Raw genomic sequence first — 57,671 nt, 5'->3', positions numbered from 1 at the left:
CCGAATACCAGGCGCAGGCGTGGATCGACCTCGCCCGACGACTCAACGGGGAGCACCCCGAGGCCACCGATCCGGCGAACGTCGAGTCGATCGTGCTGCACACCTCGCACCACACCCATTACGTCATCGGCTCGGGCGCGAACGACCCGCAGAAGTACGACCCGACGGCATCTCGCGAAACGCTCGACCACTCGATTCCGTACATCTTCGCCGTCGCGCTGCAGGACGGCGGATGGCACCACGTCGACTCGTACGCCCCCGGCCGTGCCGGCCGAGCCGACACCGTCGAGCTGTGGCACAAGATCACCACGGCCGAGGACGAAGAGTGGACGCGCCGCTACCACTCCGACGACCCTGACGAGAAGGCCTTCGGAGGCCGCGTGGTCATCACCCTGACCGACGGCTCGGTCGTCGAAGACGAGATCGCGGTTGCCGACGCCCACCCGCTCGGTGCCCGGCCCTTCGAGCGCGCGAACTACATCGCGAAGTTCCGCCTCCTCGCCGAGCCCGTGCTCGCGCCCGAAGAGATCGAGCGATTCCTCGCCCTCGCTGAGCGTCTGCCCGACCTGACGGCCGAAGAGGTCTCGCAGCTCACGATCGTCGCCCAGCACGGGGTTCTGGCTCACGCCCCGGCCCCGAAGGGGCTGTTCTGATGCGCGGACCGTTCACAACTGCGGGGATCGCACACGACATGCCGATGACGGATGCTGCGGCCTGGCGTGTCGCGTCGCGCATCCGCAGTTGCGCGCAGGGGAGGGGCCGCTGATGCTGTACTCGACCGTTTCGGCCGCCGAAAAGCGGCGGTTGTTCCGCGAGCGGCTCGCCTCGGGGGAGCTGCTGCGGTTTCCGGGCGCCTTCAACCCGCTGAGTGCCCGGCTGATCGAACAGCAGGGCTTCGAGGGCGTCTACATCTCCGGCGCCGTCCTCGCGGCCGATCTCGGACTGCCCGACATCGGGCTCACGACCCTCACCGAAGTTGCCGGACGCGGACAGCAGATCGCCCGCATGACCGATCTGCCCGCGATCATCGACGCCGACACCGGGTTCGGCGAGCCGATGAACGTCGCCCGTACGATCCAGACGCTAGAAGACGCGGGCCTCGCAGGGACCCACATCGAAGATCAGATCAATCCGAAGCGGTGCGGCCACCTCGACGGTAAGGCGGTCGTGGACGAGAACACCGCGATCAAGCGGATTCGGGCGGCCGTGGATGCGCGCCGCGACCCGAACTTCTTGATCATGGCGCGGACCGATATCGCCGCCGTCGACGGGCTCGAGGCAGCAGTCAACCGCGCGAAAGCGCTGGTGGATGCTGGAGCCGACGCGATCTTCCCCGAGGCGATGCGATCGCTCGAGGAGTTCGCCGCGATGCGGGCTGCGTTGGACGTGCCGATTCTGGCGAACATGACCGAGTTCGGAAAGTCCGACCTCTTCAGCGTCGACCAGCTGCGCGATGTCGGGGTCAACATGGTCATCTGGCCGGTGTCGCTCCTGCGCATCGCGATGGGGGCCGCATCCCGCGCTCTCGATACTCTGAAGGCAGAGGGGCATCTCACGAGCAAGCTCGGCGAGATGCAGCACCGCGCAGACCTCTACGACCTCCTCGACTACGAGGCGTACAACCACTTCGACACGAGCATCTTCAACTTCCAAGTAACGAAGGACTGAGTATGACTGACATCAAGAAGGGGCTTGCCGGAGTCGTCGCTGACTACACGGCGGTCTCGAAAGTCAACCCCGAGACCAACTCCCTGCTGTACCGCGGCTACCCGGTGCAAGAGCTCGCCTCGACGCAGCCCTTCGAGGCAGTCGCATTCTTGCTGTGGAATGGCGAACTGCCCACCGACGTCGAGCTTGCGCAGTTGCGGGCGCTGGAGCGCGACTACCGCGTCCTGCCGGCCGACGTGCGCGCCGCGATAGACCTCGTCCCGTTGGACGCTCACCCTATGGACGAGGTGCGTACGGCCGTGAGCCTCATCGGCGCGCGCGACCTCGCGGGCTCGGGCTCGGTGTTGGATGCGAGCGGAAACCCGGCTGAGAACCTGGCTCGCAGCATCCGTCTCTTCGCCGTCCTTCCGGCCATCGTCGCCTATGGCCAGCGCCGTCGTCGCGGTGAGCAGCCGATCGAGCCACGCAATGACCTCGACTACTCGGCGAACTTCCTCTGGATGACCTTCGGTGAAGAGTCCGACGATGTCGTGGTCGACGCCTTCAACCGCTCGATGGTGCTCTACGCCGAGCACTCGTTCAACGCGTCGACCTTCACGGCTCGCGTGATCGCCTCGACACTGAGCGATCTGTACTCCGCGGTGGTCGGCGCGATCGGCGCGCTGAAGGGTCCGCTGCACGGTGGAGCGAACGAAGCCGTGCTGCACATCTTCGACGAGATCCGCGATGCCCGGAACGTCAGTCCGTGGCTCGACAAGGCGCTCGCCGAGAAGCGCAAGATCATGGGCTTCGGCCACCGTGTGTACAAGCGCGGCGACTCTCGGGTGCCCACGATGAAGGCCGCCCTCGACACCCTGGTCGAGCACTACGACCGGCCGGACGTTGCCTCGTTGTACTCCGAACTCGAGAGCGAGTTCGTCGCGCGCAAGGGCATCTACCCGAACCTGGACTACCCCTCGGGTCCTGCGTACAACCTCATGGGCTTCGACACCCTGACCTTCACTCCGCTGTTCGTGGCGGCCCGGGTCACAGGGTGGACGGCGCACATCATGGAGCAGCTCGCCTCGAACGCGCTCATTCGCCCGTTGTCGGAGTACAACGGTCCGGACGAGCGCCACATCGAGGGGTATGTTCCGGATGCTGAGACCCTCGCCGCGGCGGATCGTCAAGAGGAGTCTGCCGAAGGCTGAGTGCTGTAAGCGCTTGCGGCCACGGCTCATATCGAGCCGTGGCCGCTCTGCTTGTGCCCTAAATGAGGACTTTCTCACGATGTAAGCGCTTGCATTAACTGCGAGGCGGCTGTTACGTTCACTGAACGCGCCGGGCACGTAGCTGTGCCCTCCCGACCCCCCAGGGAGCCTCTGTGTCGAAGTCGACATCTGTTCGCCGTTTGATCGCCAGCATCGCCACCGCAGCACTTGCGCTGACCGGCAGTGTCGCCCTCGTGGCGGCCCCCGCTGCTGCCGCTGAGCACACCTATGCGGTGGTCGGGTCGCTCCAGAGCGAGATGGGGTGCCCGGGGGACTGGCAACCGGAGTGTGCGACGTCAGAGCTCACGGCCACTGACGAGGCTGGCGTGTACGCGGCCGAGTTCGAGCTGCCGCTCGGCGAGTTCGAGTACAAGGTCGCCCTCGACGACGCATGGGACGTGTCGTACGGACTGAACGGCGGCGGCGACAACATCCCGCTCGTGCTCGAAGGACCCACCACCGTCCGCTTCGTCTTCGACGACAACACGAAGCGTGTGGGGCTCGAGCTGCTCTCGACGCGCGCCGGCTACACCGCCGATGATGACGCGCTGATCGCACCGCCCGTGCGCCAACCGGGCAGCGACGAGCAGTTCTACTTCGTGATGACCGACCGCTTCGCGAACGGCGACACGAGCAATGACCAGGGCGGACTCGCAGGCGACCGCCTGACGACAGGATTCGACCCGACCGACAAGGGCTTCTTCAACGGCGGTGACATCGCCGGGCTCCACGACAACCTCGATTACATCGAGGGCCTCGGCACCACGGCGATCTGGCTGACCCCGAGCTTCAAGAACCGCCCCGTCCAGGGCGAGGGCGTGAACGCAAGTGCCGGGTACCACGGCTACTGGATCACCGACTTCACGCAGATCGACCCGCACCTCGGCAGCAACGAAGAACTCGAGGCGCTGATCGCCGACGCTCACGACCGCGGCATCAAGATCTACTTCGACATCATCACGAACCACACCGCTGATGTGATCTCTTATGCCGAGGGCGAGTACGGCTACAAGACTTTCGCGTCGAGCCCGTACACCGACGCAGAGGGCAACGTGGTCGATATCGCCGCCAAGGCGGGGGATGCTGACTTCCCGACGTTCGACGCGGCGACGAGCTTTCCGTACACCCCGGTGGTGTCTGCCGCCGATACCGACCTGAAGGTTCCGGCCTGGCTCAACGACCCGACGGTGTACCACAACCGCGGAGACACGACCTATTCGGGAGAGTCCACCACCTACGGTGACTTCTCTGGGCTCGATGACCTGATGACCGAAGACCCGACCGTAGTCAACGGTTTCGTCGAGGTGTACCAGGACTGGATCGACCTGGGCATCGACGGCTTCCGCATCGACACGGCCAAGCACGTGAACTTCGAGTTCTGGGAGCAGTGGTCGACCGAAGTGCTCGACTACGCCCGCGACGTGGCGGGCAAGCCCGAGTTCTTCATGTTCGGTGAGGTCTACGACGCCGACCCGGTGAAGCTCTCACCGTACGTGCGCGACACCGACATGAACTCGGTGCTGGACTTCACCTTCCAGTCCAATGCCACGTCGTTCGCCAAGGGCGGCTCGGCTGAGCTGCTGGAGTCGCTCTTCGACGGTGACGACTACTACACGACCCCCGACTCGTCGTCGACGGCCCTGCCGACGTTCCTCGGCAACCACGACATGGGTCGCATCGGCTACTTCCTGCAGAGCGCGGGCGACATCGTGCAGCGCAATGAGCTCGCGCATGAACTGCTGTTCCTCACCCGCGGTCAGCCGGTTGTCTACTACGGCGACGAGCAGGGCTTCGCTGGAGCTGATCCGGGCAATGACAAGAGCGCGCGCCAGTCTCTCTTCGCCAGCCAGGTCGCCGAGTACCAGAACCAGCCTCTCGTGACCGGCGAGACCGCGGGCTCGGTCGATCGCTTCTCCACGACCGCTCCGATGTACACCCACATCGAGCACCTGTCGCAGCTGCGCTCCGAGCATGCGGCACTGTCGACCGGTGCGCAGATCGAGCGCTACGCGGCCGACGGTGCGGGGGTCTACGCCTTCTCGCGCGTCGATCGCCATGACAAGGTCGAGTACCTCGTCGCCGTGAACAGCGCGAACACCGCGCAGACGGTGGATGTGACCACCCTCACCGCAGATGCATCCTTCACTGCTCTCTACGGTGGCGGCGAGGCAGTCGCCTCGGGCGCCGACGCCACGGCATCGATCACGGTGCCGGCTCTCGGCACCGTCGTGTACCAGGCCGATCGCACTGTCAGCGCGCCGGCCGAAGCATCCGCCCTCACCGTCTCGGTTCCGTCACCCGGCGCCGCCCTCAGCGGGCGCGTTGCCGTCTCGGCTGATGTCGACGACTCGGCCTGGATCGAGACCAGCTTCGCGTGGCGTATCGCGGGCTCCGAGGAATGGACCGCGCTGGGCACGTCCGAAGACACCGATCCCCGAGTCTTCCACGACATCCGTGACCTCGCTCCGGGAACGCTCGTCGAGTATCGCGCTGTGACGACGGATGCTGCGGGCCAGCGTTCTGCGGCATCGACCTACGCGTCCGTGGGCAACGCGGTGAGCGTCACCGTCCCCGAAGAGCCCGAACTGCCGATAGAGCCCGAGCCGCAAGAGACCACCGTCTACGGTGCCGTCAGCGTTCCCGGAAGCTTCAACGAGCTCGCCGGATGCCCGGGCAACTGGCAGCCCGAGTGCGACGCCGTGCAGATGACCAACGTCGACGGGATCTGGACACTGACCCTGCCCGACCTCGCGGCCGGAGACTACGAGTACAAGGTCGCCACCGAGAAGAAGTGGGACGTCAACTTCGGTGCCGGAGGCGCGCTCAACGGCGGCAACATCGCCCTGACCCACGCCGGTGGCGAGATCACATTCTTCTTCGACCCGCGCACGAACAACATCCGCACCAGCGCCGATGGCCCGGCGATCACACTGGCCGGGTCGTTCCAGACCGCGCTCGGCTGCGCTGAGAACTGGGCACCGTCGTGCCTGGCGTCGATGATGTTCGACCGCAACGGCGACGGAATCTTCCAGTTCACCACTGATGACCTGCCCACCGGCTCGTACGAGGTCAAGGTCGCACACGACCTGAGCTGGGACGAGAACTACGGTGCCGATGGCGTGCCCAACGGCGGCAACATCTCGTTCAGCGCGAGTGAGGGCGAAGTCGTCGCCTTCCTCTACGACCTCGAGTCGCACGTGCTGACTGTCCAGTCCGCCAACCCCCCGCTCGCGGGCACCGGAGAATTGCGCGCGCACTGGATCGACGCCGACACGATCGCGTGGCCGGCTGACCTCGGGTCTCGCGCTGCAGACGCGACGTGGCAGCTGTACGCCTCAGCGGACGGCTCGGTCGCCGCAGTCGACGGAGAGGTGACCGGCGCAGAGCCGATTGCACTCGCGGTCATCGACGGCGGACTCACCGACGCTCAGAAGGCGGTCTTCCCGCAGCTTGCGACCTACACCGCCCTGCGCGTGGAGGGTCAGGATGCTGCGGCCCTCGTCAAGGGTCAACTCGCTGTCGCCCAGCAGAACGGCGACGGAACCCTCACCGCGTTCACGGGCGTCCAGATCCCGGGCGTGCTCGACGACCTCTACGCGGACGCGCTCGAGGGCACCGACCTCGGTGTGACCTTCAAGGCCAACAAGCCGACGTTCCGTCTCTGGGCTCCGACCGGCGAGCAGGTGACGCTGCTTACGTGGGATGCCGGTTCGATCGGTGAACCGACCCGTCACGAGACGGTATGGGACGCAGCATCCGGAACCTGGTCTGTCGCAGGCGACAAGAAGCTCAATGGAGACGAGTTCCTCTGGGAGGTCGTCGTCTACGCGCCGACCACCGGAGTGGTCGAGACGAACACCGTCACCGATCCGTACTCGGTCGCCCTCACGGTGAACTCCGAGCGCTCGGTCGCGATCGACCTCGCCGACAAGGCCTTCCGGCCCAAGGCGTGGGAGAAGACGAAGTCGCCGATCATCGGCAACGCCGTCGACCGTGCGATCTACGAGTTGCACATCCGCGACTTCTCGATAACCGACGACTCGGTGCCCGAGAACGAGCGCGGAACGTACCTGGCGTTCACGCACGAAGACAGCGCGGGAATGACCCAGTTGGCGGAGGTGGCCGATGCGGGCATCAACACCGTGCACCTGCTGCCGTCGTTCGACATTGCGACGATCGAAGAGGACCGCGCGACACAGGCTGTGCCGAACTGCGACCTGGCGTCATTCGCGCCCGACTCGAGTGAACAGCAGGCCTGCATCAACGAGATCCGCGATGCCGACGGCTTCAACTGGGGCTACGACCCGTTCCACTTCTTCGCGCCGGAAGGCTCGTACGCGGTCGACCCGAACGGTGGGGCGCGCGTGGCGGAGTTCCGCTCGATGGTCGGTGCCCTGCACCAGACCGGACTGCAGGTCGTGCTCGACGAGGTGTTCAACCACACCGCGGAGTCGGGCCAGGGCGACCGTTCGGTGCTCGACAAGGTCGTGCCCGGCTACTACCACCGCCTGAACGCGGCCGGTGGAGTCGAGACGTCGACCTGCTGCCAGAACGTGGCCACCGAGCACGCCGCCGCTGAGAAGCTCATGGTCGACTCGGTCGTCACGTGGGCGCGCGACTACAAGGTCGACGGCTTCCGCTTCGACCTCATGGGTCACCACTCGAAGGCCAACATGCTCGCCGTACGCGCAGCGCTGGACGAGCTGAGCCTGAAGAAGGACGGCATCGACGGCAAGGCCGTGTACCTCTACGGCGAGGGCTGGAACTTCGGCGAGGTCGCGAACAACGCCCTCTTCGAGCAGGCCACGCAGGGGCAGCTCGGCGGAACCGGGATCGGAACCTTCAACGATCGCCTCCGCGATGGTGTGCACGGCGGTAGCCCGGTCGATGGCTCATCGACGTTCGACCAGGGCTTCGGCACCGGGCTCGGTACCGACCCGAACGGGTCACCGATCGACCCGGCTGACCGCACGCTCGGGCAGCAGACCGACCTGGTGAAGATCGGGCTCGCGGGCAACCTGCGCACGTTCGAGTTCGAGGCATCCGACGGCAACGTCCTCCGCGGAGACCAGTTGAGCTACAACGGGTCGCCGGCCGGCTACGCCGACCAGCCCGACGAGGTCATCAACTACGTCGACGCGCACGACAACGAGACGCTCTACGACCTCGGAGTCTTCAAGCTGCCGACCGACACGTCGATGGCCGACCGTGTGCGCATGAACACCCTGTCGCTCGCGACCGTGACCCTGTCGCAGTCGCTCTCGTTCTGGCACGCGGGTACAGAACTGTTGCGGTCGAAGTCGCTCGATCGCAACAGCTACAACTCCGGCGATTGGTTCAACCGGATCGACTGGACCGGGCAGACCTCGACCTTCGGGTCAGGCCTTCCGATGGCGGCTGACAACAGCGAGAAGTGGCCGATCATGGCACCGCTGCTGGCGAACCCGGCGCTGAAGCCCGGGGCAGCCGACATCGCGGCGGCCGAGGCATCCGCTCTCGATCTGCTGCGCGTGCGCTCAGAGGTCGACCTGCTGCGCCTCGGGTCAGCCGAACTCATCGAGCAGAAGGTCACGTTCCCGAACGGCGGGGCTGATGCCACTCCCGGCGTGATCGTCATGTCGATCGACGACCTTGTCGGCCCGGACGCTGACGCGGCACTCGACGGCGCACTGGTGGTCTTCAACGCCTCGCCCGGCGTTGTGACCGAGACCGTCGACGCGCTCGCCGGACGCACCTTCACGCTGGCCCCGGCGCTCGCCAACGGTTCGGACCCGGTCGTGAAGACGACGACGTGGGATGCGGCATCTGGAACCATCACCGTGCCGGCACGCTCGGTCGTCGTGCTGGTCGATGACGCACCCGCCACGCCGAAGCCCCCGCGCGGTGGTCACGGCGTGCGCTGACTGAGAGACGAAGAAACGACCCCCTCCGAACCCGAATCGGAGGGGGTCGTTCTGTGCGGCGGATCGCCGCAAGCGGGCGCCGAGAGGGGCATCCCGCGGGGGCGCGCGATCGTCGGCGCGCGCCGATCCTGGGTTACGGCGCCGTGATCGAGAACAGCGTCGTCGTGCCCGAGACCTCGTTCGCGACCGCGAGCAGCGGTTCGCCGGTGGGAGAGGTCGCGGCCGGGATGAACGTCAGACCCTCGGGCCCGAGGTCCCCGGCGGCAGACAGTACGGACTCCGGTTCGTCGGCATCTTCGACCGAGACGGAGAAGTCGCGGTTGTTGATATAGGTGACGAAGGCGGATGCTGTGGGGTCGGTGATGTCGAAGACCGCGATGCCGCCGACGCGCTCGAAGCCGATGAAGGCATACGTGCGGCCGTCGATCGCGCCGATCGTCAGGCTCTCAGGCTCGGGACCCTTGTCTTCGCTGCGACCCTCGAGGTTCGACTCGGTGTGGTTCGAGTTGAAGAACTCCGGCGCCGCGGCCGCGGTGATCTGCTCGAACGCGTCGCCCGAGTCGAAGACTCGCTCACCGTCGGTCGACCAGATCGAGAACGAACGACCGCCGAAGGCGTAGAGCTCGTCATAGCAACCCTTGTCGGCGTTGAAGCCGTTCGCGATCGTGACGTTGAGGCGGCCGAGGTCGGCGTCTCCTGTCAGGGCAGCGAAGGGGCTATCGGCGCACACAGGGGCGAGGCCGTCGTCTCCGAGGTCTTTCACTCGCGCGGGCTCGACATAGTCGCCCCACTCGCGTGCATCGCCCTCGTTCGCCGAGACCAGGTAGGTCGTGCGGTTCACGGTGTACGCGTGCAGGCCGTCGGGCATGTAGATGCCCTTGAGCCCGGGTACCGTGCGGATGTTGACGCCACCGTCGCGGTCGGACGGGTCGAGGCCTGCGCCCTCGGCGCCGAAGTCCTTGTAGCCGAGCGGCATGATCTCGGTCACGAGCGCGCGATTCAGGTCGATCACGGCAATCGCGTTCGCCTCCTGCAGAGCGACGTAGGCCGTGCGGCCGTCGATCGCGACGTACTCGGGCTCGAGGTTGCGCGAGACGGGCTTGTCGGCACCGCTCGGTGTCGGGCCGAACACGCGCACGTCTTCGGGAAGGGTCATCGACCCACCCGCCTCGAACGCGTGGAAGTTCGCGGTTCGCACATCCTTCTGCTTCGGTGCCCACGCCTTCGCCGGGTTCAGCTTGACGATGCTGACCGAACCCTCCGGATCGATCGAGAAGTCGTCGGCCGGTTCGCCCTCGTTGGCGACGACCGCGTACTTGCCGTCGGCACTGATGGACACCATGTCGGGGAGGGCGCCCACGGTGACCTCACCGAGGACGGCGGTGGAAGCATCCGTCGCCTTCGCGTTGAAGAAGACGAGGTGGCCGGGGTCGGTCTTGACGGGAGCCTCGAACGCGATCACGCCCAGGCCGTCAGCACGCACCGCGACGGAGTTCGCCACACCCTCCGATGCGATTTCGAACTCCTGGGTGATCGCGGTCGGGTCGGCGTAGTCCAGCACGCTCACCGACCCGGCTTGTGCGTTCACGACGAAAAGCCGATCGCTGTACGCAGTCACGATCTCAGCGGCGGACTCGTCGAAGACGCCGGTCTCGAAGCTGCCGAGCGGCGCGAGAGCCAGCGCGGCGTCATCGGCGGAGTACGTGATGGGGTCGGCGACGACCGCGGCCGAAGCGGCGGTCACGGGGGCGAGCGCGAGCGCGCAGACGGTCAGGGTGGCGGCGGCGAACACGGCGGGGCGCCGGGTCGAATACGAAGGCATCAGTGTCCTCGGGGATGGGGAAGCGCGGCGCGAACGCACCGCGTGACCGGTCTACCGACCGCTGGTGTGGTGAAGGTGAACGGGGGGCGAACAATCTCTTCATCGGACGACATTCCAAATACATGGACGTCCATGTAAAATGAACACTGTGCCAATGTCGGCACGCTAACGACCGCCGGAATGACCCACGAGGTCGGCCCTGCGAAGCAAGGAGACACAGATGTCGACCACTGTTCGGAACATGCCCATGAGCGCGATCACCCCCGAAGAGCGCGAAGCGATCCTCGAGGCCGTCCGCGAGTTCGCCACCACCGCGCTCGCCCCGCACGCGCTCGAGTGGGACGAGAAGAAGTACTTCCCGGTCGACACGCTGCGCTCCGCGGGCGAACTCGGACTGGGCGGCATCTACGTCCGCGATGACCACGGCGGGACCGGTCTCGGTCGCTCCGAAGCGGTCGCGATCTTCGAAGAGCTCGCCCAGGGCGACACCACGATCGCCGCGTACATCACGATCCACAACATGGTCGCGTGGATGATCGACACGTACGGCACCGATGCCCAGCGCGCCGAGTGGCTGCCGAACATGACCGCCATGATCGATCTCGGGAGCTACTGTCTCACCGAGCCGGGTGCAGGGTCGGATGCCGCTGCCATCACGACCTCGGCAATCCGGTCGGGCGAGGACTACGTGCTCACCGGGGTGAAGCAGTTCATCTCGGGCGCGGGTTCTTCGGCGGTGTACATCGTCATGGCGCGGACCGGCGAGCCCGGTGCCCGCGGTATCTCGGCCTTCATCGTGCCCGACGGCACCCCCGGCCTGTCGTTCGGTGCGAACGAGAAGAAGATGGGGTGGAACGCCCAGCCGACCCGCCAGGTGATCCTCGACGAGGTGCGGGTTCCCGCGGCCAACCTGCTCGGGCACGAGGGGCAGGGCTTCAAGATCGCGATGTCCGCGCTCAATGGCGGACGCCTGAACATCGCCGCCTGCTCGATCGGTGGGGCGCAGTGGGCGCTCGACCGCGCGATCCGCTACGTGCACGAGCGCTTCACTTTCGGTGAGGCGCTCGCCGAGAAGCAGTCGGTCGTCTTCGCTCTCGCCGACATGGCCACCGAGCTTCGCGCCGCCCGTGCGCTCGTGCGGGATGCCGCCGCCGCTCTCGACGCGCACACCGCCGGTGCGTCGGTGCCCGACGTGTCGCTGCAGTGCGCGATGGCGAAGCGTTTCGCCACCGACGCGGGCTTCACCGTCGCCAACCAGGCGCTGCAGCTTCACGGCGGCTACGGTTACCTGCACGACTACGGCATCGAGAAGGTCGTGCGCGACCTGCGGGTGCATCAGATCCTTGAAGGGACGAACGAGATCATGCGCGTGATCATCGGTCGCGAACTTCTGGGTGGTTCCAAGTGAGAGTCTGTGTCTGCATGACGCGCCTCGCGCGCCTCGCCGAAACGGAAGGAAGCGTGCGATGAGAATAGCTTTTCTCGGGCTCGGTCATATGGGCCTACCCATGGCCCGCAATCTCGCCGCGACCGGACATGCGGTCACCGGGTTCGACGTGTTCGAGGGCGCCCGCGAGGCTGCTCGCTCGGCGGGGTTGCCCGTGGCGGAGTCGGCGACGGATGCTGCCGCCACCGCCGATGTCGTCATCACGATGTTCCAGTCCGGGCGTCAGGTGATCGATGCCTATACGGGCGTGGAAGGCTCCGCGGGGTTGTTGTCTGTCGCGCAACCCGGAACGCTGCTCATCGACTGCTCGACGATCGCCGTCGATGAGGCGCGCGAAGCGCATGCTCTGGCCGAAGCATCCGGTCACCGCAGTCTGGACGCGCCCGTCTCGGGCGGCGTCGTGGGTGCCGAGAACGCGACCCTCGCCTTCATGGTCGGTGGGACCGACGACGACTTCGAGGCCGCCCGCCCGCTGCTCGAGGCGATGGGGCGTCGTGTCGTGCACTGCGGCGAAGCCGGGCTGGGCCAGGCGGCCAAGGTGTGCAACAACATGATCCTCGCCGTGTCGCAGATCGCGGTGGCCGAGGCATTCGTTCTCGGTGAGCGGCTCGGGCTCTCGCACCAGGCGCTGTTCGATGTGGCCTCCAATGCGTCCGGCCAGTGCTGGGCGTTGACGACGAACTGCCCGGTGCCCGGCCCTGTTCCCACGAGCCCCGCGAACCGTGACTATCAGCCGGGCTTCGCCGGAGCGCTGATGAACAAAGACCTGGGTCTCGCCGAGCAGGCGATCGCGCTGACGGGAGTAGATGCCCGAATGGGAATGCTCGCCCGTGAGATCTACCGAGACTTCGCGGCTGGGCCGGGCGCGGGGCAGGATTTCTCGGGGATCATCAAAACGATCCGCGAAGATGCCTGAGGAGACCCATGACTGACTACGAGACGATTCTCACCGAGGCCCGCGGGCGGGTGGGGTGGATCACCCTGAACCGCCCCGAGGCCCTGAACGCCCTCAACACCCAGGTGATGAAGGACGTCGTGGCTGCAGCATCCGCCTTCGACGCCGATGACGCGATCGGCGCGATCGTCGTGACCGGCTCGGAGCGGGCTTTCGCGGCCGGAGCCGACATCAAAGAGATGGAGTCGAAGACGGGCGGTGAGATGCTCATGGCCGACCACTTCGGCGGCTGGGCGCAGTTCGCCGCGGTGCGCACTCCGGTGATCGCTGCGGTGTCGGGTTACGCGCTCGGCGGCGGGTGCGAGTTGGCGATGATGTGCGACATCATCCTCGCCGCCGACACGGCGAAGTTCGGTCAGCCCGAGATCAACCTCGGAGTCATCCCGGGGATGGGTGGTTCGCAGCGGCTGATCCGCGCGGTCGGCTACTACAAGGCCGCCGAGCTGATTCTCACGGGTCGGATGATGGATGCCTCGGAAGCCGAACGCGCCGGGCTCGTCTCCCGGGTCGTCCCTGCCGCAGACCTGCTCGCCGAGGCCGAGAAGATGGCCGAGACGATCGCGGCGAAGTCGCTCCCGTCCCTGTACGCAGCCAAGGCCGTTCTCGACGCGGCGATGGAGACGCCCATGGCCGAGGGGCTGCGCCTGGAGCGCCATGTCTTCGCCGCGCTGTTCGACACCGCCGACCAGAAAGAGGGCATGGCCGCCTTCCGTGAGAAGCGGTCACCCGACTTCGAGAACCGCTAGAGCGGGTCGGGCACCGGCCGCGGGTCGGCGAAGTCGCCCGCGTCGCGGCGCAGGCGCGCGATGATCGCCACGAGTTCGTCGGTGTCGTCGGCGCTGATGCCGGGCGTCGCGAACACCTCGGTGTTGAGGGCATGGGTCGCTCGCGCGGAAAGTTCGCGGCCGGATTCCTCGAGCATGATGAGCGTCGCGCGGCCGTCCTCGGGGTGCGGCACGCGGCGCACGAGTCCGGATGCCTCCAACCGGTCGACGGTGTTCGTCACGCTGGTCGGGTGTACTTGCAGGCGAGCGGATGCCGAGGCCATCGGCATCCGTCCCCCTCTCGTGAAGCTCAAGAGCGTGAGCAGCTCGTACCGCGCGAAGGTGAGCCCGAAGGGGCGCAGCGTGGCTTCGACCCGGGCGAGCATCAACTGGTGCGCGCGCATGATCGAGGTGACGGCGGTCATGCCGGCAGCGGAATCGGTCCAGCCGTGCGCGAGCCACTGCCGACGCGCTTCGGCGATCGGATCTATCGCGAGCGGTTTCACACGTGCCACAACCGGCTCCTTCCCTTGTGGCCCACGGTAGTCGGTTTCGTCCATTCCGCACGTGGGGCATCCCGCGGCTGAAATAGACTCGATGGAGACGAAGGGGTACGCATGAAGATCGTCGTTCTGGTCAAGGAAGTTCCAGATACGTATGGTGACCGCAAGCTGAATCTCGAGACCGGGCTCGCCGAACGTGACGCGGGCGACAAGGTGCTCGATGAGATCGGTGAGCGTTCGCTCGAGGTGGCGTTGTCGTATGCCGACGCGAACGCGGGCACCGAGGTCGTCGTCGTGTCGATGGCACCCGAGTCGGCCGTGACGACCGTGCGCAAGGGACTCGCGATGGGCGCGGCGTCGGCGCTGCAGGTCGTTGACCCGGCGCTGGCAGGAGCAGACCTGGGCCTGACGGCCGAGGTGCTCGCGGCGGCGGTGAAGCGTGTGGGATTCGACCTGGTGATCACCGGCAACCTTTCGACGGACGGCACGGGTGGGGTGCTCCCGGCGATGTTGGCTGAGTTGCTCGGTGTGCCGCAGGCGACCGCGCTTTCGTCGGTGCAGATCTCTGCTGAGAGTGTGTCGGGTACGCGCGCGGCGGATGCGGGCACCGCGCATGTGACCGCGCCGCTTCCCGCGGTGATCTCGATCACTGAGGCGCTCCCGGATGCCCGTTTTCCGAACTTCAAGGGAATCATGGCGGCGAAGAAGAAGCCGTTCGAGACCGTGTCGCTCGCTGACCTCGGTGTCGACGCTGATGATCCCGCCGCCGCGCGGTCGATCATGACGGCGGTGAGCGAGAAGCCTCCGCGCTCAGGTGGAACGAAAATTGTCGACGAGGGGGATGCTGGCACCCAACTCGCCGAGTACCTTATTGCGAACCGACTGGCCTAGGGATGCTCCGATGACTGACTTTGCTGCTGATTCGATCCTCGTCCTGTTGGACCTCACCCCGTCCGGTGAGCTCGCGAAGAGCTCGGCCGGCCTGCTCGGTGCCGCGGCCGGTGCCGGAACCCCTGTTGCGCTGGTGGTGGCTTCGGCTGAGCGCCAGCAGGCGTTGGCCGAGGCGGCTGCCGGGCTCGGCGCGACCGTCGTGCTGGTGGCCGATGGTGCCGACGCTATGTCCGCGCTCTCGGTGCCGCTGGTCGACGCGTTGGCCGCGGCGGCTGCGCTGGTGCGACCGGACGCGATTCTGGTGTCGAACTCGATCGAGGGGCGGGATGTTGCGGGGCGGTACGCCGCCCGCACGCGCTCGGCGCTGTGTGTCGACGCGGTCGGCATCTCTCGTGATGACGAGGGCGTCGTGGCGCACCACTCCGTCTACGGCGGGGCCTACAACGTCGATTCCGCACCGACCTTCGGCGCCGCGGTGATCACGGTCCGTCAGGGCGCGGTTGACGCCCGGGCTGAAGCGCAGCCTGTGGTTGTCGAGCAGCTTGCGGTCGAGGCATCCGGAGCACCCGCCGCAACGATCGAGTCGTTCGAAGAAGCCGTGGTTGCCTCTTCGCGCCCCGAGTTGCGTGGTGCGGGCAAGGTTGTCGCCGGTGGGCGCGGACTGGGCTCGGGGGAGAAGTTCTCGCTGGTCGATGACCTCGCAGATGCGCTCGGCGCTGCCGTCGGCGCCTCGCGTGCGGCGGTCGATGCCGGGTACGTGCCGTACTCGTACCAGGTCGGGCAGACCGGTGTGTCGGTGTCGCCGCAGTTGTATGTCGCTCTGGGAATCTCAGGGGCGATCCAGCACAAGGCGGGTATGCAGACGGCGAAGACGATCGTCGCGATCAATAAGGACGGCGATGCCCCGATCTTCGAGATCGCTGACTTCGGCGTGGTGGGCGACCTGTTCACGGTCGTGCCGCAGCTGATCGCCGCGCTCGAAGCGAACAAGGCCAAGTAGGGCTCCGGCGGATGGCGACCTTCAGCACGCAGGTGCGGCGCGGGCTTCCGCGGCACCCCGGCGGCGACCCCTGGCCCCCGGCCGGGGAAGCACATGTCGACGTCGCCAGCGTCGCCGCGGGTGTTGTCGCCGGCGCGGATGTGTCAGATGTTGCCGCGTCCGCGGAGGCTGAGCGACAAGATGTGACGCCTTCGGCCCCAGCACCAGATGCCGATGTGTCAGAGGTTGTCGCTTCTGCGGGTGCAGAGCGGCCAGATGCGACACTTCCTGCGGTCGGAGCGCAGCGCGCGGTGCGCCGCGGGTTGCCCCGCGTTCCGGGCGGCGAGCCCTGGCCCCCGGCATCCACCGTGGCGCCGGTTGCGGCCTCTGTCGTTGCGACGGCGGTTCCGGATGCTTCGCCCCAGCCGGCCACGACCGCCGAAGACTCTCCGGCTCTGGTGGCAGCCGTGGCCGCTCCCGCTGCCGCCGTGCGGCAGCACGCGACACCCGACGCAGGTTCGGCCCAGCCGCTCCGCCGGGGTCTTCCCCGCGTAGCCGGGGGAGAACCCTGGCCTCCGGCCGGGTTCGCGCCCTCGGCTGAGGTCTCAGCGGCAGCAACACCAGCGGAGCAGCCTGAGGCGCTCGAGGTCGCGGGGGACGCAGCATCCGTGCCCGCCGTCGTGGAGCCCGTCCTCACCACAACCGCCGTCGCAACGACCACCGACCTGTCGACCCCTCTGCCATTCACGCGCACCGTGTGGGCGGGGGCTGCGGCGCAACAGCGTTTCGCGAACCCGCATCCGAAACCCACCCCACCACCCGCGAAGATCGGGCCGTTCACGAAACTGCAGTGGGCGGGCATCACCGTGATCGGCGGAATCACGCTGCTGCTCCTTGCGGGAATGGCCGTCGCCGCGGTGCGCTGGCTCCTCTCGACCGAACCCGGCTCCCACTGGCTTGCTACCTACCCGGGGGAGTACCACCTGCCCGAAGGGGCCCCGGTCGGGTTCCCCGCGTGGCTGGGATGGCAGCACTTCTTCAACGTGTTCCTGATGGTGCTGATCATCCGGACCGGACTCCAGGTGCGCACCGAGAAACGTCCGACCGCGTTCTGGTCACCGCGCACCAACAAGAAGCGCAAGATCAGCCTCAACCTCTGGCTACACCAGGGTCTTGACCTGTTGTGGGTGATCAACGGTGTGATCTTCGTTGTGCTGCTCTTCGTCAGCGGGCAGTGGATGCGGATCGTGCCCACTTCGTGGGAAGTGTTCCCGAACGCGATCTCGGCGGTGCTGCAGTACATCTCGTTGGACTGGCCCACCGAGAACGGCTGGGTGAACTATAACTCGGTGCAGCAGCTCGCGTACTTCGTCACGGTCTTCATCGCCGCCCCGCTCGCCATCATCACCGGTGTGCGCATGTCGGGCATCTGGCCCAAGAACGCGACCGCTCTCAACAAGGCGTACCCGGTCGAATGGGCACGCGCGATCCACTTCCCGGTGATGCTCTACTTCGTGTTGTTCATCTTCGTCCACGTCGTCCTCGTCTTCGCGACCGGAGCCCTCCGCAACCTGAACCACATGTACGCCGCGCAGGGCTCGACAGACCCCAACGCGTACGCCGACAACTGGGCCGGATTCTTCATCTTCACCGCCTCGATCGCCGTCATCGCCATCGGCTGGGCAGCAGCCCGCCCGCTGGTCGTCGCACCGATCGCGAAACTGTTCGGGAGCGTCAGCGGCCGCTGACGTTTCCGCGGACGCGAAGGCTCTAGGCAAATCCCCGCGAGAACTCAGTTCGCCGACGAGAACCCCGTCTACGCCTGTGCTCTCGTCGCGGGACTGGGTTCTCGCGGGTTGAAGGGGTCGCGCGGGGAGAGGGTCGAGCGGGGAGCGGGTCAGGCGGTGTCGGAGGCCGCGGAACGAGCGCCCGCAGCGAAGCCGTCGGCGTAGGCCTCATCCGCTCCGAGTCGGAACATGTCGCGCTCAAGCGGGCGCACGATCGAACGCGCACCCGGAAGATCGACGGGTCCGACGAGGTCAGCGCGCCCGCGCACGACGGCGACGGGCAACTTCGAAGCCTTGCCCTTGACGAGGTCGGCGGCCGAAGCGATTTCGTCGGCGACGCACGGCATGGTGACGACGAGGGGTCGACCTTCAGCATCCGTCTGCCCGCGCAGGTCTTCGAACACGTGCACGCCGGCCGCGCCGATCGCTGAGTCGGTCTGCCCTTCGCGCCATGCGCGGCCGAGGGTATCGGTCACGATGACGCCGATCTCCACGCCGAGCCGGGAACGCAAACCCGCGGCGATCGCGCGGGCCGAGGCATCCGGGTCCACGGGCAATAGGAGAATCGTGCCCTCGGGGGTGTTCGAGGCGTCGACGCCGGCAGCCGCAGACACCATTCCGAGCTTGTTCTGCACGATGCGGGTGCGGTGGCCGGATGATTCGCGCGTCGCGACGACGCGTACGGTCTCAGCGGTGATGGCATCTTCACGGTCGGATGCTGCGACCATCCGCCCTTCGGCCTTCGAGACGATCTTCGACGTCACGACGACGATGTCACCGTCGCGCAGCGAATCCCCGCACGCGCGGCCGATGAGGTCGACGAGATCATCGCCCTCGGCGACCTCGGGGATACCCTCGAGGGCCCAAATCTGGAGCAACGTGGGCTTAGCGGACGAAGCGCACCTCGGTGAGCGTCTCGCCGAGGAAGGGCTCGGTGTGCGCGGCGCCATCGAGTGTGAAGCCGTTGCGCGTGTAGAAACGGTGCGCGCGGGGGTTGTCTTCGGCCACCCACAGGTACACCGACTCGTCAGAGCCGATGACCGAGTCGAACAGGCGCTGCCCGATCCCGGTGCCGTGGTGGGCATCGAGAAGGTAGATGAAGTACAGCTCACGGAACGCCGGGGCGTCCTTGTCGCGGGCGGGGCCCGAACCGGCGAACCCGACGATCTCGCCGTCGACGAGCGCGGCGAACATCTTGAAGTCGGGCCCCTGAACGGCCCAATGGGTCCACAGTTCAGCCATGCGGCGCGGTGAGATCTTTTCGAGCGCGGCCTTGCTGATGAGGTGGTCGTAGGTCTCGTGCCAGCAGGTGGCGTGAACGCGGCCGAGGGCCTCGGCGTCAACGTCACGTACCGGACGGACGACAATGTCGGTCTGGATTTCGGCTTCCATGCCGCGACTCTACGCTCGCCTCCGGACGACACGAAATCGAGCGGACGGTTGACAGCGAAGGGCCCCGGCCGCCACTCCTGCACTGTCGGCATCCCACAATCGAATCGCTGAGTTCTTCGCGGATCGCTACGATCACTCCTCGTGAACGTGATCTGGCGAACCCTCCTGACGATCTGGCGTGCCAAGGTGCAATTGCGTCGCCATGGACGCCTCGCACCGACCGCTATCGGACGCGTGCGCGTGCGTACACTTCCCACCGACATCGATCTGCTCGGGCACATGAACAACGGTCGCTACGGGTCGCTGTTCGACCTCGGCCGGTTCGACCTGCTGATCCGCACCGGCCTCTGGGATCTGCTGAACGAGCGCAAGTGGTACGCGGTCGTCGCGAGCGAGACGATCACCTTTCGCAAGTCGCTCGAGCTCTGGCAGCCCTTCATCGTCGAGTCGCGTCTGCTGGGTCACGACGACAAATCGTCCTACCTCATCCACCGTGCGGTGGTTGATGGCGAGATCTACGCCGAGATGATCGTGCGCGCACGATTCCTTCGCCGCAGCGGCGGCATCGTGCCCCTCGAAGAGCTCTTCGACGCACTTCACCGGCCCGATGACCTGCCCGAGCTTGAGTCGTGGGTCACGGAATGGGCCGAGGCGTCCGCTCTTCCGTCGACCAAGAATCCCGCTCCCAGCCACTGGCACTGACCTCACATACCGCAGAAGCGAGGGATCGGCAAGGCGTTTGCCAGAGTGCGCGCCGTCGGGTTGCGTGGACAATGCACCGGTGACCCCCCGCCGGCGCGGAAACGAAGGAGCCTGCCGTGGACACCACCGCACTCATCTGGATCGCCGTCGCGGTCGTCATCGTCATCGTCATCGTTGCGGTCGTCATCGCGATGACCTCGCGCGGACGCCGTCAGCATCGCGAGCAGGCGCAGCACGAAAAGGCAGAGAAGCTCCGCGAAGAGGCTCGCGAATCCGACCTCGCCGCCCGAGAGCATGAAGCGAAGCTCGCGCAGTCGCGCGCCGACGCCGCCTCGGCGACGGCTGCGTCTGAGCAGGCCAAGGCTCGCGCGGCGCAGGCTGAGATCGACGCGCAACAGCATGCCGAGCAGATCGACGTGCACGCCGCCGATGTCGAGGAGCAACGCCGCGCCCAGCAGGAGACACTGCGCAAGGCGGATGACATCGACCCGTATGTCGACACGAACCGCACGGACGCCTCGAACAGTGGGGATGCCGCACCGCGCACGGCAGATGCCGACCGCGCCGGCGCAGACCGTGTGGCGGATGCCGACCGAGCGCACGACGTCCCCCGTGTGGCGGAGCCGACTGTCGCCGACCAGCCGCGCGCGGATGACGAGCCGATCGTTAGGACTCACACCGACGAAGCTGCGCCGCAGCGCGATGCCGAGATGATCCGCACCGAGCGCGACCGCGTGGACGAGCCCGCTCCGACCCGTCGCACAGACACCGTTTAGGACCCCGGGTTGCGTCCGCGTTCGCGCGCGCGGACCCGCCCGGGGCTTCCTCGGCCCGTGGTGGCGAGACGCCGCAGGGAGGGTCCGGTGCAGGGACGCTAGCGTGGACACGTGATCGACATCCTGCGCACGGCTGCCCGTGTCTTGTGGATGCACTGGCCGGCGTTGCTGGCCTGGTATGTCGCAGGGACGCTGGCTTGGTACGCGTCGATCGAACTCGCGGGCTTCGTCGGGGCGTACAACGCCCTAGCCGGAACTCTTCTGTTGCCGATCTCGATTCTGTGTCGACTGGTGCCGTTCGTGGCGATGCTGCTCATTTTGCGAGACGGCATGCGCTCGCTCAGATCGGTCGAGACGCTTCCGACTGATCGACAGTCGCGACGCGCGTCGTTCGTTGGCGCGCTTTTGGCGGGCATCCTCCCGTTCTTCGCGTTCTACGCCGCGTGGGGCTTCCTCCGTGACGACGCCTCGGCGTACTTCTCCCGCGTGCTCGAGGTCAATCAGGCACTCATTTTCGAACCTGCCGGTGACGGCGCGGTCGGCGAACTCGTGCTCGGGCCGCTCACCATCGCTCTGATCGTCGTGGCATTCGTCCTGCGTTGGCTGCTGGCTCGCTATCGCCCGCGACTGCCCAAGTTCTTCGCCATCTTCGCTGCCTACCTCGAGGCGCTCTGGGTCTATTTGACGATCGTGCTGCTCTCGCAGGCGATCGACCTCGTCACGGCATGGGTAGCCAGTCGTCAAGCCATGGTGTGGTTGGCAGATCTGCGCGAGACGATCGCTGCGGGTTTCGCCCCGCTTGCTTTCGTGTGGGACGGTATCGAGTGGCTGCTGGGAGAAGCCGGCGGCATCATCCTGCTCCCGATCGCCTGGCTGACGATCGCCGGTGTGGTCTACGGCCAAGCCGTCGCGCCCGAGCGAGTCTCGGTGAAGATCGCGGGGCTCGACAGCATCCGGTCCCGCTACCTCGGGCTACCCGCCCGTGCGCGTTCGCGACTCAATGACCTGTGGGCAAGTCTGACGTCGCGCTTTCGGCCGATCGGTGCGGCGCTCGTGCTCATGTGGCGGGCGGGGCCCGTGCTCGTTGGCTCGTACGTGCTGATCTACACGGTCCTCCTGGCCGTGGAGAACCTTCTCATGGTCGCGGCTACCCGACTCGTGGGGCCGCATGAACTCGCGTTCTGGATGGCCAATATGGCGCTGGTCACGCTCGCCGTGCCGTTCGTGATCGAGCCCTTGCGTGTGAGCCTCGTCGCCGGTGCCTATGACGCTGTTGTGGGAAACCTCACCGTGCGGCCCGCAGACGCTACTGCCCAGGACGAGTACCTGCCGGACGAGGAGACGGTCGCGGTGGACCCACTCACGGCGGACCCGCTTACGGCGGACCCGCTTACGGCTCCACCCGCAGACGGGCAAGATCCGGCCATCCCTCGACCGAGTTGACGTCGACAGTGAAAGGACCCGTCGCGTCTTCGGGAACGACGTACTCGAGTCGAAGAGAGTACGGCAAGGACTCCTCGCTGGAGCACGATGTGATGTCTTCGTCGAAACCCCGATTGAGTTCGACGGATCGCTCATTCCACGCACGCTGCAGCCCGCCGACCTCGTGAAGTTGCGGGCTCAGACACGCGATCGGGTTCGTCGGGTCTGGATCGATCTCTACCGTCACCGCCACCACGCGGGTGCCGCGCGGAGCGGCCGGGTCATCGTTGATCTCTGCCTGCGCTGGCCCGACAGTCGCGCCGGCATACTTCACCGATTCGCCGAGTGCGACGAACACGTCGTGAGAGGCTCCGCCGCGCTGGGCTGACTCCTGACTGGCCACCGTGACGAATGTCGCGGGCAGAACGACCACCAGGACTCCGAGCGCGACAGCGTTGCGTCGCCACCAGCCCGTCATCGACTGCGCCATTCGGCCGGACGAAGTTCGACGGATGCTTCGGTCTCGAGTTCTGCGAGATCAACGGTCACTTCGATGACGGAATCGAGACGCGCATCGGCGTTGACCGCAAAGCGCAGAACGCCCGTGCCGGCGACCACATCATCGGCGAGTTCGAACGCGAGTGATCCAGTTTGCGGGATGCCCGCGAACAGTCCGGCCTGCAGAAACGACCTCGGGCGTTCGCTGGCGCGGTACGTTCGGCCATCGACAGTGAACGTCGCCAGCGTGAGCGAGACTCCGAACTCCTCAACGACCGCGGCGGCCTCCAGATCGACGACGAGCCAGTTGCCCTCGGCCGTCCATCCGTCCTCCAGAACGGATTCGGCCTTGCGCACTTCATCGACGCGAACCGCGAGGTTGCGCCCGACGCCCTCATCGCCGTTCGCCGCTGCCACAGGAAAAGGTGCCTCGTGGGCGGACTCGCTCGGTGTCACGAGTGCCACGAGCCACGCAAGCGCGAGGAGGCCTGTGGCGATCATCCACTGCGTCCGGCGCCTCACTCGGTCACTCCCGATCCGACGTCCTCTGCCACCACAGTGACCTCGCCGGCCGGGACGGGATCGGTCCACCACTGCCCGCTCGCGACGAACGAGCCGACGTGCAACGACATGGTGTTGACCGTGACGACGATCTCGTCGCCCTCACTGAAGTCTTCGGGGTCGATCGCCCACGTCAGCACGATCGAGGCTGGTACGCCCGGTTGGAGTCGCGGATTGCCGGTGGCATCGTCGTAGCGTGCTGCCGACTCAGCCGGATCGAGACCCTGCACACGCACGGCGCCCGCCAGGCCCTCTTCAGAAACGGCCGCGAGCGGCTCAGTCCAGGTGTTCACGACCTCCAACTGCACGGCAAGCACACGCTGTCCGTCTTCGACGTAGATCCCTGCTTCAGGAAACTCGTCGATGAGCACGGCGCGCTCCACCGACACCGTGAAGGGAGTGGCGACGACCTCTTCCTTGGGCTCAGCCGAGGTCACGGGCTCTTCGGCGGCCGTGGCGAGTCCACCGAACGCGGCGGTCACAGCCAGGAAGACTCCCGTTCCGATGGCGGCGAACCATTTCGTCGGCACTCGATCGGTCGTTGCGCGTATCCACGCGAACCGCCGCCGCGCGGGAGTGGTTTCGGTCACTAGCCCAGACTACGAGCACCGTCTTCCGGCCCGTGAGCCGCTGGGCCACGCGTGTCGTGTACGAACCGCGTCTTGGCCGATAATGTGACCTCATCGGCGCGAGGCGCCGGGAATGGGGAACCCGTGTCTGAGCCCACGCCGACGTCGACGTCAACCTCAAAGCCGACGCAGACCGTGACCGTCACCAAATCCACCGCGATCTGGGTGATCGTCGGGGCGGTCATCGTCGCGATCGTCGCAGCTCTCCTCGGCGGCTGGATCGGCGGCGCCGTCGCTACACGCGACGAGGCCGCACCCAGCGCGTCGCCGTCACCGACGCCGTCTCCTGAGCCGAGCGAAGATCCCGAGATCGACGAAGAAGCGCTCGAAGAGATCGTCAGCGAGATCATGCCCGCGGGCTCCGCGGTTCGCGTCGGGCGTGGCGAGCCTGCCGCCGATCAGGGTCGGGTCGGCGACGTGTACATCAACCTCACCAACTCGGACGTCTTCGTCCTTCGCGAGAGTGGATGGGAGCGCGTAGGTAACCTGCGCGTCGACATGGCCGAGAACCTCGTCGGGCCGGAGGGCGCGCCCGGAGCTCCGGGCGGTACGGGTGAGACCGGCGCCTCCGGGGCCCCGGGCCAGGATGGCACTCAGGTTGTTCTCGGAGACGGCGCCCCGCCTGCCGATGCGACCTGCGAACCCGATGGCAGCGTCTATATCGATACGTCGACGTCGACGTATTACTCCTGCGTCGCCGGCGTCTGGGCGCTGTTCGGAGAGGAACCCGCGACCGAGTGAGGCTCGCCCTCCCGGATCGGGAAGGCGTCGCGCAGCGCGTCGAGCACGCTGCGGATGCCGGGGCGCGAGGTGGACGACCCGCGCACGGCCGTGAAGATCTCTCGCGTCGGCGTGGACGGAAGGTCGACGAGCCGTACGGGTGGAACGCGGCCAGCCCACACGAGGTCGGGGAGCAAGCCCACGGCGAGGCCGGAATCGATCAGCCCGACGTGCGCGGTGAGATCGGAGAGCGAGAACCGCACATCGGGCTCGAAGCCGGCTGCGCGGCACTGCTGCACCGCCCACTGGCGTGCCGCGGTGCCTTCGGGCTCCATGGCCCAGGGCCGCTCGGCGAGGTCGGCAAGTGTGGTTTCGCGCGATTCACGGGGGAGGGCGAGGCGGATCACATCCTCGCCGAGGGTCGCACGCTCGAGCCCGGCTTCGTGGGCACGTGTGTGACCGGGATACTGCTCGGCGATCACGAGGTCGAACTTCCGGGCGGAAAGCTCGAAAAGGCCCTCCTCGGGCGGTAGCTGGGCCACTTCGACCCGGATGTTCGGCGCACGCTCGGCGAGAAGAGCGAGCGCGGAGGGAAGAATCGCCTGCGCTGCGGTCTGCATGGCCGCGATTCGCACGGGCGCGATTCCCGGCCGCAGTGCTTCGAGCTCGCCGCGGATTCCCTCGTCGAGCTCGAGCGCCCGTGCAGCGTGTGCGGCCAGCGCCGCACCGTGCTCGGTGAGTCGGACTCGACGGCCGTCGGCCACGAACAGCGGCACTCCGGCTTCGCGTTCGAGCTGGGCGAGCTGCTGCGAGATCGTCGACGGGCTGTACGAGAGCGCCTCGGCGACCGCGGCGAGCGTGCCGCGCAGCTCGAGTTCGTGCAGAAGGCGGAGCCGCCGCAGCTCGAACACGTCGGCCTCCTTTGACCATTCATCGATGACATCGATGGATACTGATCGTAGATCATCGCTTTTCATGACGGATGCGTCGGCGCACACTGGACTCACCCACCTTTCTCGAAGGACTCCGATGGCCCCCCACCCCACCTCTGCCACCACCCTCGAAGACGCCGCGATCGCGCTCGCCGAACGGTGGATCGCCGAGGCCGCTGAGGTCGATGTCGACCCGGCTGCCGAGCGGCTCGCGGGAGTGCTGAAGGATCCGAACGGGTTGCCCTTCACCATCGGCTTCGTCGACGGCGTCATGCGCCCCGAGAGTCTGTCGGCGGCAGCATCCAATCTGAATCGCGTCGCCCCGCTCGTCCCGAGCTTTCTGCCCTGGTACCTGCGTGCCGCGGTGCACGTCGGCGGTGCCGTCGCGCCGGTGCTGCCCACGCCGGTTGTGCCCATCGCCCGCCGCGTGCTGCGCGAAATGGTCGGTCACCTCGTTGTCGATGCCCGGCCCGACAAACTCGGTCCCGCGATCGCCAAGATCCGTGAATCGGGGGCGCGCCTGAACCTGAACCTGCTCGGCGAAGCCGTACTCGGCGAGACCGAGGCGCTGCACCGGCTCGAGGGCATCCATGACCTGATTCGACGCCCCGACGTCGACTACGTCTCGGTCAAGGTCTCGGCGATCGCGAGTCATATCTCGATGTGGGCGTTCGACGAGGTCGTCGACACCGTGGTCGAACGGCTCATGCCGCTCTACCTCAGCGCGCGCGAAGACGGCACCTTCATCAACCTCGACATGGAGGAGTACCGCGACCTCGACCTCACGATCGCGGTCTTCACGCGCATCCTCGAGGACCCACGGCTGCAGGGTCTCGAGGCTGGCATCGTCCTGCAGGCCTACCTGCCAGACGCCCTTCCCGCTCTGCAACAGCTCACGGCCTGGGCGCAGCAGCGCGTCGCCGCGGGCGGCGCTCGGATCAAGGTGCGGCTCGTCAAGGGCGCGAACCTGGCGATGGAACGGGTGGATGCTGCGATCCACGACTGGCCGCTCGCCACGTACGGATCCAAGCTCGATTCGGACGCCAGCTACCTCCGGTGCCTCGACTACGCCTTCGACCAGACCCGCACCGAGGCCGTGCGCATCGGCGTCGCCGGGCACAACCTCTTCGACATCGCCTATGCCTGGCTTCTCGCGGGTGAGCGTGACGTCACCGGCGACGTCGAGTTCGAGATGCTGCTCGGCATGGCCCAGGGCCAGGTCGCGGCGGTCACGCGCGAGGTCGGACACGTGCTGCTCTACGTGCCCGTCGTGCGGCCTGACGAGTTCGACGTCGCGATCAGCTACCTCGTACGCCGGCTCGAAGAGAACGCGTCGAGCGAGAACTTCCTCTCTGCGGCGTTCGACCTCGCCGATGACCCGGCGATGTTCGAGCGCGAACGCGATCGTTTTCGCGACTCGATCGAGCGCGCCGCTGACCGGGGCTTGCCGGTCGGCCCGAATCGCACGCAGGATCGCTCGGTCGAAGCCGCGGTCGGTGAAAGTTCCGGGGCGAACGCGACCTCCGGACCTGAAATCGCGGCCGCAGGCGCCATCGAGCCCGGAAGTTTGACACAGATCGTCCTGAACCGGGCAGGATCGCCCAGTGCCAACCGCGCATCCGACCTGGGCGAGACCGTCCCGATCGCGCCCCCCACCCAGAACCAGGCGTTCGGTGGTGACTCGTACGTCGAGACCGCGGTGTTCGCCCGCCGCGAGGCGGGGACTCAGGCCGACGGCGCGCCCGGATTCCGCAACGCGCCCGACACCGACCCCGCGTTGCCGGCCAACCGGACGTGGGCGCGCGAAATTCTGGGGCGCATCGAGACCTCGACCGCCGGTGAAGCGACGATCGCGGCCGCACTCGTCAGCGACGAGAAGGTGCTCGAGTCCGTCGTCGCGAGCGTGCGCGAGGCTGCAGGCGCGTGGGGAGCAAAGCCCGCCGCCGAGCGGGCTCATGTTCTGCAGGCCGCTGCCCGCGCCATCGAAGAGCGTCGTGGCGAGCTGATCGAGGTTGCCGCATCCGAAACCGGCAAGGTCTTCGCCGAGGCAGATGTCGAGGTGAGCGAGGCCGTCGACTTCGCGAACTACTACGCCGCAACCGCACGCGAACTCGACAGCGTCAGCGGCGCGGTGTTCGTCCCGGCGAAGCTCACTGTCGTCACCCCGCCGTGGAACTTCCCGGTGGCGATCCCGGCCGGGGGAGTGCTCGCCGCGCTCGCCGCGGGGTCGGGGGTCGTGTTCAAGCCCGCGCCGCAGGCGCGACGCTGTGCCGCAGTGCTGGCCGAAGCGCTCTGGGACGCGGGAGTTCCGCGCGACGTGCTCGCCCTCGTCGACATCGATGAGGGCTCGCTCGGGCAGCAGTTGCTCTCGCACCCCGACGTCGACCGGGTGATCCTCACCGGAGCCTGGGAGACGGCGGCTCTGTTCCGCTCGTGGCGCCCTGACCTTCCGCTGCTCGCCGAGACCAGCGGCAAGAACGCCATGATCGTCATGCCGTCGGCCGACCTCGACCTTGCAGCATCCGACCTCATCAAGAGCGCGTTCGGACACGCCGGGCAGAAGTGCTCGGCCGCGTCGCTCGCGATTCTCGTCGGTCCGGTCGGGCGCTCGAAGCGCTTCGCGCGGCAGTTGGTGGATGCGACGACCTCGCTGCGCGTCGGCCCGCCGACCGACGCTCTGAGCGAAGTCGGGCCGGTCGTCGAAGTTCCGCGCGGAAAGCTCAAGTGGGCGCTCACGACTCTCGACGAGGGTGAGCAGTGGCTCGTCGAGCCGCGCGAACTCGATGCCGACCCCGAGTACGCCGGACGGTTCTGGACTCCGGGAATTCGAGCCGGCGTCGCGCCCGGATCGCGCTTTCACCTCGAGGAGTTCTTCGGCCCCGTTTTGGGCGTCATGCACGCGAACTCGCTCAGCGAGGCGATCGAACTGCAGAACGCCGTGGCCTACGGCCTGACCGCGGGCCTTTGCACGCAGAACCCCGACGATCTCGATCAGTGGCTCGACCACGTCGAGGCCGGCAATCTCTACGTCAACCGTGGCATCACCGGCGCGATCGTGCAGCGCCAGCCGTTCGGCGGGTGGAAGCGCTCGTCGGTCGGTCCCGGCACCAAGGCCGGTGGCCCGAACTACCTCACGGGGCTCGGGTCGTGGCGCGCATCGGCCGGTCACACGGCGTCGTCGACCCTGCACCTGCGCGGCCTCGACACGCGCATCACCTCGTTGATCGAAGCCGCCCAGCCCTCGCTCGCCTACGACGGGTTCGAGTGGCTCCGCCGCGGAGCACTGTCGGACGCGATCGCATGGGACCGCGAGTTCGGCCAGGTCAAGGACGTCTCGCGGATCGGCGTCGAGCGCAACCTCTTCCGCTATCGAGCGATGACCGGCGTCGAGATTCGAGCGACGGGGGATGCCTCGTGGCACGCGCTCCTTCGTGTCGTCGTTGCGGGTCTTCGGGCAGGAGCCGGGTTCGTGGTGTCTGCGCCGGTCGGGCTCCCGCCCGCCGTGCGCCGAGTGCTCAGCGACCTCGGGGTCGACGTGTGGGTCGAGACCCAAGAGCAGTGGCTCTCTCGGGTTGCCGAGGTTGGCCCCAGCCGCATCCGGCTCGTCGGCACCCCGGACTCTGTCGTGGCCGCGCACCTCGCGCTCGCCGAAGCGACCGCCGGTGATCCCGACCTCGCGGTCTACCACAACGAGGTGACGACCGCGGGCCGGCTTGAGTTGCTCCCGTTCCTCCATGAGCAGGCGATCGCGATCACGGCACACCGCTTCGGCAACCCCGACCGCTGGTCGGAGGCCGTGATCTGACCCGGGCGGTGCGTACCTGCGGCGCTCCTGCGCGACACGCCGGGACGAGGCATCCGTCACGCGTGTCGATGTGAATTCCTGCAGTTGCGTACGCGCGCGTCCGTGGCACGATGGCGGAGTGGCAGAGCAGATCACGCAGCTGCGGATCCTCGAGCACGTGCAGCGGCTCGGCGAGCAGCATCCGCCCATCTCTCTCGACTCGGTCGACCGGGAGGTGCGTGATCCGCGAGCGGTCACCGAAAAGTACGGCCACGTCGTCGACTACCTCGCGCGGGTCGAGCTCGAGGTCGATCGCAATGTGCTCGAACTGCTCGTCCTGCTGCCCGATGTGCAAGAGGTCGATCGGCTCTTCTACGCCGATGTGTGGCAGCCGCAAGAGATCCAACACGGCCTGATCCTCGACCGGCTGCAGCAAGATCTCGGCCGGCCGGCGACCGTGCCCGAGCTCGAAGTTTCGATGAAGATGAAAGTGATGGGCGCGCTCGCGCACTTCTCGTCGATCCAAGACATCGCCCGTCTTCTTTACTACTTGACCGGAGCGAGCACCGAGCGGCAGGCGGTGCTGGCCTACAACGTCATCAACGACGGGATGCGGCAGCTCGGTGAGTCCGCGATAGCCGAGACGATCATCACCCCGATCAAGCAGCAAGAGCCGGGCCACTTCGCGTTCTACCGGATGTCGGCGACCGCACTCGTGCAGAGCGGCGAGCTGAAGCCCTGGCAGCTGTACCTCGCGCGAGTGCTCCGTGAGAAGACCTACAACCTCGTCGGCACGAACGGGCAAGACCGCTACCGCGCGCAGATGGGTGGGGTCGCCACCGCGCTCGGCTTCACCGACGACCTCGAGAAGTACGCGCGGGAGGTCGGACGCATCGAAGCGCAGTTGCTGTGGGCCGATCAGCAGGGAATGGACTTTCCGCCCTACGTTCTGAAGGCCCTCCGCCAGAGCATCGACCTGTACAAAGAGCGGGGTTTCGAGGCGGCCTGACGCCCCGTGCACAACCGCGGGATCGTGGCGCAACACGCCGGGTCGATGCGTCCGTCACCGGCGTGTAGACGCGGATCCCCGCAGTTGTGCACGCTCTGCTACGCCGGGAGCAGAGACCCGACCCGCTCGCGAGCAGTCGACGGGCGGATGCCTCGGATCAGGAGGTATCCCACCATCCACAGCTCACCAACCGTGGCTGGCATGGGGAGCAGATCCGCGATGAGACCGACGTTCGGGAGCGCGACGGCGACGATCGCACTGAGCACGTAGCCGACTCCGCCCACGAAGACGATCCAGCCGAGCACCACCGGCATGCGCCGGGTGGTGAGGATGAACATTCCCATCGGGATCAGCCACAGTCCGAAAAACACGTTGCCCACGGCCCAGAACGAGTCGGCGACCGTGTGCAGGAGCGCGACGGTCGCAGCGCCATCGGGCGCCAGGGCGGGGTTGTTCGTGACGGTGATCGCCGCAGTGAGCAGCGCGGCGCTGCCGAGGATCGCGAGGGCGTTACCCATGCCGAACGTCGCCGTGGCGAACGCTTCAACAGGGCGTTCTCGGCGGAACAGTGCGTAGAAGCCCACCGCCGCCAGGGCCTGTGAGATCACGGTCGCGAGTTCGAGCGTGACGCCGAGTCCGGCAAGTTCGGGAGAGTCTGCGATCTGCGGGCGGACCAGCAGAAACCCCACCATGCCGGTAACGGCAAGGGCGAGGTAGGCGGCGCCGGTGAGGCGGGCGGTACGGGTGTCGGACATTGCGGCTCCAAACTGAAATGTAAAGGATTCTTGACACCGCACCGTATGCCCACGTACGCTCAATGTCAAGAAAACATGACATCCCGAGGAGTCGACATGGGCTACGCCGAACGCAACACCTGGGTGCAGGTCGTGATGAGCACGGTGGGCACGGCGGTGTACCTGGTGATCGTGCTTCCGCAACTGTGGCAACGGCCGGTTGACGACATCGACTGGGTGTGGCCGATGGTCTGGACGATCGTCGGCACCATCGCCGCGACGATCCTCGTCAGCATCGGCTGGGGCATCCTCGCCGGCATTCGCGACCCTGACGAAGAGCACACCGCCGACCAGCGAGACCACGAGATCGAGCGCTTCGGCGACCGCGTCGGACAAGCGTTTGCCGTCATCGGCGGTCTCACGGCCCTGATCCTCACCATGCTCGAAGTCCACTGGTTCTGGATCGGAAACACCCTCTTCCTCGGGTTCTTCCTCTCGGCACTCCTGGGCGGCTTCGCGAGACTCAGCGCCTACCGGGAAGGTTTGCCCCAGTGACCGCCGACGTCATCTCTCATCGAGGCGGGCTCGTCTGATGGTCAAGCCGACGAAGGTCACGAACTCGATCCGGGCGGTGCGCGAAGCATCCGGAATGACACAGGCAGACCTGGCGCGCACCATCGGAGTCACCCGCCAAACCCTCATCGCGATCGAGCAGGGCAAGTACTCGCCGACGCTCGAGCTCGCCTTCCAACTCGCCCGCGCCTTCGGCGTGGGGCTCGACGACCTCTTCACCTACCCCGAAGTCACGGAGGCTGGAACATGAACGCTCCCCACGAATCCACCGGCACTGCTGCTGCGGTACCCCTCCCGCGCACGATGCGCATCTGGCGCCAGCGTGCGTACGGCTCCGCCGATCTCGTCACCGCGGTCACAGCCGCGGTGCCCACGCCGCGGCGCAAGGAGGTGCTCGTGCGCGTCGAGGCGGTGTCGATCAACTCGGGCGACGTGCACCTCATGCGCGGCGAACCCCGGATGGTGCGCCTCTTCTTCGGCCTGCGGCGCCCACGGGTCGCCGGTCGCGGAATGGACGTCGCCGGCACCGTCGTCGCCATCGGCGCCGACGTGACGGGCCTCTCCGTCGGCGACCGGGTCGTCGGTGCGGGAACCGAGACGCTCGCCGACTATGTCACGGTTGCCCAGAAGCGGCTCTCGCGTCTGCCCGAGAACGTATCGATGGCGGATGCTTCGACCCTTCCGATCGCGGGCAACACCGCCGTCACGACTCTCGACGCGTGCCGCGTCGGTGAAGGGTCACGAGTGCTCGTCCTCGGTGCGGGCGGGGGAGTGGGCACGCTCACCGTGCAGCTGGCGCACGACCGCGGCGCCGAGGTCTGGGCGACCAGCGGCGCCCGTGCGGAGGACCTCGTTCACAGGCTCGGCGCCGAGCGCACGTTCGACTACCGCACGACACCAGTGGCGAGCCTGCCGGGAGACCACTTCGACGCCGTCATCGACATCCCCGGCGATGCTCCGCTGGAGGTGCTGCGCGATCGCCTGCGCCGCGGGGGAGTCGTCGCTCTGGTCGGCGGAGACGGCACTCCCGTGCTCGGACCCTTGCCGCGAATCTTCCAGTCGATGTTCTCCGGTCGAGACGGGCGGAAGTTCCGCTCGATCACGGCCACGACGAAGGCCGACGTCACCGCGAGGCTGGTCGACCTCGTCGCGGCCGGGCGGCTGACGCCCTCTATCGAGCGCACGTACACGATGGCCGAAGCATCCGCCGCCCTCGCGCACGTCGAGAACGGCCGGACCGTCGGCAAGGTGGTCGTTGTGCAGGGCGAAACGACCCTCCCGGAGGCGTAAGGCCCGATCGGAGCCGGTTCACCCTGCAACTCGCACGGGTTACGACTCGCAGCCGTCGCACCGGAGCGTGCGAGAATGGATGCTGGCGTGCCCGTGTCGCCCCCTGAGATCCCGGTTCCTGAGTGAGGATGCGAATCGAAGGGCCGCCGGGCCCAAGGACAGCGTCCGCCGCACCCCGTCTCGAGGAGCGAATTTGTCCGCGCAGCCCGCCCGCATCCAGCACCGTCGTACGTACCTGATGTGCCGCCCTGAGTTCTTCACGGTGAGCTACACGATCAACCCGTGGATGCAACCGGCGAACCCGACCGACACCGCCAAGGCTGTCGCGCAGTGGCAGAAGCTGTACGACACGTACCTCGAACTCGGTCACGAAGTGCACCTCATCGACCCGATCGATGGCCTGCCCGACATGGTCTACACCGCCAACGGTGGGTTCCTGATCGACAATGTCGCGTACGGCGCGAAGTTTCGCTTCCAGGAGCGGGTGCCCGAGGGCCCGGCGTTCATGGAGTGGTTCGCCGCGAACGGCTTCGAGGTTGCCGAGCCGGTCATGGTCAACGAGGGTGAGGGCGACTTCCTGCTCGTCGGCGATGTGATCCTCGCGGGCCGCGGTTTCCGTTCGACCGACGACAGCCACCGAGAGCTTCGTGATGTCTTCGGCAAAGAGGTCGTTTCGTTGACACTGGTGGATCCGCGGTTCTACCACCTCGATACAGCGATCGCGGTGCTCGACCCCGTGCAGGGCGCAGGCGGCGTCGACCACGCGAACATCGCGTACCTGCCGCTCGCTTTCGACGAGGCATCCCAGCGGATCCTTCTCGAGCGCTTCCCCGACGCAATTCAGGTCTCGGACGAAGACGGGTCCGTCTTCGGACTCAACTCGTCCAGCGATGGCCTCAACGTGATCATCTCTCCGCGTGCCAAGGGCTTCGAGGCTCAGCTGCGTGAGCGCGGCTACAACCCGGTGATGGTCGATCTCTCAGAACTTCTTCTCGGCGGCGGCGGTATCAAATGCTGCACGCTCGAACTTCGACGCTGAACGGAGCGCAGACGATGAGCGCAACTCCTTCCGCAGTGGATGCCGCGACCGTCGCCGCTATCGCGGTCGAGGATGCCCATCTCGCGCACAACTACCACCCGCTTCCTGTCGTTGCCGCGCGCGGCGACGGCGCGTGGGTCACCGATGTCGAGGGCAAGCGATACCTGGATCTGCTCTCGGCATACTCGGCGCTGAATTTCGGGCACGGGCATCCGGCGATCCTCGCGGTCGCTCGTGAGCAGCTCGAGCGCCTGACGCTCACCAGTCGGGCGTTCCACAATGACCAGCTCGGACCCTTCGCCGCCGCGCTTGCCGCGCTGTGCGGCAAAGACATGGTGCTGCCGATGAACACCGGCGCCGAAGCGGTCGAGACCGGCATCAAGGTCGCCCGGGCATGGGGCTACCGCGTGAAGGGTATCCCCGCCGACAGCGCCGAGATCATCGTCGCGGACGGCAACTTCCACGGCCGTACGACCACGATCGTCGGCTTCAGCGACGACCCGGATGCCACGAGCGGGTTCGGGCCGTTTACTCCCGGTTTCGTACGCGTTCCGTTCGGGGATGCTGCGGCCATCGCCGCAGCGATCACCCCGCACACCGCGGCCGTGCTGATCGAGCCCATTCAGGGCGAGGCCGGCGTGATCATCCCGCCGGACGGCTACCTCAGCGCGGTGCGGGACTCCTGCACCGCGAACAACGTGCTCTTCATCGCCGACGAGATCCAGTCCGGCCTTGGCCGGGTCGGTACGACCTTTGCGTGCGACCGCGAAGGCATCGTGCCCGACGTGTATCTGCTGGGGAAAGCGCTGGGTGGCGGCATCCTGCCCCTCTCTGCGGTCGTGGCAAACAGCGACGTTCTCGGTGTGATCCAACCCGGCCAGCACGGATCGACGTTCGGCGGCAATCCGCTCGCGACCGCGGTCGGCCTGCGGGTCGTTGAGATGCTGCAGACCGGTGAGTTCCAGACCCGCGCGGCCGCGCTCGGTGAACACCTAGAAGCTGCGCTCGAGCCACTGATCGGGCACGGTGTTGTGCGTTTCCGCATTGCGGGGCTCTGGGCTGGCATCGACATCGACCCCGCCGTCGGCACCGGTCGCGAGATCGCCGAGAAGCTGCTCGCTCGCGGCGTGCTCGCAAAAGACACCCACGGTCAGACGATCCGGATCGCCCCGCCTCTGGTCGTGCGGGCGACCGAGCTGGACTGGGCGGTCGAGCAGCTACGGGTCGTGCTCGCGGGCTGAGGCGCGGGCAGCGGCACCGAAACCCGCTACGCGAAGACCGTGAGAAATCGCTCGTGCCAGCCTGTCGCGCCGTCCGGTGCGACCCCGGCGGTGTCAGAGGTCTGCACTTCGCCGTCGGCGCTGATCGCCCGGCACCGAATCAAGTGGTCGCCTTCGGTGGCCACCCACGGCACGCTCCACTGCACCCAGGTGTCTTCTGAGATCGCGGTGGCCAGTGTCGCTGGGCGCCACTCGCCCTCGTCGATCTGTACCTCGACGCCCGAGACGCCAACGTGCTGGTGCCAGGCGACACCGGCGATCACGGTTTCGCCGGCCTTCAGCCCCTGCGCCCGCCGGGGCACGTCGATGCGGGACTGCAGCTTGATCGGCCCGCGCTCTGACCATCCGCGCGTCGACCAGTAGGCCTTGACCTGATCGAACCGGGTGACTTCGAGGGAGGTGACCCACTTCGTCGCTGACACGTAGCCGTAGAGGCCGGGTACGACCATCCGCACCGGAAAGCCGTGTTGCAACGGCAACGGTTCGCCGTTCATTCCGACCGCGAGGATCGCGTTGCGGTCGTCGGTCAACGCCTCGATGGGGGTGGATGCGGTGAACCCGTCGCGTGAGGTCGAGAGCACCATGTCCGCATCTGACACGGGCTTCGCCCGGGCCAGAAGTTCGCGGATCGGGTAGCCGAGCCAGAGGGCGTTGCCGATCAGCTCGCCGCCGACCGGGTTCGACACGCACGCGAGAGTGGTGACGCTCTCTTCGAGCGGCAGGGCGAGCAGTTCGTCCCACGTGAGCGTGAACTCGTTCTCGACCATGCCGTGCACGCGCAACGACCAGTCGGCCGGATCGATCTCGGGGATGATGAGGGCCGTGTCGATCCGGTAGAACGAGTCGTTTGGGGTGATCACGCGGGCAAGCCCCGGGATGCGCAGTTCGGCGGATGCCGGGATCGGCGCCGCGGCTCCTGCCGGGGTCGGAAGGCGCAGTGCGCGGCGCACGGCAGTGACGGCCGCTGCCCCACTGGAGCGGACGCTTCCGGCGGCGATCGCCAGTACTCCCGCCACGGCAGCCGCTCCGGTCCAAGCGAAGAACCGACGGCGGTCGGGGGAGAGGGGCTCGTCGTCGGCGGCTCGGTCACTCTGGATCGCGGGCGCGGCGGAGGTCGAAGCATCCGCCGCCGGACGCAGACGCCGAACCAGGAACCACAGGGTCAGAGCGCCGACACCGCCGGCGACGATCGAGGGCAGCCAGGCCATGCCTCCCGCGTCGGGGCGCAGCATCGCGACGACTGCTCCGACGACACCGAAGGCGGCGACCACCGCGGCGCCCCAGCGTGGGCGGCGAAGTTCGAGCCACCCGGCGAAGGCGGCGAGCACCAGACCGACCAGCGCGATGCCAGCGATCAAGGCGATCTTGTCGGCGGTACCGAACAGTGCAATCGCGGCATCCTTCGCCCAACTCGGTGCGGCATCGATCAGCGCGGCGCCGATCGCGGCGACCGGACTCGACGACGGAGCGATGACGGCGGCGGTGAGTTCGCCCAAGCCCGCACCGAAGATGACCGCGCCCACACCGGCTGCCCAGCCGAAGGCGGGCGCGGTTCGATCAACGGGGTGGGCCACGTCGTCAGCCTATGACGGCTGTTCCGGGCGAGGAGCGCTCCGGTCGAACTGTCATCAGTTCGTCAGAATTGCGCGGCCGAGCGAGAACCTCGGCAGGCGGAGGAGATTCTGCGAGGGGAGGATGCTGGGCGTCGGAATCACCCTCCGCTCGCTGCATCCCCTGTCGCCGTGCGCTTTCGTCTCAGGCGAACGAGAGAGCCGAAACACTGTGGCAACACACGCCCGACTAGAGTCGTCGCATGGGTGATCTGTTCGACGGCTACGGCTCGACACTGGCGCCGCGCAAGACCGCTTCGGGCATTCCCGCGTTCGACGAAATGTTCGGCACCCCGGAACACTCCGGGGCCCCGGCAGAGTCGCGCAAGGCATACCGCGAGCTGTATCAAGCGCTGGCGAAGATGACGCAGGAAGAGCTGCGCGGGAGAACCGATTCGCTCGCGAGTTCGTATCTCGCGCAGGGCGTGACGTTCGACTTCGCCGGCGAGGAACGTCCGTTCCCGTTGGATGCCGTTCCGCGCATCATCGCCTTCGACGAGTGGTCACGTGTCGAGTCAGGCGTGAAACAGCGCGTGCGCGCACTTGAGGCCTTCCTCGACGATGCCTACGGTCGTCAGCACTGCGTGCGTGACGAAGTGCTCCCCGCCGGGCTCATTGCGTCCTCGCAGTACTTCTATCGCCAGGCAGCGGGCATCCATTCCGCGAACGGCGTGCGGATTCAAGTCTCGGGAATCGACCTGATCCGCGACGAGCACGGCGAGATGCGGGTGCTCGAAGACAACGTGCGCGTGCCGTCGGGCGTGAGCTACGTGATCTCGAACCGCCGGGTGATGGCTCAGACGCTTCCTGAACTCTTCGTCTCGATGCGGGTGCGCCCCGTCGGTGACTACCCGAACAAGCTCCTCGCAGCCCTGCGTGCCTCGGCTCCCGCGGGAATCGAAGACCCGAACGTCGTGGTGCTCACGCCTGGTGTGTACAACTCGGCGTACTTCGAGCACACCCTGCTCGCGCGCCTCATGGGCATCGAACTCGTCGAGGGCCGCGACCTGCTCTGCATTGGCGGCAAAGTCTTCATGCGTACGACTCGCGGCCCCAAGCGCGTCGATGTCATCTACCGCCGTGTGGACGACGAGTTCCTCGACCCCCTGCAGTTCCGCGCCGACTCGATGCTCGGCGCCCCTGGGCTTATGCTCGCGGCGCGCCTGGGCAACGTCACGATCGCCAACGCGGTCGGCAACGGCGTCGCCGACGACAAGCTGCTCTACACCTACGTGCCCGACCTCATCCGGTACTACCTGGCCGAAGAGCCGATCCTCAAGAACGTCGACACGTGGCGCCTCGAAGATCCGGGTGCTCTCGAAGAGGTGCTCGACCGGCTTCCCGAGCTCGTGGTCAAGCCGGTGGACGGCTCGGGTGGCAAGGGACTGGTTGTGGGTCCGGATGCCTCGCCCGCCGAGCTCGAAAAGCTCCGCAAGCGCCTCATCGCCGACCCGCGCGGCTGGATCGCTCAGCCCGTCGTCATGCTCTCGACCATTCCGACGCTCGTCGAGGATGGCATGCGCCCCCGCCACGCCGATCTCCGCCCGTTCGCGGTCAACGACGGAGACGACATCTGGGTGCTTCCCGGAGGTCTCACCCGCGTTGCACTGCCCGAGGGGGAGCTCGTGGTGAACTCCAGCCAGGGCGGTGGGTCGAAAGACACCTGGATCGTCGGTGGCGCAGCGCCCGGTCACGTCGAGTACGGCCAGGGGGATGGCCTTGCCGGTCTCGTCGCCGACCAGGCATCGACGATCACCTCGGCGATTCCGATCATCTACGACACTCAGCCCGCTCCCACTCATTCGCCGCGCGACCCCAGCAGCGGCGATCGGGGCGAGCAGGAGCAGCAACAACAGCAACAGCAACAGGCGACGGAGGAGGTGACCGATGCTCTCTCGGATTGCTGAATCGCTCTTCTGGATCGGGCGCTACATCGAGCGCTCCGACGGCACCGCCCGCATTCTCGACGTCCACCTGCAGCTGCTCCTCGAAGATCCGTGGATCGACGAAGACACCGCATGCCGGTCGCTGCTCCTGGTGATGGGCTCCATCCCGCCCGAGCCTGGGGAGATCGTTCGCCGCGAGGATGTCCTCGCCCGGCTGGCCGTTGACCGGACCAACGCAGCATCCATCGCCTATGCACTCACCGCGGCACGCGAAAACGCCCGCCGCGCGCGCGAGATCGTCTCCACCGAACTGTGGGAGACACTCAACACCACGAGCGCCAGGATGCCTCGGCGCCTGCAGAGCGACAAAACGCACGAGTTCTTCAAGTGGGTGCGCGAGCGTTCGGCGCTCGCCATCGGCACGGTCGACTCGTCCACGAGCCGCGACGAAGCGTGGCAGTTCTTCACCCTCGGCCGTGCGATCGAGCGCACCGACATGACCGCACGCCTGCTGGCTACCCGGTCGTTGACTGAAGTCTCAGGCCCATCGTGGACCACGATCCTGCGGTCGTGCGGGGCGTACGAGGCATACCTGCGTACCTACCGAGGCATGCCGAGCGCGCGCAACGCCGCCGAGTTCTTGCTGCTCGACCGCCTGTTCCCGCGCTCGATCATCTACTCGATCCAAACCGCCGAGGCGTGCATGAGCGCGATCGACCCGAGAGCCGACCGCGTCGGGCACTCCAACACGGTGCTGCGTGCGCTCGGTCAGATCCGAAACGACCTCGAGTATCGCCCAATCAGCGAGATCCTCAGCGAGTTGCCCGAGCACATGGACAGGGTGCAGAAGGTCACGCGCGAAGCATCCGAAGCCATCCGCGACCGGTTCTTCCCGACGCAAGCCGAGCCGAGCTGGATCGGAGAGATCTCATGAAGCGTTTGCGCATCGAGCACACGACCGGGTTCTCGTACCAGGGAGACGTGTCGGCGTCGTACAACGAGGCACGGATGCTGCCGGGTTCGACCGACAGCCAGTTCGTGCTGAGCTCATCGCTCGACATCGAACCCTCGACGAGCGTGAATCAGTACGTCGACTACTTCGGCACCCGTGTCGCGGTGTTCGACGTGCTCTCGCCGCACACGGATCTCAAGATCACCGCTCGCTCGCTCGTCGAGGTGCGTCCGCGCCCGCTCGAGCAGGTCGACATGACCTGGGATGCCCTGAAGCGCGAGTCGATGCGCTCGATCGAAACCGTCGAGCAGATGGGCCAGTCCGCGAGGACCCGTCCGCACGCGGAGGTCGTCGATATCGCCCGCTCGATCGCTGCGCAGCACTCGGACCCGGGTCACGCCGCGATGGCGATCTCGTCAGCGATCGGCGACGCCGTCGAGTACATGCACGGCATCACCGGCGTGCACTCCACCGCGACCGAGGCGTGGGAGGCCCGCAAGGGCGTTTGTCAAGACATCGCGCACATCACCCTCGGCGCCCTGCGCGAAGTCGGGATTCCCGCGCGGTACGTGTCGGGCTATCTGCACCCGAAGGAGTCCTCTGAGGTCGGCGTGGCCATCCCGGGGGAGTCGCACGCGTGGGTGGAGTGGTTCGCCGGCGAGTGGCAGGGCTTCGACCCGACGAACAACATCGAGATCGGTGACCGTCACGTGCTCGTCGGCCGCGGACGCGACTACGGCGACGTGCCCCCGCTGCGCGGGGTGTACGCGGGGCCGTTCAAGAGCCACCTGCACGTGAAGGTGACGATCACCCGCGAGGCGTAGCCAGGCCCGTAGCGACGGAGAGGATGCAGCGAGCGGAGGACTCTCGCGTGCAGAGGCATCCTCCGCTCGTCGTATCTTTTCCCTCGCCGCGGCCAGCGGCTACGCGTGCGGCGGCGCCGTAGACCGCCGCACCTCGACACGCGGCTGGAACACGACGTTGTGCTCGGGTGTCTCTCCCTTGATCAGCGCGCGCATGCGCGTCCAGGCGAGACTTCCGAGCACCTCGTGCGGCACCGATGCGGTCGTCAGCGACGGAGACATGAACCGGGCGAACGGGATGTCGTCAAAGCCGGTGACCGAGATGTCATGGGGGACTCGGACGCCGCGTTCGACCAGTCCGTGCACGAGACCGATGGCCACAAGATCGTTGAAGGCGAGCGCAGCGGTCGCATTCGTGGCGATGACGGACTCGACCGCGTCGAGGCCCTGGGCACTACCGGCGCCGGCAGCCACGCGAGAGATCTTCACATCGGAGACGGATGAGGTGAAATCGGCGAGCCCACGCAGGCGATTCTCGTTGGCAACGCCTTCGGGCCCACCGACGTAGACCATCCGTCGATGTCCCAGGCTGTAGAGGTGACGAGCGAGGCTCTCCACGCCGCTGCGGGAGTCGACGGACAGGATCGGTGCCAGAACGTCCGAGCTGAAGCGGTTCATGAGCACGACCGGTCCGAGGGTCTCGGTCGCGCGCACAAGTTCTTCCTCTGTCATGCGTGGTGCGCAGAGGACGAGCGCATCGCACCGCCCCCTGATTTCGGCGGCGAGAAGCGGTTCATCGTCGGGTGTCTCGGCAGAGTCAGCGACCAGGACCCGGTAGCCCTCGCTCGCCGCGGCCTTGCTAAGTCCCGCGAGGACGGCTTGAAAGGAGGGGTTTGCAAGGTCTGGCACCAAGAAGGCGATTGCGTTCGTCTGCCCGAGGGCAAAGCTGCGTGCGAGGTGATTGGGGGAGTAGGCGAGTTCCTTCGCCGAGGCGTGAACGCGCTCGGCAATGTCTGGAGTTCCTGAAAACCGCCCATTCATCACGCGTGACACGGTTGCCGGTGAGACCCCGGCGTGGCGTGCGACTTCGGCGATCGTCGTCGATCGAGCCCGTTGGATCACTCATTGCTCCTCTTGCGGTGAAACCGCTCTCGCAGAGAGTATCGCGATTGGCGGGTGATGCGCCCCGTACTTGCGTGGATTTGCGAATCCGTCCCTCGCTTGACGCTCGTTCATCGTGCATTGCTCACAGCTCGCGAGTAGCATTTGGTGAAAGCGATTTCTCGCCTGCTTGCAGGCCCACTCTCCACGGAACGAGGCGCAATGACGCGTACCGACCTCTCTTTTCTTCGGGTTCACGGCACAGACCTGGTCGATGAATCCGGCGCGACCACACGTATGGCGGGCGTGGGCCTAGGCGGCTGGATGAACATGGAGAACTTCATCACCGGCTATCCCGGCAATGAAGAGGCGATCCGACGGCTCCTGCGTGATCGGATGGGGGATGACGCGTACGACGCGTTTTTCGACGAGTTTCTCGACGTTTTCCTGGCCGACGAAGATGCAGCCTTCCTCGCGTCTGTCGGCATCGACAGTGTGCGCATCCCGTTCAATTACCGACACTTTGAGGATGACGCGCGCCCCTTCGTGTTGAAAGAGTCCGGCCTCGACCGGCTCGACCGTGTCGTCGCCACGCTCGGGCGCCACGGCATCCGCTCAATCCTCGATCTGCACGCCGTCCCGGGGCGGCAGAACCAGCATTGGCACAGCGACAATCCGACTCACGTCGCGGAGTTCTGGAACCACCCGCACTTTCAGGATCGCGTGGTGAACCTGTGGGAGGCGATCGCCGACCGCTTCCGTGATCGACCGGAGGTCGCTGGCTACAACCCGATCAATGAGCCGGCCGACCCCTCGGGCAAGGTGCTGCTGCCGTTCTACGAGCGACTCGAAGCTGCGATTCGCAGTGTCGATCCGCGTCATGTTCTATTTCTCGACGGCAACCGCTATTCGACCGACTTCAGCATCTTCGATCGCCGGAGCGATCCGCTCCCGAACACGGTATACACCGCCCACGACTATGCGCTGCCGGGCATCACGAGCGCCACCGCCTACCCGGGAACCACGCGCGGCGAGTACTTCGACCGCAGTGTCGTCGAGCAGACGTTCCTGCGCCGCACCGAGTACATGCGCCGCACGGGCACTCCGATCTGGATCGGTGAGTTCGGACCGGTGTATTCGACCGACCGTTCGCAGGACGTGTGGCGTCTGCAACTCCTGCGCGATCAGCTCGAGATCTACCGCGACCACGGCGCGAGCTGGGCACTGTGGACCTATAAAGACATCGGGCTCCAAGGTCTCGTCTACGCCGACCCCGAGAGCGACTACCTTCGACTGATCCAGCCCCTTCTCGAGGCAAAGACACGCCTCGGGGTCGACTCGTGGGGCGGATCGGATGCCGGAGTCCGAAGCATCCTGGATCCCATCGATGCGACCTTCGCGCAAGAGTTTCCTGACTTCGCTCCCTACCCGTGGGGGCGCCAGCCGCACGTCGCGGTACTCGTGCGCCACATCCTGCTTGCCGAGCCGCTCGCCGAACGGTTCGCCGACCTCTTTCGCGGCGTGACGCCGGAGCAGGCGCGGCAGCTTGCGCGTACGTTCCGGTTTGACGGGATGCGGCAGCGCACAGGTCTCATCGACACGCTCCGCGCCCACATCAGCGGCGAATGACGCAGCCTCACTGGCGACTCAGGGGGCGGGATGGACGCCCTCAACGAGCGGATGCCATCCCGCGCCGAACCGCGCGGTGCCGCTGTCGTCACTCCCCGCCGCCAGGAGGCCCACCGCGGTGAGCAGGCCGCCGTTGCCGGGCAGGTAGATCGGGAGCGACTCGTTCTGACGGTTGTGCCCATTGGCGAGGTAGGTGTTCTTCGGCCTGTCCATAAGGAGGCAGTCCACTGCGAGAGCGGAGTCACCCAGCCGTGCCGCGGTCATCGCCGCCATCGGGAAGTCCCACCCCCACGCGGAATCCCAATCCCAGTCCCGCAGCACGTCGCGCAGAGTCGCGCTCATGACGGCGTCATCGACAAGGTGAGTGCGCGGCACCACGCCCAGCGTCGCGAGCATGCTCGGGTGGTCATCACGGACGAGGTAAGGCGGTGTGGCCAGAGCGGGGTAGAGGCCATCGCGAACGGGGAGGGATGTCATTCCGCGGGCCACGGTGACCCAGCGGGCGGGTACCTCCTCGCCCAGTCGCGTCTTCCAGTCGATTGCGGTTTGCAGGCCCCACGCCCAGTACGCCAGCTCAAACGTCGGGTTTCGTGCGGTCGCCCGCCCGTCGACGTAGGATTCCTGCGCGGGAATGATCGGTGGCCCGAGCTCGAAGCCGCCGGAACTGTTCGAGGCGAAGGCGGCCATGAAATCCGCGCTGGCGAACACGATGGGTGCCCAGCGGCGCACGGTCGAAGCATCCGGATGTGCGCGGAACATCAGCTCAGCGAGGTGGATCGGATGCGGCTGTTGCCACACGAGAAACGGTCCGATGGGGCTTGGCGCTTCGACGCCCTCTGGTCCGACCTGCTTCGGCCATCTCGCACCGGTTAGGCCCTGCCGCGCTGCGGTCTCTCGCGCGCGAGGAAGGACTCGTTCGTACCACGACAGGCTCGGCTCCAGGAGTGCTGACCTGCCCCACTGCGGCAACCACGCGTGGTGCCACCAGTGCATCTCAAGGTGGAACTTGCCGCGCCACGAGTTGAGCATGAGGCCCGTCTCGGCGGGGGGAAGGCTGCCGGCGGTCAGCGCACTGACGTACTGCGACAGCACGACCCGACGCTCGAGCTCGCCAGCACGGGGGTCGTCGCTGGAGGCCAGGTCGACGGCACCTCCGGCGAGCCAGAAGGCTTCCCAGTGCGTTGCGGCGGCGGAGAAGACGGCGGATGCTGCGCGCCCTTCTGGACGCAGGATTTCAGGAGTGAACTCGACCGTGACGTCGTGGGTTGCGGCGCCCGCACGAGGTCGCACGGCGAATTCATGCGGGCCGATCTGCACGACGGTGGAACCGGGGGCAGTGATCTGGACGGTGTAGACGGTGGCGTCGAGGGTACGGGTGATTGTCCAACCGTCTTCTGCCGGTGTCAGTGCGCTCGTATGTGCGCCGGGATGCGTCCAATCAGCGCCGTTGCCCCAGTCTTCAGAGCCGTAGGGAAAGCTCAGTCGCACTCCCAGGTTCGCCCCTGCGATGCGGAAGGCGACGGCATCACGCTCGGGGTGCACCGCCGTCGTTACTCGGTGGTCGGACCCTCCGAGGGAGAAGCTGCTGTGGATGGTGCCCGCCCACAGGTCCAGGTGCTGCGAGACGTTCGTGAGATCGTCGGCGGTTACTCCCGGTGCGACATCCAGCGCGATCCGGCCGAGGTCGAGTCGGTGGGGGTTGTTGCGCAGCCACTCTTCGGCGATGCTCTGACCCGCCGAAGACTCCGCCGAAAAGGTGCCGCCCAGGTCTTGGTACAGGGCCTGGCCGTGCGGGCTCTCATAGGTGTGCAGGAAGTCGGCCGCGTCATAGAAACCGGGCAGGCTGTGCCACCCCCAGTGGCTCATCGTCCCCAGCAGAGTGCCCGAGCGACCCCCGTATCGCTCTGCGACGGGATGAGCGTCGGGGAACGTTTGCAGCCCGGTGGCATCGACGGTCACGTTGAATTCGCCGTTGCCTACCGAGAGTGGGCTAGCGGGAACCACCCGATCAAGCCGCACGTCGTGCCGTGCTACCAGTGCCCGCCGGTCGATCGAGGTCATGCGAACCATCCTTGCGCTGTCGGGGTGAGCGTGCCCACACAGAGACCAGCGGGCGGCCCGTGAGGACCGCCCGCTGTCATCGTGCGTCGATCAGCCTGCTGACTCCAGTGAGGCGTTCAGTTCGGTGATCCAGTTCGAGGTGCCTTCCTCGATGGTCGTCCGCCCGAAGAGGATGTCCGACTCGGTGCGCTGAGTGAGTTCGTTCATGATTCCGCCACCCGCGGGCTGCGGCGGTGCAACGACTCCGATCTCGAGCACGCGCTCGAGGTACTCGGCTGCCTGGGCATCGGCCTCACCGAGGAGCGGCTTCACAACCTCAAGGATCGCGGGGTTGAACTGCAGTCCGCGGTTGGAGAGGATCACCTCTGCAGCCTCGGGGTCATTCAGCAGGAAGTCCATCAGCATGGCCGCTTCCGCAGGGTGCTCGCTCTTGGCAGCGATCGCCCAGAACTGCGAGGGCAGCACCGCAACCCCCGAGACATCCGTATCGGTCGGCGGGGGCAGGATCTGGACAGATGCTCCGCCCGTTCCTGCGGCGTAGCTGCCGATCTGGTTGCTGTACGCGAAGGTGATTCCTGCGCGTCCGGTGCCGAAGGGGCTGAGGTCGGGGGTAGCGGCCCAGTTCTCGACGATCACCGTCGGGTCGGGCAAGCCACCGTTTGCGACGAGTTCCTCTTCGATCTCGAACCACGAACCGAGGTCGGCTTCATCAATCCCGATAGTTCCTTCGGGGGTGTACATGCCGTACTCGGTGATCTGCGCGAGGTAGGTGCCGACGATGTCCTGGATGCGAAGATCCAAGCCCATCACGCCCTCGCCACCCGATGCCGAGACTTCTTCTGCGGCGCTGGAGAGGTCATCCCAGGTCCAGTCTTCTGTCGGCAGGTCCACGCCCGCGGTCTCGAAGATGTCTTCATTCACGAGCATCCCGATAGCGTTGCCGCCCGTGGGGAGCCCGTAGACCTTTCCGTCAACGGTGGTGTTGGTGAGGGTGAAGTCGGGGTACGGAGCCAAATCGACGTAGTCCGACACGGTGTCGAGGTCAAGGAGGGCGCCCGCGGCGCCGTACTCCAGCGGCTTCGCGCCGCCGAGAGCGAAGACATCCGGCGCAGTGCCTGAGGCAAAGTCGGTGGCGAGTCGGTTGAAGAGGTCATCGGGCGCGCCGACCGGCTGCGCGACCACCGTGATGTTCGGGTGCTTGTCCTCGAACATGTCGATGACTTCGTCCATGAGCGCGGCGCGCTCATCGTTGCCCCACCAGGAGATCGTCAATTCGACCGGTTCTGTGGAGTCCGGCGTGGAGGACGCACCGCCGTCTGACGAGCCGGCGCAACCGGCGAGCAGTAGCGAGGCCGCGGCGATGGAGCCGATGGCAAGTCCAGTAATCCTGCGTGTACGCGTCATTGCGCCCCTTTTCATGTGATTCGCGGAGCGCCGAGCGCGGTGCTCCGATGTTTTGCGGGAGTGCGGGCCCGCTGTCGGTTTCTCGCTTTGCTCTGGGTGGCGAGCAGTCTTCGAGAAATCGATTTCACGAAAAGTAACAAACGCACGCGGCCGTGTCAACGCCTTCTCGCGCAACCCTTGACGATTACCGGTTCTGCAGTGGGGTCGCCCGCGTGGTTTGACAAGACTCGGATGGGGGGCGAAGATCAATCTCACGAGAAACCGGTTTCTCGTTGCCGGACAAGGAGGTCCCGTGAGCAGTCTCGGTGAACTGAGGAGCATTGCGCTCGCTCGAAAGCAGGGCGGCGCCAAAGAGCGCACCCGAACCCCCGACAACGTCGCCGGCTACCTTTTCCTGGCGCCGTGGATCATCGGGTTGGTCGTCTTCACGATCGGTCCCATGATCGCTTCGTTGTACTTGGCATTCACTCGCTACAACCTCCTTCAGCCGCCCGAGTGGATCGGTGCCGACAACTTCGTGCGGATGGCCGGCGATGAGCGGTTGTGGAACTCTCTGTGGGTCACGCTCGTCTATGTCGGCGTCGGCGTTCCCCTCCAGCTTGCCCTCGCCTTGGCGATTGCCGTGCTGCTGGACCGTGGCATGAGAGGGCTCGCGATCTATCGCTCGATCTTCTACCTGCCGAGTCTGCTCGGCGGTTCGGTTGCGATTGCCATCTTGTGGCGTCAGGTGTTCGGCACCGACGGAATCGTCAACGGATTTCTTGCGTGGTTCGGGATCGAGGGTACGGGCTGGATCTCCAACCCGGACACCGCCCTCGGCACGCTCATCATCTTGAACGTGTGGACGTTCGGCTCGCCGATGATCATCTTCCTGGCTGGTCTCCGCCAGATTCCCGAGATGTACTACGAGGCCGCCCAGGTCGATGGCGCAGGACGCGTGAAGCGATTCTTCTCGATCACGTTCCCCCTGCTGACGCCGATCATCTTCTTCAACCTCGTGCTGCAGATCATCTTCGCCTTCCAGTCCTTCACTCAGGCGTACATCGTCTCGGGCGGCAGCGGAGGCCCCTCGGACTCGACCATGTTCTTCACGCTGTACCTCTACAAGCAGGCATTCGAACTGTTGAACATGGGTTATGCGTCGGCGTTGGCGTGGTTCCTCCTCATCATCATCGCGGGATTCACCGCGATCAACTTCTGGGTCTCGAAGTACTGGGTGTTCTATGACGACTGATGCGCCCGTCACCGATTGCACACCGTCTCGAGCGCAGAAAGGCCTGCACCAATGACTCTCGCCAAGCAACCACCGCTCCCCGGAGCCGTCCTGACCGCTCCGTCCGCCTCAGACGACGACCGTCGCAGGAGGCGCCGCCGCCGAGACTCAGGCACCTCCGTGTTGAAGCACGCAGGCCTGATCGTGCTCTCGCTGGTCATGATCTATCCGCTCCTGTGGCTCGTGGTCTCCTCGTTCAAGCCCAACGACGAGATCTTTACAAACCTCAGCATCTTCACGACGAATCTCACTGTCGAAAACTACGTCGACGGCTGGGATTCGCAGGGCCCGCCGTTCACGCTGTTCCTGGTGAACTCGAGCATCCTCGTGATCGGCGCGATCGTCGGCAATCTCATCTCGTGCTCACTCGCCGCATACGCGTTCGCGCGCCTGCGCTTTCGCGGCCGCAATCTCTTCTTCGTCATCATGCTCGGAACGATCATGTTGCCGTTCCATGTTGTGTTGGTGCCGCAGTTCGTGATCTTCGAGCAACTCGGATGGCTGAACACCTTCCTCCCGCTCATCGTCCCGAAGTTCCTCGCTGTCGACGCGTTCTTCGTCTTTCTGATGGTCCAGTTCATTCGTGCGTTGCCCCGTGAGATCTTCGAAGCCGCCCGCATCGATGGGGCCGGCCATTTCCGCACGTTCCTACAGGTGACTCTGCCGCTCATGATTCCGGCCCTCGCGACGACGGCGATCTTCACCTTCATCTGGACCTGGGGCGACTTCTTCGGGCCTCTCATCTACCTCCGCACGCGGGACGTGTTCCCCGTGTCGGTGGCGTTGAAGGGCTTCGTCGACGCGCAGTCGTCATCGGACTACGGCGCGATGTTCGCGATGTCGGTCGTCTCGCTCATTCCTCTGTTCATCGCCTTCCTCGTGGGGCAGAAGTACCTCGTCAAGGGCTTCGCCACCACCGGAATCAAATGACGGATGCCTCAGCATCCGCTTCTGAAAGGAACTCGATGAGCTCCCTCACGCGCTACGCACTCATCGGCGCGGGCTCGCGCGCTCAGATGTATGTCGACGCCATCGCGGGCCCGCACGCAGACGTCGCCGAACTCGTTGCCTGGGCCGACACCAACGTGGGTCGTCTCGACTGGCACGAGCGGAGGCTCACAGCCACCGGGATTGCCGCTCCGCGGCGGTTCGGTCCGGACGGCCTGGCTGAGGCAATCCGCGAACACCGAATCGACCGGGTCATCGTAACCACGCCCGACTGGACCCACGCCGACCTGGTCGTGGCAGCGCTTGAAGCCGGTGCCGACGTGATCGTCGAGAAGCCGCTGACCACCTCGGCCGACGGTGTTCGTCGCATCGCCGAGGCGGCGGAGCGCACTGGTCGCTCAGTCACGGTGACCTTCAACTACCGCTACTCGCCGCGCAATGCCGCGCTGAAGCAGCTCATCCAGTCGGGGGAGGTCGGCGAAATCACCTCGGTGCACTTCGAGTGGGTGCTCGACGTCGCTCACGGCGCCGACTACTTCCGGCGTTGGCACCGCGACAAGGACAGCTCGGGCGGCCTGCTCATCCACAAGGCCTCACACCACTTCGATCTTGTGAACTGGTGGCTGCAGGAGTCGCCGCGCCGGGTCTTCGCGAGCGGTGGCTTGCGCTTCTACGGTGCCGACAACGCGGCCCGCCGAGGACTCGGGGAGCGGCCCGAGCGAGGCACCACCGACTCCGCGTTGCGCGATGGGTTCAGCCTTGATTTGCGCAGGGATCTGGTACTTCGGGAGCTCTACCTCGACCAGGAAGAGCACGACGGGTACCTGCGGGATCGTGATGTCTTCGACGCGGGCATCACCATCGAAGACAACCTTGCCGTGATCGTCGACTACGTCGGCGGAGCGACCATGTCGTACTCGCTCAACGCCCACTCACCGTGGGAGGGGTATGTGGTGGCGGTCAACGGCACGGCTGGTCGCGCGGAGCTCACCGTTGTGGAGCGCGGTGCCGTGTTGCTGGATGAGGACGGTCGCGTGGTGGTTGACCCGTCCGCTCGCCCGGGGGACGTCACCGAAGAGGACTCGCGTCCTGTTTCGGAGCGCCTCGTCGTGCAGCAGCACTTCGGATCAGCGCGCGAGGTGCCGGTTCCTGCGGGTGACGGCGCGCACGGCGGCGGTGACGCTGTCCTCCTGCGCGAAGTGTTCGTCGGGGGCGAAGCTGACGAACTCGGGCGGGCGGCAACCTGGCGGGACGGTGTGCGATCGATGGCGGTCGGCCTGGCGGCCAATCGATCCCTCGAGACCGGTCAGGTCACGCTCGTCGCCGATCTTGACCTGGGGCCTGCGGCCTCTGCGCTTTAGGTCGTCGCATCCGCCCGGCTGGGTACAGGTCCATCTTTGTCGCGGTGGGAAGATGGAGCCGATGAACGAGAAACTTCCGCAGGGCACGAACTACTGGTTCACCGCGGAACGAGGCACTCGAGCGACCTCTGTCATGGAGGCCCTGCGCAGCTATCGTGCGGCCGAGGCCGCCATGCGGCGTCGCACTCAACAGTCCATGGAGATGGGTGAGAACGAGCTTCTGACGCTCCGCTTTCTCACGCGCGCGCGGATGACAGGCGAGAACGTCACCCCCGTCGCGCTCAGCCGGTACCTCGGAATCTCGTCCGCCTCGACAACGGCACTCCTTGATCGGCTCGAGCGATCCGGCCACATCACGCGCTCACCGCACCCGGACGACCGTCGGAGCGTGCTGATCACGGCGAGCGTGAAGTCAGACAACGAGATCCGTCACACCTTGGCCGCCATGCACGACCGGATGATGTCGGTCGTGCGCCCGATGAGCGAACAGGACCGGGCTGTGGTGATCGGCTTCCTCGACGCGATGCGCGATGCAGTCGACGAGATCGACGCTTAGCGCGTCAGTCGGTAGCGGGCTGGGCCACTGACCGCGCCGCATCGGCGAGATCGGTGAAGAACTCCGCCACGACGACGCGGTCGTCGGGCTCTAACGAGCGTGCGACCTTGCGGAGCCGTTCGTCATAGTCGCCCATCGTCGAGGCGAGTCTGCGCTCTGCTTCGGGCGTCGCCGAGATGAGGATGCTGCGACGATCGGTCGGGTGGCTCGCGCGCTCGACCATGCCTGCCCGCTCCAGCCGATCGAGCAGCGCGGTGGTGGAAGCGGAGGAGATTCCCAGTCGGCGAGAGATGTCGCTCGGGGTTGCGTCCTGCCCCGCGGTCGCCGTCGAGATGACGTACTCCATCACTCGGATCTCGTTGTCGGCGAGGCCCGTCACTGCGCGCACGCGGGTCTGTACGTCGGCATCTGCTCGGCGAAATTCCAGATAGGCCGTGACGATGTCGTCGCCCTGGGTCGTTGCGTCGGTCACACCTGCCTCCAATGCTTACGAGACGAGAATACAACGAACTAAGTATCTCGTTTGATGAACTACTTACATTGTGAGTAATATCTCAGGTGAGCTACTCCGCTGACGAAAGGAATTGAGATGGGCCGCTTGTACTACGCGCACGCTGACGCGATCACCATGCCTGACCACACTCTCGCGTATGTGCGAACCATCGCGATGACCAAGCTTCGTCGATCAGAGAGCTTCTCGCTGTCGTTGCAGGGCGGCGACACGAACGGCATGTCGACCGTGTGGCTGCACTGCTCTATCCCGCTTCGCTTCGAGTTCGACTCGGACATCATGCCCGCGCTGGACCGACGCCGCCTCGAAGAACTCGCGCACGCCGCCTCATCATCGGCGGGACTCGTCATCGACCTCACCGAGCTGCAGGCGCCCGCTGATATTTCCATCGCTCGCGGCCAGTTGGAGCGTGTCGCATGAGCCTCGTCAGCACTCTCACCGAAGCGGCTGCGCCGCGCCCAGCACAGTGGCATGAGCCCGAACCCGACTTCTTCGTGGGTTCGCGCAGAGGCGACTTCATCGGTTCGATCGAGAAGACCGCGGTGGGAACGTTCGTCGCGTTCGACGGACTGTCGACGCCGGTCGGCCGCTACCCGTCGCTCGCTGAGGCACAGCGCGCACTCACCATCCTTGCGGGTGGGGATTCCGGGCTGGACGAGCGCTCGACCCGTCTTGCTCAGTTGATCGCTACGGTCGCGGGAACCGTGTCGATCTTCTTGCTGGCGGGCGCAAGCTCTCTGCCCCTGTGATCTCGCGCGTCGGAGAGCTCGGTGAGCTAACTCGCTTCAGCAGTGGCTGACTGTTGCAGAGCGGCGTCGGTCTTTTCCTGCAGGAACGTACACAGCAGTGCCAGAGTCGAAAGGTCGTGGGCGAGGCGTGCAACACCTTCGGCATCCAGATCGAAGGGCTCGTGACGCGCTTCGAAAGTCACCATCCACTGAGCGACGTTCTGGACCATCGTCACGTGAATATAGGTCACGGTAGACGCGGTCCGCAGTGAGACGATCACCAGGCCCGAGTCGGGAGCCGAGGTGTAGTCCTTATCGAGAACCGAGATCTCGGTCGCGACACCGGGGTGCTGCTCGGTGAATTCGCGCACCCACGACTCGACCGTCCGCTGGTCTCGATACGGCATGACACACCCTGTGCTCTCTGCGCCGCGGGGTTCGACGCTGAACCTATTATCGCTTGCTCAAGGGTGTGCGAACGGCCATGGCGGGCAGCATCCGCCTTTCCGCGCTCGTGCCGTCACCGCGGGTCGAACCGCTCCGGAGGGCATGCCGCGGCGACGCGCTCGCGCATGGTCTCGAGCGTTGCGTTCTCGCCGAGCCAGCCGTGGGCCCGCGCCTGGACGAGCACATTGCCGAGCGCTGTAGCCTCGACGGGGCCGGCGAGCACCGGCAGCGCGGTGCGGTCGGCGGTCGCCTGGCACAGGAGACGGTTGAGAGAGCCTCCGCCGACGATGTGGATCACGTCGATCCTGCGGTCGGTGAGACGCTGGGCCGTGGCGACAGCGTCCGCGAAAGCCGCCGCGATGCTCTCGACGATGGTGCGAGTGAACTCGGCGCGGGTCGTCGGAACCGCGGATCCCGCCTCTTCGAGCACGCCGGCGATGCGTGCGGGCATGTCGCCGGGCGCAGACAGACGCGCATCGTTGGCGTCGAAGAGCGCGACGGTTCCCTCAACGGATGCTGCGGCATCCAGCAGGTCCGAAAGGTCGATCGGTGCGCCGTCCTCGGCTTCCCACGTGCGAACGGACTCGCTCAGCAGCCACAGGCCGGTGACGTTGTGGAGGAAGCGGACCCGCCCGTCCACACCGCCCTCGTTCGTGAAGTTCGCTTCGCGCGCGGCGTCCGTGACGACCGGATCGTCGAGCTCTACACCGACGAGACCCCAGGTTCCGCACGAGATGTACGCGGCGTTCGGCGTGCTCAACGGCACCGCGACGACGGCTGACGCGGTGTCGTGCGATCCGACGGCGACGACGGGCAGCGCCGCTCCGACGCGTTCGCGCGCAGCGCCTCGGAGCGTTCCGAGTTCTGCACCCGGGTCGACGAGGGGAGGCAGAAGGGATGCCGGTACCCCGAGCTTCTCTGCGAGATCGAGGTCCCACTCCCCAGTGCGCACATCGACCAGACCCGTGGTCGACGCGTTCGTGCGCTCGGCCACGCGCGCGCCGGAAAGCAGGTACGCGACGAGGTCGGGGATCAGCAGGGCGATCTCGGCATCGTCGAGCGCACGCTCGGTCACGTACTGGTACAGCGTATTGAACGGCAGAAATTGCAGGCCGTTGCGGCGGTACAGCTCGTCGGCGGGGACGATGCTGTGCACACGCTCCACGCCGAATGCCGTGCGGTCGTCGCGGTAATGGAACGGCTCGGCGAGCAGCTCTTCGGCGGCGACCAGGCCGTAGTCCACGGCCCACGAGTCGATGCCGACACTCGCGATGCCGGGTTCCTTGCGCAGCGCCTCACGGAGCCCGTCGAGCACGTGTCGGTAGAGCGCAGTGAAGTCCCAACGCAACGATCCGTCGGGGCCCGCGACGGGACCGTTGGGAAACCGCGATACAGGTTCGAGGCGCAGCATCCCGTCGCCGACGTACCCGAGCATGACGCGTCCGCTCGTCGCACCCAGGTCGACCGCCGCGACGACCCCGCTCATCGCAGGAACGCGGCGGCGACGCCGGAGTCGACCGGGATGTGCAGGCCGGTCGTGCGGGTGAGCTCGGGTCCGGTGAGCACGTACACCGCGTCGGCGACGTTCTCGGGAACGACCTCGCGCTTGAGGATCGTGCGCTGCGCGTAGAACGCACCGAGGTCCTTCTCGTCGACGCCATAGGTCGCGGCACGGTTCGCGCCCCAGCCTGCGGCGAAGATGCCCGATCCGCGGACGACACCGTCGGGGTTGATGCCGTTGACGCGCACGCCGTACTCGCCGAGCTCGACCGCGAGCAGACGCACCTGGTGCGCCTGGTCGGCCTTGGTCGCCGAGTAGGCGATGTTGTTCGGTCCGGCGAAGACAGAGTTCTTCGAGGAGATGTAGATCACATCGCCGCCCATGCCCTGGTCGATCAAGGCGCGCGCGGCTGCCTTCGACACGAGGAATGATCCCTTGGCCATCACGTCGTGCTGGAGGTCCCAGTCCTTCTCGGTGGTCTCGAGCAACGGCTTAGAGAGCGAGAGCCCGGCGTTGTTGACGACGAGGTCGATACCGCCGAACGCGAGGACGGTCGCGTCGATCGCGGCCTGCACGCCTTCGGCGTCGGACACGTTCGCAGCGACGCCGATCGCGACATCGGTGCCACCGAGTTCGGCGGCCGCGGCCTGTGCCTTCTCGAGGTCGAGGTCGGCCACGACGACGCACGCGCCCTCGGCGGCGAGGCGGGTCGCGATCGCTTTGCCGATCCCGGATGCTGCGCCCGTGACGAACGCGATGCGGCCCTGGTGGGTCTTCGGCTTCGGCATCCGCTGCAGCTTGGCCTCTTCGAGGGCCCAGTACTCGATGCGGAACTTCTCGGCGTCCGAGATCGGGGTGTAGGTCGACAGAGCCTCGGCGCCGCGCATCACGTTGATCGCGTTGAGGTAGAACTCACCGGCGACGCGGGCGGTCTGCTTGTTCGCACCGTAGCTGAACATGCCGACGCCGGGCACGAGCACGATGAGCGGGTCTGCGCCGCGGATTGCGGGGGAGTCCTTCACCGCGTGCTTCTCGTAGTACGACGTGTAGTCGGCGCGATAGGCCTCGTGCAGTTCTTTCAGGCGCGCGATCTGCTTCTCGACCGGTGCGTCCGACGGCAGGTCGAGCAGCATCGGCTTGACCTTCGTACGCAGGAAGTGGTCGGGGCAGCTCGTGCCGAGGTCGGCGAGCTTGGGGGCCTTGCTCGAGGCGAGGAAGTCGAGCACGCGCTCGTCGTCGGTGAAGTGTCCGACCATCGGGTTGTCGTGCGAGGCGAGTCCACGGATCGTCGGGGCAAGAGCGGCAGCGCGGGTCTTGCGCTCGTCGGCGTCCAGGGCGGCGAACTTCTTGCGGGGCTTGCCGAACGGGTCCGTCTTGCCGTGTGCGTCGATGAACGCCTGTGCGGTCTCGATGATCCACAGCGAGTTCGCTTCGGCCTCCTCGGAGGTCGCGCCCCACGCAGTGATGCCGTGTCCGCCGAGGATGCAGCCGATCGCGTCGGGGTTCTTCTCCTTGATGGCGGCGATGTCGAGACCGAGCTGGAAGCCGGGGCGACGCCACGGCACCCACACGACCTTGCCGCCGAAGATCTTCTTCGTCAGCTTCGCGCCGTCCTTGGCAGTCGCGATCGCGATGCCGGAGTCGGGGTGCAGATGATCGACGTGCGCAGCATCCACCAACGCATGCATCGCGGTGTCGATCGACGGTGCTGCACCGCCCTTGCCGTGCAGGCAGTAGTCGAAGGCAGCGACCATCTCGTCTTCGCGATCGAGACCCGGGTAGACGTCGGTGAGCGCGCGCACGCGGTCGAGGCGCAGCACCGCGAGGCCGGACTCCTTGAGCGTGCCGAGGTCACCGCCCGAGCCCTTCACCCACAGCAGCTCGACCGGCTGACCCGTGACCGGGTCGGTCTCGACGCCCTTGGCAGAGGTGTTTCCCCCGGCGTAGTTCGTGTTCTTCGGGTCGGCCCCGAGGCGGTTGGAGCGCGCGATCAGGTCCGCAGCGGCGGGATTGGTCATGATGTTCCTTCGTGGGTGGAGTGTTCAGTGTCCAAGACACGCGGACGCTCAGCAGAGCCAGGCGGCGTGTTTCGGACACTCAACGAGGAGAGGTGAGTGAGGACGCGATCGACGGATGCTGCGGCCTGAGGTTCTTCGGGACGGTTGAGGTGGCCGTGCTGTGTACCCGGTTCGGTCATGCAGGTGACGTCACGGCCGGCGGCGGCGAGGGTCGCGGCGAACACTTCGCCCGACACACGGAGCTCGTCGGCATCGCCATTGATGATGAGCGTCGGAGGGAAGTCCGCGAGGTCTTGGGCGGTGGCAAGCCCGGGGATGGCGGGGAGCGGCGCACCGTCGACCGAACCGCCGAGGTAGTTCTCGTACATGCCGAGGACAGCATCGGGCCCGAATCGGTCGGCCTCGGGGTTGGCGTCGAGTGCCGCTCTCAGGTCGGCGCTCGGCTCGGGCTGAACGGCCAGCAGTGTCGGGTACGCCAAGAACACGAGCGCGGGCACAGGGCCACCGTCGTCGAGAAGACGCAGGGTCGCGCCCGCCACCAGGTTGGCTCCGGCGCTGGCGCCGCCGAAGACCCACGGGCCATCGGCCAGATCTGATTCGACGGCCCAGCGGAACGCGGTGACCACATCATTCGAAGCCACCGGGTAGTGCACGCCGTCCTTGACCTGACCGCCAAGGGCATCGGCCCAGGCCTGCGGCGTCGGTGCGAGCGCATAGTCGACCGAGACCACCGTGACTCCGCGAGCGGCGAACGAGCGCGAGACCCAGTCGGCCTCGGGCATGTCGAGATCGCCACCGGCGAACCCTCCACCGTGTACCCAGACCAGGGCTGCGCCTTCAGGGATCGCCCCGTACGGGAGTGAACCGTCGGGGAGCGCGCCGTCGGCGCTCGCCGCGGGATAAACCCGGACGAGCCCGTCAGCGGCGGAGTACGGTTCGGTCATCGCAGTTCAGGCACCCCAGCCGGCCTGGGTGCCGCCGACGCGGTCAGCCTCGATCTTCTGCTGATAGCCCGATGCGGCGTATGCGGCCATCGGGTCGGCCGGCAGACCGCGCGACTCGCGCCACTCGGCCAGTGCCGGGCGCACGTCGGTGTAGAAGGCATCCATGAAGACGGCCTGCGCGCCGAGCACGTCGTTCGCCGACTGCGCGGCGGCGAGGGCGGCGTGGTCGATCAGCAGTGCGCGCGCGGTCATCTCCTGCACGTTCAGCACAGAGCGGATCTGGCCTGGGATCTTCGCCTCGATGTTGTGGCACTGGTCGAGCATGAATGCAACGTCGGGGTTGTTGAGGCCGCCACCGCGGATGACCTCGACCAGGATCCGGAAGAGCTGGAAAGGGTCGGCCGCCCCGACGATGAGGTCATCGTCGGCATAGAAGCGCGAGTTGAAGTCGAACGAGCCGAGCTTGCCGAGGCGCAGGAGCTGCATCACGATGAACTCGATGTTGGTGCCCGGCGCGTGGTGCCCGGTGTCGAGGCACACCATCGCGCGGTCGCCGAGGGTCGCGACCTGGGCATAGGAGGTTCCCCAGTCGGGAACATCGGTGTGGTAGAAGGACGGTTCGAAGAAC

The 57,671-nt window shown here is 66.5% G+C and carries 50 protein-coding genes (2 of these 50 cut by a window edge); 31 read left to right on the top strand and 19 right to left on the bottom strand.

The window, feature by feature from the left end:
- The 4 genes from LG299_RS08865 to pulA all read left to right on the top strand — a co-directional run.
- A protein-coding gene (locus LG299_RS08865) for an MmgE/PrpD family protein (RefSeq protein WP_404429324.1) crosses the window boundary here: on the top strand, positions 1–653 show its final stretch. Its footprint begins 874 nt before the window's first position; the window shows 653 of its 1,527 coding nt (coding positions 875–1,527); the start codon falls outside the window, past its left edge; its stop codon occupies positions 651–653.
- 112 nt (positions 654–765) lie between these two features.
- Positions 766–1,668, top strand: a complete 903-nt coding sequence (prpB, locus tag LG299_RS08860; protein ID WP_404429322.1) for a methylisocitrate lyase — start codon at positions 766–768, stop codon at positions 1,666–1,668.
- A gap of 2 nt (positions 1,669–1,670) precedes the next feature.
- Positions 1,671–2,858, top strand: coding sequence for a bifunctional 2-methylcitrate synthase/citrate synthase (locus tag LG299_RS08855; RefSeq protein WP_404429320.1), 1,188 nt, complete (start codon positions 1,671–1,673; stop codon positions 2,856–2,858).
- A gap of 173 nt (positions 2,859–3,031) precedes the next feature.
- Positions 3,032–8,821, top strand: a complete 5,790-nt coding sequence (gene pulA, locus LG299_RS08850) for a pullulanase-type alpha-1,6-glucosidase (protein ID WP_404429318.1) — start codon at positions 3,032–3,034, stop codon at positions 8,819–8,821.
- Positions 8,822–8,954: 133 nt separating this feature from the next.
- Here the strand turns inward: pulA and LG299_RS08845 are convergent, their stop codons facing one another.
- On the bottom strand, positions 8,955–10,643 hold the full coding sequence (locus tag LG299_RS08845) for a choice-of-anchor I family protein (protein ID WP_404429316.1): 1,689 nt from the start codon (positions 10,641–10,643) through the stop codon (positions 8,955–8,957).
- A 220-nt stretch (positions 10,644–10,863) separates the two neighbouring features.
- On the opposite strand from LG299_RS08845, the gene LG299_RS08840 reads away from it, so the two are divergent.
- The 3 genes from LG299_RS08840 to LG299_RS08830 are packed head-to-tail and all read left to right on the top strand — an operon-like array spanning position 10,864 to position 13,791.
- Positions 10,864–12,051: an acyl-CoA dehydrogenase family protein gene (locus tag LG299_RS08840; RefSeq protein ID WP_404429314.1), complete on the top strand. Its 1,188-nt coding sequence runs from the start codon at positions 10,864–10,866 to the stop codon at positions 12,049–12,051.
- A gap of 58 nt (positions 12,052–12,109) precedes the next feature.
- A complete protein-coding gene (gene mmsB / locus LG299_RS08835; RefSeq protein WP_404429312.1) occupies positions 12,110–13,006 on the top strand; it encodes a 3-hydroxyisobutyrate dehydrogenase in 897 nt (298 codons plus the stop codon).
- Between the two features lie 8 nt (positions 13,007–13,014).
- On the top strand, positions 13,015–13,791 hold the full coding sequence (locus LG299_RS08830) for an enoyl-CoA hydratase-related protein (RefSeq protein ID WP_404429310.1): 777 nt from the start codon (positions 13,015–13,017) through the stop codon (positions 13,789–13,791).
- Here LG299_RS08830 and LG299_RS08825 read toward each other — a convergent pair.
- Positions 13,788–14,324: a MarR family winged helix-turn-helix transcriptional regulator gene (locus tag LG299_RS08825; RefSeq protein ID WP_404429308.1), complete on the bottom strand. Its 537-nt coding sequence runs from the start codon at positions 14,322–14,324 to the stop codon at positions 13,788–13,790. The two genes, LG299_RS08830 and LG299_RS08825, sit on opposite strands and share 4 nt — an antisense overlap.
- Before the next feature lie 102 nt (positions 14,325–14,426).
- On the opposite strand from LG299_RS08825, the gene LG299_RS08820 reads away from it, so the two are divergent.
- The 3 genes from LG299_RS08820 to LG299_RS08810 are packed head-to-tail and all read left to right on the top strand — an operon-like array spanning position 14,427 to position 17,930.
- On the top strand, positions 14,427–15,203 hold the full coding sequence (locus tag LG299_RS08820; protein ID WP_404429306.1) for an electron transfer flavoprotein subunit beta/FixA family protein: 777 nt from the start codon (positions 14,427–14,429) through the stop codon (positions 15,201–15,203).
- A gap of 10 nt (positions 15,204–15,213) precedes the next feature.
- The gene (locus LG299_RS08815; protein WP_404429304.1) at positions 15,214–16,203 is read left to right on the top strand and encodes an electron transfer flavoprotein subunit alpha/FixB family protein; all 990 of its coding nucleotides are present in this window, start codon (positions 15,214–15,216) and stop codon (positions 16,201–16,203) included.
- An 11-nt stretch (positions 16,204–16,214) separates the two neighbouring features.
- Entirely contained in the window at positions 16,215–17,930 is a 1,716-nt protein-coding gene (locus tag LG299_RS08810; RefSeq protein ID WP_404429302.1) for a cytochrome b/b6 domain-containing protein, read from the top strand.
- A gap of 149 nt (positions 17,931–18,079) precedes the next feature.
- Here LG299_RS08810 and LG299_RS08805 read toward each other — a convergent pair whose 3' ends face one another.
- A complete protein-coding gene (locus LG299_RS08805; RefSeq protein WP_404429300.1) occupies positions 18,080–18,847 on the bottom strand; it encodes a coenzyme F420-0:L-glutamate ligase in 768 nt (255 codons plus the stop codon).
- Between the two features lie 7 nt (positions 18,848–18,854).
- Positions 18,855–19,361 carry a GNAT family N-acetyltransferase gene (locus LG299_RS08800; RefSeq protein WP_404429298.1) on the bottom strand — a complete coding sequence of 169 codons (507 nt, stop codon included), beginning with the start codon at positions 19,359–19,361 and terminating at the stop codon, positions 18,855–18,857.
- A 141-nt stretch (positions 19,362–19,502) separates the two neighbouring features.
- Here LG299_RS08800 and LG299_RS08795 point away from each other — a divergent pair, with 141 nt between their 5' ends.
- The 3 genes from LG299_RS08795 to LG299_RS08785 all read left to right on the top strand — a co-directional run bounded on the left by LG299_RS08795 (position 19,503) and on the right by LG299_RS08785 (position 22,282).
- Positions 19,503–20,063, top strand: coding sequence for an acyl-CoA thioesterase (locus tag LG299_RS08795; RefSeq protein ID WP_404429296.1), 561 nt, complete (start codon positions 19,503–19,505; stop codon positions 20,061–20,063).
- Positions 20,064–20,179: 116 nt separating this feature from the next.
- The gene (locus LG299_RS08790; protein WP_404429294.1) at positions 20,180–20,839 is read left to right on the top strand and encodes a hypothetical protein; all 660 of its coding nucleotides are present in this window, start codon (positions 20,180–20,182) and stop codon (positions 20,837–20,839) included.
- A 111-nt stretch (positions 20,840–20,950) separates the two neighbouring features.
- On the top strand, positions 20,951–22,282 hold the full coding sequence (locus LG299_RS08785) for a hypothetical protein (RefSeq protein ID WP_404429292.1): 1,332 nt from the start codon (positions 20,951–20,953) through the stop codon (positions 22,280–22,282).
- Here the strand turns inward: LG299_RS08785 and LG299_RS08780 are convergent.
- The 3 genes from LG299_RS08780 to LG299_RS08770 are packed head-to-tail and all read right to left on the bottom strand — an operon-like array spanning position 22,230 to position 23,910.
- A complete protein-coding gene (locus LG299_RS08780; RefSeq protein ID WP_404429290.1) occupies positions 22,230–22,739 on the bottom strand; it encodes a hypothetical protein in 510 nt (169 codons plus the stop codon). The two genes, LG299_RS08785 and LG299_RS08780, sit on opposite strands and share 53 nt — an antisense overlap.
- Positions 22,736–23,260: a hypothetical protein gene (locus LG299_RS08775; protein ID WP_404429288.1), complete on the bottom strand. Its 525-nt coding sequence runs from the start codon at positions 23,258–23,260 to the stop codon at positions 22,736–22,738. Before LG299_RS08775 ends, LG299_RS08780 begins: the two co-directional genes overlap by 4 nt.
- 17 nt (positions 23,261–23,277) lie before the next feature.
- Positions 23,278–23,910 carry a hypothetical protein gene (locus tag LG299_RS08770; protein ID WP_404429286.1) on the bottom strand — a complete coding sequence of 211 codons (633 nt, stop codon included), beginning with the start codon at positions 23,908–23,910 and terminating at the stop codon, positions 23,278–23,280.
- 123 nt (positions 23,911–24,033) lie between these two features.
- On the opposite strand from LG299_RS08770, the gene LG299_RS08765 reads away from it, so the two are divergent.
- Positions 24,034–24,690, top strand: a complete 657-nt coding sequence (locus tag LG299_RS08765; protein ID WP_404429284.1) for a hypothetical protein — start codon at positions 24,034–24,036, stop codon at positions 24,688–24,690.
- Here LG299_RS08765 and LG299_RS08760 read toward each other — a convergent pair.
- Complete coding sequence (locus LG299_RS08760; protein ID WP_404429282.1) at positions 24,633–25,580, bottom strand: LysR family transcriptional regulator; 948 nt, start codon at positions 25,578–25,580, stop codon at positions 24,633–24,635. The two genes, LG299_RS08765 and LG299_RS08760, sit on opposite strands and share 58 nt — an antisense overlap.
- Positions 25,581–25,698: 118 nt before the next feature.
- Between LG299_RS08760 and LG299_RS08755 the strand changes: the two genes are divergently transcribed.
- Together LG299_RS08755 and LG299_RS08750 are read left to right on the top strand one after the other, a co-directional pair.
- Positions 25,699–29,406: a proline dehydrogenase family protein gene (locus tag LG299_RS08755; RefSeq protein WP_404429280.1), complete on the top strand. Its 3,708-nt coding sequence runs from the start codon at positions 25,699–25,701 to the stop codon at positions 29,404–29,406.
- A 118-nt stretch (positions 29,407–29,524) separates the two neighbouring features.
- Positions 29,525–30,394, top strand: a complete 870-nt coding sequence (locus LG299_RS08750; protein WP_404429278.1) for a GTP-binding protein LepA — start codon at positions 29,525–29,527, stop codon at positions 30,392–30,394.
- Positions 30,395–30,492: 98 nt separating this feature from the next.
- Here the strand turns inward: LG299_RS08750 and LG299_RS08745 are convergent, their stop codons facing one another.
- Positions 30,493–31,149 (bottom strand): DUF4386 domain-containing protein, encoded by a 657-nt coding sequence (locus LG299_RS08745; protein ID WP_404429276.1) that lies wholly within the window; start codon positions 31,147–31,149, stop codon positions 30,493–30,495.
- 96 nt (positions 31,150–31,245) lie between these two features.
- Between LG299_RS08745 and LG299_RS08740 the strand changes: the two genes are divergently transcribed.
- The 5 genes from LG299_RS08740 to rocD all read left to right on the top strand — a co-directional run bounded on the left by LG299_RS08740 (position 31,246) and on the right by rocD (position 35,271).
- Positions 31,246–31,683: a hypothetical protein gene (locus LG299_RS08740; RefSeq protein WP_404429275.1), complete on the top strand. Its 438-nt coding sequence runs from the start codon at positions 31,246–31,248 to the stop codon at positions 31,681–31,683.
- Between the two features lie 37 nt (positions 31,684–31,720).
- A complete protein-coding gene (locus LG299_RS08735) occupies positions 31,721–31,951 on the top strand; it encodes a helix-turn-helix transcriptional regulator (RefSeq protein ID WP_404429273.1) in 231 nt (76 codons plus the stop codon).
- The gene (locus LG299_RS08730) at positions 31,948–32,991 is read left to right on the top strand and encodes an NAD(P)-dependent alcohol dehydrogenase (RefSeq protein ID WP_404429271.1); all 1,044 of its coding nucleotides are present in this window, start codon (positions 31,948–31,950) and stop codon (positions 32,989–32,991) included. The genes LG299_RS08735 and LG299_RS08730 overlap by 4 nt, the downstream gene beginning before the upstream one ends.
- 238 nt (positions 32,992–33,229) lie before the next feature.
- Positions 33,230–34,030, top strand: a complete 801-nt coding sequence (ddaH, locus tag LG299_RS08725) for a dimethylargininase (protein ID WP_404434845.1) — start codon at positions 33,230–33,232, stop codon at positions 34,028–34,030.
- A gap of 14 nt (positions 34,031–34,044) precedes the next feature.
- Positions 34,045–35,271 carry an ornithine--oxo-acid transaminase gene (rocD, locus tag LG299_RS08720; RefSeq protein WP_404429269.1) on the top strand — a complete coding sequence of 409 codons (1,227 nt, stop codon included), beginning with the start codon at positions 34,045–34,047 and terminating at the stop codon, positions 35,269–35,271.
- A 26-nt stretch (positions 35,272–35,297) separates the two neighbouring features.
- Here the strand turns inward: rocD and LG299_RS08715 are convergent, their stop codons facing one another.
- Positions 35,298–36,884, bottom strand: coding sequence for a molybdopterin-dependent oxidoreductase (locus tag LG299_RS08715; protein WP_404429267.1), 1,587 nt, complete (start codon positions 36,882–36,884; stop codon positions 35,298–35,300).
- A gap of 239 nt (positions 36,885–37,123) precedes the next feature.
- Between LG299_RS08715 and LG299_RS08710 the strand changes: the two genes are divergently transcribed.
- The 3 genes from LG299_RS08710 to LG299_RS08700 are packed head-to-tail and all read left to right on the top strand — an operon-like array spanning position 37,124 to position 40,582.
- A complete protein-coding gene (locus tag LG299_RS08710) occupies positions 37,124–38,827 on the top strand; it encodes a circularly permuted type 2 ATP-grasp protein (protein ID WP_404429265.1) in 1,704 nt (567 codons plus the stop codon).
- Entirely contained in the window at positions 38,808–39,740 is a 933-nt protein-coding gene (locus tag LG299_RS08705) for an alpha-E domain-containing protein (protein WP_404429263.1), read from the top strand. The genes LG299_RS08710 and LG299_RS08705 overlap by 20 nt, the downstream gene beginning before the upstream one ends.
- Entirely contained in the window at positions 39,737–40,582 is an 846-nt protein-coding gene (locus LG299_RS08700) for a transglutaminase N-terminal domain-containing protein (protein ID WP_404429261.1), read from the top strand. Before LG299_RS08705 ends, LG299_RS08700 begins: the two co-directional genes overlap by 4 nt.
- 99 nt (positions 40,583–40,681) lie before the next feature.
- On the opposite strand, the gene LG299_RS08695 is transcribed toward LG299_RS08700, so the two are convergent.
- Positions 40,682–41,683, bottom strand: a complete 1,002-nt coding sequence (locus tag LG299_RS08695; RefSeq protein ID WP_404429259.1) for a LacI family DNA-binding transcriptional regulator — start codon at positions 41,681–41,683, stop codon at positions 40,682–40,684.
- A 201-nt stretch (positions 41,684–41,884) separates the two neighbouring features.
- On the opposite strand from LG299_RS08695, the gene LG299_RS08690 reads away from it, so the two are divergent.
- Positions 41,885–43,291, top strand: a complete 1,407-nt coding sequence (locus LG299_RS08690) for a glycoside hydrolase family 5 protein (RefSeq protein WP_404429257.1) — start codon at positions 41,885–41,887, stop codon at positions 43,289–43,291.
- Positions 43,292–43,309: 18 nt separating this feature from the next.
- On the opposite strand, the gene LG299_RS08685 is transcribed toward LG299_RS08690, so the two are convergent.
- On the bottom strand, positions 43,310–45,352 hold the full coding sequence (locus LG299_RS08685; RefSeq protein WP_404429255.1) for a hypothetical protein: 2,043 nt from the start codon (positions 45,350–45,352) through the stop codon (positions 43,310–43,312).
- A 90-nt stretch (positions 45,353–45,442) separates the two neighbouring features.
- Positions 45,443–46,756 carry an ABC transporter substrate-binding protein gene (locus tag LG299_RS08680; protein ID WP_404429253.1) on the bottom strand — a complete coding sequence of 438 codons (1,314 nt, stop codon included), beginning with the start codon at positions 46,754–46,756 and terminating at the stop codon, positions 45,443–45,445.
- Positions 46,757–47,048: 292 nt separating this feature from the next.
- On the opposite strand from LG299_RS08680, the gene LG299_RS08675 reads away from it, so the two are divergent.
- The 4 genes from LG299_RS08675 (at position 47,049) to LG299_RS08660 (ending at position 50,894) form a co-directional block, all read left to right on the top strand.
- Complete coding sequence (locus tag LG299_RS08675; protein ID WP_404429251.1) at positions 47,049–47,990, top strand: carbohydrate ABC transporter permease; 942 nt, start codon at positions 47,049–47,051, stop codon at positions 47,988–47,990.
- A 51-nt stretch (positions 47,991–48,041) separates the two neighbouring features.
- On the top strand, positions 48,042–48,959 hold the full coding sequence (locus tag LG299_RS08670) for a carbohydrate ABC transporter permease (protein WP_404429249.1): 918 nt from the start codon (positions 48,042–48,044) through the stop codon (positions 48,957–48,959).
- A gap of 35 nt (positions 48,960–48,994) precedes the next feature.
- Positions 48,995–50,338, top strand: coding sequence for a Gfo/Idh/MocA family protein (locus tag LG299_RS08665; RefSeq protein WP_404429247.1), 1,344 nt, complete (start codon positions 48,995–48,997; stop codon positions 50,336–50,338).
- A gap of 61 nt (positions 50,339–50,399) precedes the next feature.
- On the top strand, positions 50,400–50,894 hold the full coding sequence (locus tag LG299_RS08660) for a MarR family winged helix-turn-helix transcriptional regulator (RefSeq protein ID WP_404429245.1): 495 nt from the start codon (positions 50,400–50,402) through the stop codon (positions 50,892–50,894).
- A gap of 4 nt (positions 50,895–50,898) precedes the next feature.
- Here LG299_RS08660 and LG299_RS08655 read toward each other — a convergent pair whose 3' ends face one another.
- Entirely contained in the window at positions 50,899–51,366 is a 468-nt protein-coding gene (locus LG299_RS08655) for a MarR family winged helix-turn-helix transcriptional regulator (RefSeq protein ID WP_404429243.1), read from the bottom strand.
- 156 nt (positions 51,367–51,522) lie between these two features.
- Here LG299_RS08655 and LG299_RS08650 point away from each other — a divergent pair, with 156 nt between their 5' ends.
- Together LG299_RS08650 and LG299_RS08645 are read left to right on the top strand one after the other, a co-directional pair.
- The gene (locus LG299_RS08650; protein WP_404429241.1) at positions 51,523–51,825 is read left to right on the top strand and encodes a hypothetical protein; all 303 of its coding nucleotides are present in this window, start codon (positions 51,523–51,525) and stop codon (positions 51,823–51,825) included.
- Positions 51,822–52,154 carry a peptide ABC transporter permease gene (locus tag LG299_RS08645; protein ID WP_404429239.1) on the top strand — a complete coding sequence of 111 codons (333 nt, stop codon included), beginning with the start codon at positions 51,822–51,824 and terminating at the stop codon, positions 52,152–52,154. The genes LG299_RS08650 and LG299_RS08645 overlap by 4 nt, the downstream gene beginning before the upstream one ends.
- A 26-nt stretch (positions 52,155–52,180) precedes the next feature.
- Here LG299_RS08645 and LG299_RS08640 read toward each other — a convergent pair whose 3' ends face one another.
- The 5 genes from LG299_RS08640 to rhaI all read right to left on the bottom strand — a co-directional run.
- Positions 52,181–52,540 carry a protein-L-isoaspartate carboxylmethyltransferase gene (locus LG299_RS08640; RefSeq protein WP_404429237.1) on the bottom strand — a complete coding sequence of 120 codons (360 nt, stop codon included), beginning with the start codon at positions 52,538–52,540 and terminating at the stop codon, positions 52,181–52,183.
- Between the two features lie 113 nt (positions 52,541–52,653).
- Positions 52,654–54,066, bottom strand: a complete 1,413-nt coding sequence (locus LG299_RS08635; RefSeq protein ID WP_404429235.1) for a rhamnulokinase family protein — start codon at positions 54,064–54,066, stop codon at positions 52,654–52,656.
- Positions 54,063–56,099: a bifunctional aldolase/short-chain dehydrogenase gene (locus LG299_RS08630; protein WP_404429233.1), complete on the bottom strand. Its 2,037-nt coding sequence runs from the start codon at positions 56,097–56,099 to the stop codon at positions 54,063–54,065. The genes LG299_RS08635 and LG299_RS08630 overlap by 4 nt, the downstream gene beginning before the upstream one ends.
- Entirely contained in the window at positions 56,096–57,043 is a 948-nt protein-coding gene (locus tag LG299_RS08625; RefSeq protein WP_404429231.1) for an alpha/beta hydrolase, read from the bottom strand. Before LG299_RS08625 ends, LG299_RS08630 begins: the two co-directional genes overlap by 4 nt.
- 6 nt (positions 57,044–57,049) lie before the next feature.
- Positions 57,050–57,671: the 3' portion of an L-rhamnose isomerase gene (rhaI, locus tag LG299_RS08620; protein WP_404429230.1), read on the bottom strand. It continues 545 nt past the right edge of the window; 622 of the gene's 1,167 nt are visible here — the last part of the coding sequence; its start codon lies beyond the right edge, outside the window; the stop codon is at positions 57,050–57,052.

This window comes from Microbacterium lacus (assembly GCF_044794305.1).
GTDB classification, from domain to species: domain Bacteria; phylum Actinomycetota; class Actinomycetes; order Actinomycetales; family Microbacteriaceae; genus Microbacterium; species Microbacterium lacus_B.
Note: the sequence above shows the minus strand (reverse complement) of the source record. Positions and strands in the feature narration are given on the sequence as shown.

Excerpts from the sequence above, each read along its gene's own strand:
- prpB (WP_404429322.1), top strand. The coding sequence starts at position 766 with ATGCTGTACTCGACCGTTTCGGCCGCCGAAAAGCGGCGGTTGTTCCGC.
- LG299_RS08855 (WP_404429320.1), top strand. The coding sequence starts at position 1,671 with ATGACTGACATCAAGAAGGGGCTTGCCGGAGTCGTCGCTGACTACACG.
- LG299_RS08845 (WP_404429316.1), bottom strand. The coding sequence starts at position 10,643 with ATGCCTTCGTATTCGACCCGGCGCCCCGCCGTGTTCGCCGCCGCCACC.
- LG299_RS08840 (WP_404429314.1), top strand. The coding sequence starts at position 10,864 with ATGTCGACCACTGTTCGGAACATGCCCATGAGCGCGATCACCCCCGAA.
- mmsB (WP_404429312.1), top strand. The coding sequence starts at position 12,110 with ATGAGAATAGCTTTTCTCGGGCTCGGTCATATGGGCCTACCCATGGCC.
- LG299_RS08830 (WP_404429310.1), top strand. The coding sequence starts at position 13,015 with ATGACTGACTACGAGACGATTCTCACCGAGGCCCGCGGGCGGGTGGGG.
- LG299_RS08820 (WP_404429306.1), top strand. The coding sequence starts at position 14,427 with ATGAAGATCGTCGTTCTGGTCAAGGAAGTTCCAGATACGTATGGTGAC.
- LG299_RS08815 (WP_404429304.1), top strand. The coding sequence starts at position 15,214 with ATGACTGACTTTGCTGCTGATTCGATCCTCGTCCTGTTGGACCTCACC.
- LG299_RS08810 (WP_404429302.1), top strand. The coding sequence starts at position 16,215 with ATGGCGACCTTCAGCACGCAGGTGCGGCGCGGGCTTCCGCGGCACCCC.
- LG299_RS08800 (WP_404429298.1), bottom strand. The coding sequence starts at position 19,361 with ATGGAAGCCGAAATCCAGACCGACATTGTCGTCCGTCCGGTACGTGAC.
- LG299_RS08780 (WP_404429290.1), bottom strand. The coding sequence starts at position 22,739 with ATGACGGGCTGGTGGCGACGCAACGCTGTCGCGCTCGGAGTCCTGGTG.
- LG299_RS08775 (WP_404429288.1), bottom strand. The coding sequence starts at position 23,260 with ATGATCGCCACAGGCCTCCTCGCGCTTGCGTGGCTCGTGGCACTCGTG.
- LG299_RS08755 (WP_404429280.1), top strand. The coding sequence starts at position 25,699 with ATGGCCCCCCACCCCACCTCTGCCACCACCCTCGAAGACGCCGCGATC.
- LG299_RS08745 (WP_404429276.1), bottom strand. The coding sequence starts at position 31,149 with ATGTCCGACACCCGTACCGCCCGCCTCACCGGCGCCGCCTACCTCGCC.
- LG299_RS08740 (WP_404429275.1), top strand. The coding sequence starts at position 31,246 with ATGGGCTACGCCGAACGCAACACCTGGGTGCAGGTCGTGATGAGCACG.
- LG299_RS08735 (WP_404429273.1), top strand. The coding sequence starts at position 31,721 with ATGGTCAAGCCGACGAAGGTCACGAACTCGATCCGGGCGGTGCGCGAA.
- LG299_RS08730 (WP_404429271.1), top strand. The coding sequence starts at position 31,948 with ATGAACGCTCCCCACGAATCCACCGGCACTGCTGCTGCGGTACCCCTC.
- ddaH (WP_404434845.1), top strand. The coding sequence starts at position 33,230 with ATGTGCCGCCCTGAGTTCTTCACGGTGAGCTACACGATCAACCCGTGG.
- rocD (WP_404429269.1), top strand. The coding sequence starts at position 34,045 with ATGAGCGCAACTCCTTCCGCAGTGGATGCCGCGACCGTCGCCGCTATC.
- LG299_RS08710 (WP_404429265.1), top strand. The coding sequence starts at position 37,124 with ATGGGTGATCTGTTCGACGGCTACGGCTCGACACTGGCGCCGCGCAAG.
- LG299_RS08705 (WP_404429263.1), top strand. The coding sequence starts at position 38,808 with ATGCTCTCTCGGATTGCTGAATCGCTCTTCTGGATCGGGCGCTACATC.
- LG299_RS08700 (WP_404429261.1), top strand. The coding sequence starts at position 39,737 with ATGAAGCGTTTGCGCATCGAGCACACGACCGGGTTCTCGTACCAGGGA.
- LG299_RS08690 (WP_404429257.1), top strand. The coding sequence starts at position 41,885 with ATGACGCGTACCGACCTCTCTTTTCTTCGGGTTCACGGCACAGACCTG.
- LG299_RS08685 (WP_404429255.1), bottom strand. The coding sequence starts at position 45,352 with ATGACCTCGATCGACCGGCGGGCACTGGTAGCACGGCACGACGTGCGG.
- LG299_RS08680 (WP_404429253.1), bottom strand. The coding sequence starts at position 46,756 with ATGACGCGTACACGCAGGATTACTGGACTTGCCATCGGCTCCATCGCC.
- LG299_RS08670 (WP_404429249.1), top strand. The coding sequence starts at position 48,042 with ATGACTCTCGCCAAGCAACCACCGCTCCCCGGAGCCGTCCTGACCGCT.
- LG299_RS08665 (WP_404429247.1), top strand. The coding sequence starts at position 48,995 with ATGAGCTCCCTCACGCGCTACGCACTCATCGGCGCGGGCTCGCGCGCT.
- LG299_RS08660 (WP_404429245.1), top strand. The coding sequence starts at position 50,400 with ATGAACGAGAAACTTCCGCAGGGCACGAACTACTGGTTCACCGCGGAA.
- LG299_RS08650 (WP_404429241.1), top strand. The coding sequence starts at position 51,523 with ATGCCTGACCACACTCTCGCGTATGTGCGAACCATCGCGATGACCAAG.
- LG299_RS08645 (WP_404429239.1), top strand. The coding sequence starts at position 51,822 with ATGAGCCTCGTCAGCACTCTCACCGAAGCGGCTGCGCCGCGCCCAGCA.
- LG299_RS08640 (WP_404429237.1), bottom strand. The coding sequence starts at position 52,540 with ATGCCGTATCGAGACCAGCGGACGGTCGAGTCGTGGGTGCGCGAATTC.
- LG299_RS08635 (WP_404429235.1), bottom strand. The coding sequence starts at position 54,066 with ATGAGCGGGGTCGTCGCGGCGGTCGACCTGGGTGCGACGAGCGGACGC.
- LG299_RS08630 (WP_404429233.1), bottom strand. The coding sequence starts at position 56,099 with ATGACCAATCCCGCCGCTGCGGACCTGATCGCGCGCTCCAACCGCCTC.
- LG299_RS08625 (WP_404429231.1), bottom strand. The coding sequence starts at position 57,043 with ATGACCGAACCGTACTCCGCCGCTGACGGGCTCGTCCGGGTTTATCCC.